Annotated in this window: 36 protein-coding genes and 1 tRNA gene; 15 read left to right on the top strand and 22 right to left on the bottom strand. The window is 47.6% G+C overall.

The annotated features are described in order from the left end of the window. Positions 1–325: 325 nt before the first annotated feature. Positions 326–1,360, bottom strand: a complete 1,035-nt coding sequence (holA, locus tag HMPREF9944_RS00770) for a DNA polymerase III subunit delta (protein ID WP_008563762.1) — start codon at positions 1,358–1,360, stop codon at positions 326–328. 112 nt (positions 1,361–1,472) lie between these two features. Here holA and HMPREF9944_RS00765 point away from each other — a divergent pair, with 112 nt between their 5' ends. Then, positions 1,473–1,922 (top strand): type I restriction enzyme HsdR N-terminal domain-containing protein, encoded by a 450-nt coding sequence (locus HMPREF9944_RS00765; protein ID WP_008563761.1) that lies wholly within the window; start codon positions 1,473–1,475, stop codon positions 1,920–1,922. A gap of 94 nt (positions 1,923–2,016) precedes the next feature. Here HMPREF9944_RS00765 and nrdG read toward each other — a convergent pair whose 3' ends face one another. The 5 genes from nrdG to HMPREF9944_RS00740 all read right to left on the bottom strand — a co-directional run bounded on the left by nrdG (position 2,017) and on the right by HMPREF9944_RS00740 (position 8,222). Beyond that, positions 2,017–2,526, bottom strand: coding sequence for an anaerobic ribonucleoside-triphosphate reductase activating protein (nrdG, locus tag HMPREF9944_RS00760; protein ID WP_008563760.1), 510 nt, complete (start codon positions 2,524–2,526; stop codon positions 2,017–2,019). Between the two features lie 59 nt (positions 2,527–2,585). Then, positions 2,586–4,808, bottom strand: a complete 2,223-nt coding sequence (locus HMPREF9944_RS00755; RefSeq protein ID WP_008563759.1) for an anaerobic ribonucleoside triphosphate reductase — start codon at positions 4,806–4,808, stop codon at positions 2,586–2,588. Between the two features lie 569 nt (positions 4,809–5,377). After that, on the bottom strand, positions 5,378–6,190 hold the full coding sequence (locus HMPREF9944_RS00750; protein WP_008563758.1) for a class I SAM-dependent methyltransferase: 813 nt from the start codon (positions 6,188–6,190) through the stop codon (positions 5,378–5,380). Between the two features lie 119 nt (positions 6,191–6,309). Next, on the bottom strand, positions 6,310–7,197 hold the full coding sequence (locus tag HMPREF9944_RS00745) for a carbon-nitrogen hydrolase (RefSeq protein WP_008563757.1): 888 nt from the start codon (positions 7,195–7,197) through the stop codon (positions 6,310–6,312). Continuing rightward, entirely contained in the window at positions 7,194–8,222 is a 1,029-nt protein-coding gene (locus tag HMPREF9944_RS00740) for an agmatine deiminase family protein (RefSeq protein WP_044113111.1), read from the bottom strand. The genes HMPREF9944_RS00745 and HMPREF9944_RS00740 overlap by 4 nt, the downstream gene beginning before the upstream one ends. Before the next feature lie 110 nt (positions 8,223–8,332). Here HMPREF9944_RS00740 and HMPREF9944_RS00735 point away from each other — a divergent pair, with 110 nt between their 5' ends. From HMPREF9944_RS00735 to HMPREF9944_RS00705, 7 genes are all read left to right on the top strand, one after another. Then, a complete protein-coding gene (locus tag HMPREF9944_RS00735; RefSeq protein WP_008563755.1) occupies positions 8,333–8,935 on the top strand; it encodes a P-loop NTPase family protein in 603 nt (200 codons plus the stop codon). A 14-nt stretch (positions 8,936–8,949) separates the two neighbouring features. After that, on the top strand, positions 8,950–9,741 hold the full coding sequence (locus HMPREF9944_RS00730; RefSeq protein WP_172633969.1) for an ABC transporter permease: 792 nt from the start codon (positions 8,950–8,952) through the stop codon (positions 9,739–9,741). Beyond that, positions 9,738–10,613, top strand: a complete 876-nt coding sequence (locus tag HMPREF9944_RS00725; RefSeq protein ID WP_008563753.1) for a DNA/RNA non-specific endonuclease — start codon at positions 9,738–9,740, stop codon at positions 10,611–10,613. Before HMPREF9944_RS00730 ends, HMPREF9944_RS00725 begins: the two co-directional genes overlap by 4 nt. Before the next feature lie 78 nt (positions 10,614–10,691). Beyond that, positions 10,692–11,480, top strand: coding sequence for a Nif3-like dinuclear metal center hexameric protein (locus tag HMPREF9944_RS00720; RefSeq protein WP_008563751.1), 789 nt, complete (start codon positions 10,692–10,694; stop codon positions 11,478–11,480). Positions 11,481–11,486: 6 nt separating this feature from the next. Further along, a complete protein-coding gene (locus HMPREF9944_RS00715; RefSeq protein ID WP_008563749.1) occupies positions 11,487–12,323 on the top strand; it encodes a zinc ribbon domain-containing protein in 837 nt (278 codons plus the stop codon). Between the two features lie 188 nt (positions 12,324–12,511). Then, positions 12,512–12,982 carry a helix-turn-helix domain-containing protein gene (locus HMPREF9944_RS00710; RefSeq protein WP_008563748.1) on the top strand — a complete coding sequence of 157 codons (471 nt, stop codon included), beginning with the start codon at positions 12,512–12,514 and terminating at the stop codon, positions 12,980–12,982. 60 nt (positions 12,983–13,042) lie between these two features. Beyond that, on the top strand, positions 13,043–14,128 hold the full coding sequence (locus tag HMPREF9944_RS00705) for an ATP/GTP-binding protein (RefSeq protein WP_081475804.1): 1,086 nt from the start codon (positions 13,043–13,045) through the stop codon (positions 14,126–14,128). Between the two features lie 41 nt (positions 14,129–14,169). Here the strand turns inward: HMPREF9944_RS00705 and yfcE are convergent, their stop codons facing one another. The 3 genes from yfcE to HMPREF9944_RS12610 form a co-directional block, all read right to left on the bottom strand. Continuing rightward, on the bottom strand, positions 14,170–14,709 hold the full coding sequence (gene yfcE / locus HMPREF9944_RS00700; RefSeq protein WP_044113211.1) for a phosphodiesterase: 540 nt from the start codon (positions 14,707–14,709) through the stop codon (positions 14,170–14,172). A gap of 842 nt (positions 14,710–15,551) precedes the next feature. Next, positions 15,552–16,838 carry an MFS transporter gene (locus HMPREF9944_RS00695; protein ID WP_008563744.1) on the bottom strand — a complete coding sequence of 429 codons (1,287 nt, stop codon included), beginning with the start codon at positions 16,836–16,838 and terminating at the stop codon, positions 15,552–15,554. A gap of 5 nt (positions 16,839–16,843) precedes the next feature. Further along, positions 16,844–20,587: a DUF4922 domain-containing protein gene (locus HMPREF9944_RS12610; protein ID WP_008563743.1), complete on the bottom strand. Its 3,744-nt coding sequence runs from the start codon at positions 20,585–20,587 to the stop codon at positions 16,844–16,846. 563 nt (positions 20,588–21,150) lie between these two features. On the opposite strand from HMPREF9944_RS12610, the gene rlmN reads away from it, so the two are divergent. The 4 genes from rlmN to HMPREF9944_RS00665 are packed head-to-tail and all read left to right on the top strand — an operon-like array spanning position 21,151 to position 24,843. After that, positions 21,151–22,197: a 23S rRNA (adenine(2503)-C(2))-methyltransferase RlmN gene (rlmN, locus tag HMPREF9944_RS00680; protein ID WP_008563742.1), complete on the top strand. Its 1,047-nt coding sequence runs from the start codon at positions 21,151–21,153 to the stop codon at positions 22,195–22,197. Further along, complete coding sequence (locus tag HMPREF9944_RS00675) at positions 22,187–22,786, top strand: DUF4837 family protein (RefSeq protein ID WP_008563741.1); 600 nt, start codon at positions 22,187–22,189, stop codon at positions 22,784–22,786. Before rlmN ends, HMPREF9944_RS00675 begins: the two co-directional genes overlap by 11 nt. Beyond that, the gene (locus tag HMPREF9944_RS00670) at positions 22,776–23,858 is read left to right on the top strand and encodes a PdxA family dehydrogenase (protein ID WP_008563740.1); all 1,083 of its coding nucleotides are present in this window, start codon (positions 22,776–22,778) and stop codon (positions 23,856–23,858) included. The genes HMPREF9944_RS00675 and HMPREF9944_RS00670 overlap by 11 nt, the downstream gene beginning before the upstream one ends. Then, complete coding sequence (locus HMPREF9944_RS00665; protein ID WP_008563739.1) at positions 23,851–24,843, top strand: lysylphosphatidylglycerol synthase transmembrane domain-containing protein; 993 nt, start codon at positions 23,851–23,853, stop codon at positions 24,841–24,843. The genes HMPREF9944_RS00670 and HMPREF9944_RS00665 overlap by 8 nt, the downstream gene beginning before the upstream one ends. Positions 24,844–25,240: 397 nt before the next feature. Here the strand turns inward: HMPREF9944_RS00665 and HMPREF9944_RS00660 are convergent. The 12 genes from HMPREF9944_RS00660 to dnaG all read right to left on the bottom strand — a co-directional run bounded on the left by HMPREF9944_RS00660 (position 25,241) and on the right by dnaG (position 36,719). Beyond that, positions 25,241–25,316 (bottom strand) — tRNA-His (locus HMPREF9944_RS00660). Between the two features lie 92 nt (positions 25,317–25,408). Beyond that, the gene (gene secG, locus HMPREF9944_RS00655) at positions 25,409–25,759 is read right to left on the bottom strand and encodes a preprotein translocase subunit SecG (protein ID WP_008563737.1); all 351 of its coding nucleotides are present in this window, start codon (positions 25,757–25,759) and stop codon (positions 25,409–25,411) included. Positions 25,760–25,766: 7 nt separating this feature from the next. After that, the gene (locus HMPREF9944_RS00650) at positions 25,767–26,588 is read right to left on the bottom strand and encodes a hypothetical protein (protein WP_008563735.1); all 822 of its coding nucleotides are present in this window, start codon (positions 26,586–26,588) and stop codon (positions 25,767–25,769) included. 4 nt (positions 26,589–26,592) lie between these two features. After that, positions 26,593–27,105: an LptE family protein gene (locus tag HMPREF9944_RS00645; protein WP_008563734.1), complete on the bottom strand. Its 513-nt coding sequence runs from the start codon at positions 27,103–27,105 to the stop codon at positions 26,593–26,595. A 26-nt stretch (positions 27,106–27,131) separates the two neighbouring features. Continuing rightward, positions 27,132–28,376 carry a sigma-54 interaction domain-containing protein gene (locus tag HMPREF9944_RS00640; RefSeq protein ID WP_008563733.1) on the bottom strand — a complete coding sequence of 415 codons (1,245 nt, stop codon included), beginning with the start codon at positions 28,374–28,376 and terminating at the stop codon, positions 27,132–27,134. 399 nt (positions 28,377–28,775) lie between these two features. After that, complete coding sequence (locus HMPREF9944_RS00630; protein WP_008563732.1) at positions 28,776–29,507, bottom strand: DUF6261 family protein; 732 nt, start codon at positions 29,505–29,507, stop codon at positions 28,776–28,778. 294 nt (positions 29,508–29,801) lie between these two features. Continuing rightward, complete coding sequence (locus HMPREF9944_RS00625) at positions 29,802–31,451, bottom strand: hypothetical protein (protein ID WP_244861081.1); 1,650 nt, start codon at positions 31,449–31,451, stop codon at positions 29,802–29,804. A gap of 166 nt (positions 31,452–31,617) precedes the next feature. Then, positions 31,618–31,860 (bottom strand): hypothetical protein, encoded by a 243-nt coding sequence (locus HMPREF9944_RS00620; protein WP_008563729.1) that lies wholly within the window; start codon positions 31,858–31,860, stop codon positions 31,618–31,620. 599 nt (positions 31,861–32,459) lie between these two features. After that, on the bottom strand, positions 32,460–33,884 hold the full coding sequence (cls, locus tag HMPREF9944_RS00615; protein ID WP_008563727.1) for a cardiolipin synthase: 1,425 nt from the start codon (positions 33,882–33,884) through the stop codon (positions 32,460–32,462). Continuing rightward, entirely contained in the window at positions 33,885–34,457 is a 573-nt protein-coding gene (locus HMPREF9944_RS00610) for a 7-carboxy-7-deazaguanine synthase QueE (protein ID WP_172633965.1), read from the bottom strand. Further along, positions 34,441–34,776, bottom strand: coding sequence for a 6-carboxytetrahydropterin synthase QueD (gene queD, locus HMPREF9944_RS00605; RefSeq protein WP_008563724.1), 336 nt, complete (start codon positions 34,774–34,776; stop codon positions 34,441–34,443). The genes HMPREF9944_RS00610 and queD overlap by 17 nt, the downstream gene beginning before the upstream one ends. Before the next feature lie 20 nt (positions 34,777–34,796). After that, a complete protein-coding gene (dnaG, locus tag HMPREF9944_RS00600) occupies positions 34,797–36,719 on the bottom strand; it encodes a DNA primase (RefSeq protein ID WP_044113108.1) in 1,923 nt (640 codons plus the stop codon). A 507-nt stretch (positions 36,720–37,226) separates the two neighbouring features. On the opposite strand from dnaG, the gene HMPREF9944_RS00595 reads away from it, so the two are divergent. Together HMPREF9944_RS00595 and HMPREF9944_RS00590 are read left to right on the top strand one after the other, a co-directional pair. Then, entirely contained in the window at positions 37,227–37,430 is a 204-nt protein-coding gene (locus HMPREF9944_RS00595; RefSeq protein WP_008563721.1) for a hypothetical protein, read from the top strand. Positions 37,431–37,442: 12 nt separating this feature from the next. After that, positions 37,443–38,717 carry an NAD(P)/FAD-dependent oxidoreductase gene (locus tag HMPREF9944_RS00590; RefSeq protein ID WP_008563719.1) on the top strand — a complete coding sequence of 425 codons (1,275 nt, stop codon included), beginning with the start codon at positions 37,443–37,445 and terminating at the stop codon, positions 38,715–38,717. A 185-nt stretch (positions 38,718–38,902) separates the two neighbouring features. On the opposite strand, the gene HMPREF9944_RS00585 is transcribed toward HMPREF9944_RS00590, so the two are convergent. After that, on the bottom strand, positions 38,903–39,757 hold the full coding sequence (locus HMPREF9944_RS00585; protein WP_008563718.1) for an OmpA family protein: 855 nt from the start codon (positions 39,755–39,757) through the stop codon (positions 38,903–38,905). Between the two features lie 212 nt (positions 39,758–39,969). Between HMPREF9944_RS00585 and HMPREF9944_RS00580 the strand changes: the two genes are divergently transcribed. Next, a complete protein-coding gene (locus HMPREF9944_RS00580; protein WP_008563717.1) occupies positions 39,970–41,175 on the top strand; it encodes an NADP-dependent isocitrate dehydrogenase in 1,206 nt (401 codons plus the stop codon). Positions 41,176–41,859: the final 684 nt, after the last annotated feature.

Raw genomic sequence — 41,859 nt, 5'->3', positions numbered from 1 at the left:
ATCTTTATTCTGATAAAAAAGAATTATTTATAAACGAGCATTCTACGTTTACATATCTAAAATAATATTCAGGGCTTTTGGTTTTTGTTTCCGAAGTTTCAGAATACAAAACGTTAATAAAAACTAATCTCAAAATCATAGTGTGCTAAATCGATAAAAAATAACATAATTCACATATTCTTGATAAGGGATTTCTTTGCTGAAAATACGCGAGTTTTAGAGGGGGAAAAACTATGGTAAACGTTTATTTATCGGAGATTACCATAAAAAAAGTGCTCTACAAGAGCACTCAATCTAGAAAAAAATAGCATTAAAAAAGCCACATTTAATGCAAAATGAAGAAAATAAGTTCCTTCATTAACTCACTTGAAGCTGTATTTGGATTATCTAACCCCTTACTTTTGGCATCTATTTCTCTTATTTTTGAAATTATCTGCATCGTTTTCATTCCCGAGTAATTTCGCAGCCCAGTAAGGTAGTCTTTTGCAGCCCATCCATTTCGTAATTCCAAAAATTGTACAAGCGCATTTTCATTACTTCGGTTTGGTGAATAAAATGCAATCATCAAATTTTCAAAGTAAGAAAAGAGCATTGGGAGAAAAGAAAACAAGGAACCTGCCTTGGGATTATTGTCAAAATATTTCGTAATTAAATTAGCCTTATAGACGTCTCTTTGAATAATAGCACTTCGTAATTCAAAAGCATTAAAATCTTTGCTAACCCCAATTTCCTTTTCTACAATTTCCGGAGTTACCATTCTATCAACCTCAGAAAAAGAAATTAAAATCTTATCAAGCTCAGAAGTTAATCTATGTAAGTCGGCCCCAACATGATCTGCAATCATTTGGGCTGCCTTTTGCTCTATAGTAATCTCATGTTGCATGAAATAAGATGTTATAAAACCCGGCAATTCGCGCTCATAAAGCTTCTTACTCTCAAAAATAACCGCACCACCTACCTGTGCTGCTGGAATAATCTTCTTTCTTTTATCAATGCTTCCATTCTTGTGACAAAGGACAAGAACTGTGGAAACCACCGGCTGCTTGAAATACTTCACTAAAGGCTCTGTACCTTTCAAATTCTGTGCTTCTTTTACTATCACAACCCGTTTTTCGGCCATCATTGGAAAGGCTTTGGCCGAATCCACGATTTGTGAGGCTGAGATATCTGAGCCGAACACTACGGTTTGATTAAAATCACGTTCTTCCGGCCTCAATACATGTTCAGCAATATAATCAGAAATCTTATCAATATAATATGATTCGTCACCCATTAATATATATATAGGTGAAAAATGACGTGCTTTTAAGTCACGCATTATCGTTTCATACGATGTTCCTGTATTTTTCTTTTCAGGCATTTCGCTCTATTTTATTTTTTATTGTTTATCTTTGCAGAAAACAAGAAACAAAGACTTATCCTAAAAGGAAGTCTTTTTCATCAACCTGTTCTTTATCTGCAAAAATAATAAAATGATTCCATTAAACCTACCCGATTACGAAATAAAGTTATCCGGAACGCCTACCAAACCAACGATTTTCGACATTTTACGTCGTAAGTATGTTGCCCTTACTCCAGAAGAATGGGTACGCCAACACTTCGTTCATTTTTTGATTAATCACAAAGGATACCCCGCCACCCTTTTGGCAAATGAAGTAAGACTTAAGATAGGCAATAAAACTCTTCGAGCTGACACAGTTCTTTATTCAAGAGAACTCAAACCACGTATCATCATAGAATACAAGGCACCTCATATCGCCATTACTCAAAAAGTGTTCGATCAAATTACAACCTATAATATGCTTCTTCATGTAGACTATCTCATCGTCTCAAACGGCATTCAGCATTATTGTTGTAAAATGGATTATGACTATCAAAAATATTTATATTTAGGCGATATCCCAGACTATCAAGAAATTTAACAAAAACAAGCAAGAATAAGCCTTCATTTATAGCTATATTCTTGCCTAATATCCGGAGAATTCAACTTCAAATTAAGACATATTGATTTTTTCCTTATAGAAAATCCCCCTTTGGATTATAATTTAATAGCACGACAGTTTTTTCCTTTAGTGAGCGTTTGACATCTATCAACCGTTGATTTCGACTTCCTCTGAAAATCAAATCATTATCTTTCTGAGTCTCTATAAAAGGACCATCCACCAATACATCAATGTTCTCCAGCAACCGACATGACACTTCCTTTTTCATTAAACTCTCAAAAACGAACCCACTATAACACCATATCGTCTTTTCCGTCTCATGTTTAATAGCCATTGCCAGTTCTAAGAAGCCTTCAGGCTGGAACATCGGATCACCACCTGTAAAAGTAACATTGGCGAAAGGGTCAGAAACGATCTCTTTCATGATTGCATCGGTCGTCATTAATGTGCCATGACGGATATCCCACGATTGTGGATTATGACAGCCCGAACAGGCATTTGGACATCCGGCACAATAAATCGAAGTGCGAAACCCCGGCCCGTCAACCATTGTGTCGTGCACAATCTCCAATATACTTATCATTACTCATATATAAATCCAACTCCCTCTTCGCCTTTATAAGGCAAAGAGAACTTGGCTTTCTACTTGCATTTCTTATCGATGTGCGTCACCCGGTCATTCAATTCGGCCAGTTTTCCTTGGTTCCAACGGTCGGTTGTTCCGACAAGATACCCCGTAATGCGCTGCAACCTATCAATATGTCGGCTCCCACACTTCGGACAGCATTCCATTTCAGCTTCGGCATTCTCATAACCACAGTCCATACAGCGGTTGCGGTTATGATTCACACTGCCATAGCCCATATTATACTTATCCATCATATCCACTACACCAGAAATGACATCTGGATTATGCGTTGCATCACCATCAATTTCTACATAGAAGATGTGTCCACCGCGCGTCAAATCATGATAAGGAGCCTCGATCTGTGCTTTATGCAGCGCAGAACACTTATAATATACAGGCACATGGTTTGAATTCGTATAATAATCGCGGTCGGTAATTCCATCGATTACACCAAAACGCTTACGGTCAAACTTCGTGAAACGCCCCGAGAGTCCCTCAGCCGGCGTAGCCAACAAACTGTAATTATGCTGGTAACGCTCTGAGAAATCATTCACACGGTCACGCATATACGTTATAATCTTCAAGCCCAAGGCTTGTGCTTCTTCGCTTTCTCCGTGATGCTTGCCCACCAATGCTTTCAAACATTCGGCCAATCCAATAAAGCCAATACCCAACGTACCTTGATTAAGCACGCTTTCTATCGTGTCAGTAGGCTGAAGTTTGTCGCAGTCAATCCAAAGTTTCGTCATCAACAACGGGAATTGCTTGGCAAACGCAGTCTTTTGGAACTGGAAACGGTCGTCTAATTGCTTGGCTGTCACCTCCAAAATATGGTCAAGCTTTGCAAAGAAAGCATTGATACGCTCCTCCTTACCGGCTATTTCCATGCACTCGATGGCCAACTTGACGATGTTGATTGTCGTAAAACTCAAGTTACCACGAGCCACACTCGTCTTCGGACCGAAGCGGTTCTCAAACACGCGCGTACGACATCCCATCGTAGCCACCTCCCACAGATAACGTTCCGGGTCGTCGGCTTTCCAATTGCTGTTTTGATTGAACGTGGCATCGAGATTAAGGAAGTTCGGGAAGAATCTACGGGCCGTCACTTTGCAAGCCAATTGATAAAGATCATAGTTCCTATCTTCGCGAAGATAGTTTACACCCCGCTTTTTCTTCCAAATCTGAATAGGGAATATAGCGGTTTCTCCATTACCAACTCCCTCGTAAGTGGATTTCAACAACTCGCGTATGATGCAACGTCCCTCGGCAGAAGTATCCGTTCCATAATTTATCGACGAGAAAACAACCTGATTTCCACCTCTGCTGTGAATCGTATTCATATTGTGGATAAAGGCTTCCATGGCCTGATGCACCCGGTTCACCGTCTTGTTCACAGCATGTTGGCGCAGACGTTCATCGCCTTCCAAGCCATCAAGTTCCTTCAATACATAGTCTTCCAGCTCTTGATGATACAATGCCGAGAGGTCACGGCCCGTCAGTTTCTCCAGGTTTTTCAGTTCCTCGATGTAAGAACTGCGCACATAAGGAGCCAAATAGAAGTCGAAAGCCGGTATGGCCTGCCCACCATGCATCTCGTTTTGGCAGGTCTCCAACGAAATACAAGCCAAAACTGCTGCCGTTTCTATGCGCTTAGCAGGTCGTGAAGAGCCATGACCGGCCACGAAACCATACTCTAATATGTGGTCTAAAGGGTGCTGAACGCAAGTCAAACTCTTTGTCGGATAATAATCTTTGTCATGGATATGGATATAATTATGGGTCACCGCCTCACGCACTTCCTCTGACAACAGGTAGTCATCTACAAACGGCTTCGTCGTTTCCGAAGCGAATTTCATCATCATTCCGGCCGGCGTATCGGCATTCATGTTGGCATTTTCGCGCGTCACATCATTGTTCTTGATGTTCACTATCTCCATAAACACGTCGCGCGTCTTGGCCTTTCGGGCAATGCTCCGCTGGTTTCTGTAAGCGATATACTTCTGTGCTACGTCCTTACGTGCACTCTTCATCAGCTCCATTTCCACCGAATCCTGAATCTTTTCCACGGTCATCTGGCTCTTTCCGTGAATACTAATATGGTCCGTTATCTTTTGTACCAAGGCATCATCTTCACCTTTATCGGTATGCATCATGGCCTTACGAATGGCTGCCATGATTTTTTGCTCGTTAAAACCAACGATTCGTCCGTCTCGCTTTACTACCGTCTGTATCATTTTGATTGTTATATTTTGATTATATTTTTCTTTTGCAAAGATAGTATTAATTTCATTACGGCGTACTTTTTAGACAACTTTTCACGAGTTAATTAATGTAAAACAACTAATTATAAGCAAGTTACAAAAAGTTTTTGGAAACTTTGATATAAAACAAACATAAAATAGTTGCCAAAAACTGATAATAATGAACCGAAAAATACACTATAGAGTCGTTCGATAAACATAACTTCATTGGCAACTCCAACCGATATCGGAGACGTCAACTCCCAACATAGACATTGTTTATACTTACTATAGACAACATCTAATCCTACTTTAGACATGATGTAGTCCTACTTTACATGAGATGTAGTCCTACTTTAGACATGGTGTAATCCTACTTTAGACATGGTATAGTCCTACTTTAGACAAACTGTATCTGCCATTGCAATCTAATATCAGCCATTTTAGCACGTAATATGGCTGATATTACACGCTAAAATGGCTGATATCGGGGCACAATAAGGCTGACTTTACACGCTGATATGACTGATATCAGGTTGCAAGAGGACAGGCTTCCGGAGCCTTCACTCGATTTCGAGCCTTACGATACGTTGGTTACCGTGCCTGTAGAAATAAGGGATTCTATAGGCAAGACGGGCTATGAGGGGGAAACGTCCCTGCGTGTAATCACTCATGAAATACTCTTTACCAAGATGTAGTTTGGGATGCCACGCCTCCATTTCCTCGGTGTGGAGCACCGACCATTTGAATTCGGCCTCCTTGTCCATCTTTTTGAGCGCGTCGTGTTGCTTGTTGTGCTTCACAAGCATGTAGGAGAGCATGTCCATGAGAATGGTTGCGCGGTCGAAACGGTTGCAAAGTGTGATGAAAAAGTCTTTTACGAGTTGTGGTTCAAAGTACATCAATACGCCCTCGATAATAATCAACACGGGCTTTCCCGCGGCTTTGACAGTGTCAATCCATTGATAGTCGAACATCGAGAGGGCTATATAGGTGTTCTTCTCGGTCTCGGGAATGAGCTGGCGACGCAGGTCAATAGTCTCTTTCAGGTCGAGGTCGTACCAATGGGTGACCGTGGGCATGCCGAGCCGCTGATAGCGTGCGTCGATACCTGCACCCAATTGAATGACGACGGCATCGGGATGCTGCTTGAGGAACGCCTTGGTTTCTTGGTCGATGAGGTTTGCCCGAACACAGCAACCCACTTGCGACATGGTGGCTTTCTTGAATTTCGAGAAGTCATAGTCGAGCTTTTGGAATATCTCCACGGCCGTTTCGTCGTGTAGCAGTCCGCCGTTGTTGATTGTTTCCGTAGCCTTGGCCCACAGCGGAATGAGCATCGTTTCGGGAATAGCCGATAATTGTTTTGTTTCCATATGTGTCTGATTTAATAAAATGTCGTAAAACGATGCATCAAAGTTACAGAAAGGAGACGTATGCGGCAATACTTAAAAGTGTGTATTCTTGCTGTGTCTTACACTTCTACCCGCATTGCTCATTCATCGATGAAGCGGCGGGTGATGTCGGTGTAGCTATCGATGCGGCGGTCGCGCAGGAAAGGCCACCAACGACGCACCTGCTCGCTGTGATGCATGTCGATACTGACGACAATGCGCTCTTCCTTATCGTTGCTCGCACGGTAAAGGAGTTCGCCTTGTGGCCCGGCTACGAAACTACTGCCCCAAAACTGGATACCATTGGTCTGTCCGCTGGGGTCGGGTTCGTGGCCAACGCGGTTCACGGCAATGACAGGCAGTCCGTTGGCAACCGCATGACCACGCATAACAGTGGTCCATGCCTCGCGCTGACGCTCTTGTTCGTCGGGCGTGTCACTGCTCTCATACCCAATAGCTGTGGGATAAATCAATATTTCTGCCCCTTGTAAGGCCATCAAGCGGGCTGCTTCGGGGTACCATTGGTCCCAACAAACCAGCACACCCAGCTTGCCTATGCTCGTCTCGATGGGACGAAAGCCGAGGTCTCCGGGTGTGAAATAAAACTTTTCGTAGTAGGCAGGGTCATCGGGAATGTGCATCTTACGATACTTTCCGGCAATCGTTCCGTCCTTTTCTATCACGACCGCCGTGTTGTGATAGAGTCCGGGAGCACGCTTCTCAAACAAAGATGTGACGATGACTACGCCGAATTGACGTGCAAGTTCGCCATATAAGTCTGTTGATGGACCGGGTATAGGCTCCGCCAAATCAAAGTTATTGACGTCTTCCACCTGACAGAAATAGAGTGAGTTGTGGAGTTCTTGCAGTATGATGAGTTGTGCACCGCGAGTTGCCAAGTCGGCAATGCCTTCAGATAAACGTTGTATGTTTACAGAGGCATCAGAAACATTATGTTGCTGCAAGAAACCTATTTTAAGTTCTTTCATATCTTAGGGAATTGCATGGTGAGACAATGGAGTGAACCGTGCTGACGGATAACCGTTCGGGCATCAATGCCGATAATCTTACGGCCGGGAAAGGCCTTTTGCAACTGCGACATAGCCCTCCCGTCTCTATACGGCTGCGCATATGTAGGGCAAAGCACGCTATGATTGAGGATTACGAAGTTGGCATAAGTAGCCGGGAGTCGCACTCCATTATCATAAATGGCTTCGGGAAATGGCAGGCGAAGCAGTCGATAGGGCTTGTCTTCGAGTGTGCGGAGAGCCTTCAACTGATTTTCCATAGCTTGAAAGTCGGTAAAATGTTCATCGTTCTCATCACTATATATATATAATAAGGTGTCGTCAGGCGCAAGTCGCACCGTCGTATCTATATGCCCGTCGGTATCATCTCCTTCCAGTTTGCCGTGTTCTATCCACACAATTCGCACTGCATACAACGTTTTAAGTAGCCTTTCCTCTATCTCTGCACGTGTCATAGGCTGGTTTCGATGCGGAGCCAAAAGACAGCTTGAAGTGGTGAAGATGGTTCCTTTTCCGTCGCTTTCAATACTTCCGCCCTCCAAGACAAAGTCTGTGTGGTCTTCAACTACACCATCGAAAGCGCCAAGTCCGGCCATGTTTGCTGTGATGACATTATCTTTTTGCCACTCAAACTTCTCACCCCAGCCGTTGAATTTGAAGTCAAGATAGCGAGCTTCAGTTCCGTTTGTCAGTGTGATGGCTCCGTGGTCACGTGCCCATGTGTCATTAGAATCTATTTGATAGAATGTGATATTGGCAAGTTGGTCGTCTGTCAGTTGCTTTTCAAGCAAGGTCTTTGTTTGAGGTACCTCCGGTGAGATAAGATAAAGCCGTTCGTCACATGTAATGGCCCTTGCCATTTCGACAAATGTCTTTGTTATCTCGTCAAGATAAGGTTTCCAATCTGTTCCAGCATGCGGCCATGTGAGTTGAATGCCACGTTGCGGTGCCCATTCAGCAAGAAGCATGAAGTTATTATTTGTCATATTGTGCTATCATCATTCGTATTGCTGCCTACAAAAATAACTGTTTTTTCTCTAATTATTGATTTTTTGGATAAAAAACAGTACCTTTGCCCCATTAAACGCGATGAGAAATGTTGGAAATAAAAGATGGGGTTTTGAGTGGAGTCGAGTACTCCAAGACTGTAGCCGGCATTAATTTTATGGTAGAAGCAGGAGAAATGCTGTGCATTTATGCTTGGCATGATGAAAAACGACAGGCAATCATACACACGCTATTAGGCTTACAGCCTCTCAAATCTGGTTTTTTTTCTATTGATGGAGATGTCGTAGACAGCCGTTCCGCTGCTTATTTCAGAGCACATGCAGCCTATGTTCCTCATGAACTTCAGTTCCCTTCGATTACAATCGGCGAGATGATGCAGATGATGACAATAGACAAATCTCTGACAAAAGACAAAATCGAGGAGGAATGGAATAAGATAGGAATCAAGGGAAATCTATGGGAGCAGGCCATATCGTCTGTTTCGCAGATGGTCTTGCAACAAATGATGATGGTTGTGGCTGTAATGAAGAGCAGTAATTACATCATTATTGATCAAATACGAGGGGCCGTGACACCTGAAATAATAGTTTACCTCAGACAATATACGGCCTCTGGTGGAATGATTATTATTGCAACTGAAGATGAAGAAGTGAAAGAACTGTGTGATAAAACGCTGTTAGAACCGCAATGATTATAGAGAAGACGATGAATATTGGTTTTATGGGTATTTGTATCCTTGTGATATTACTATGTATCCCTGTGTATCTGATTTATTTTTACAAGCTGAATTTACAGCGAAAGTTCGCCATGGCAATCACAAAGGCTGTGGGCTATCTTGCGGTTACGGGCATCATGTTGGAGTTCGTTTTCCGTCTGAATAATGTCATACTCAATATTCTTTGGGTGATATTCTTGTCACTTTTAACCTCTGTCGTGACTGTTAGCAGAGCAAAATTGAGCATGAAAAGGTATTTTATCCCAGCTTTTTTTTCTACACTTATAGTAACTTTCATCATTGGAATTCTCGTTATCATGGCTGTTTTCTCAACAGGGAATCCATTCGATACACGTTATTTTATTCCGATTACTGGCTTTATTATTGGTGGTATAATAGAGAGTAATGCTAAGGCTTTGGATACTTATTATGCCGGATTGCGCAATCATTGCGCGCTTTTTTACAATCTTTTGGGTAATGGAGCTAGTCATCATCAGGCTGTCAAATACTTTATTAAGCGGTCTTTGGAGCGTAATATGCTTCCTTCCTTAGGCCGTATGACATATATAATAATAGGTGTTACACCAGCTGTTATGTGGGCAATGCTGTTAGCTGGTGCCGATGTTTATTCGGCTATCCTCATAGAATTATTGGCTCTCGCTGTGATGTTAGCAGCCTCACCTTTGGCCTTGTTGTTGACATTAGTGCTTACCAAACGCTATACCTTTGACGAGTATGGCAAGTTGAGCACCCAGAAACAGATAAACGAAACTGAAGAATGAAAAAGCATTTCCCTGTATATATTCCTTTTCTTATATTTCTTATTGGAACAGTAACCTGCAACTTAGCTAAGGGAAACTGTAATTTCCTGAAGAACAATAGCAAATATAATGGTGGCATTGAAGTTAATAGAAAGAAGCATCTTACAACAAAAGTACACCTGACAAAGAGTACTTTTACTACAATTACTGATGAACGATTACTAATACAAAATGTTCCACAAGGAGAACCCTCCCAAATCCTAAAAAGAGAGGGCTATATCGTCTCCTATAACTATGAAACACACATTCCAAATTGGGTGGCATGGCACCTGAAAGCACAGCATACGACCGGCCCTTACAAGCGTGAAGGCATTGGATTTCAGGAGGATATTGAAGCAAAAGGCGTGAGAGTAACGACTTTTGATTACAGCAGAAGTGGTTATGATCGTGGCCATATGTGTCCTTCGGCTGACAATAAATGGAGTCGACGCGCACAGGAACAGTCGTTTCTACTCACCAATGTTTGTCCGCAAGACCACGGTTTGAATGTTGGTGATTGGAATGAAATGGAGAAGCAATGCCGGAAATGGGCCAAAGTATATGGCAGCATCTATATCGTTGCCGGCCCGATTCTCTATCATCAGAAACACAAAACGATAGGCAAGTCCAAGGTTGTGGTGCCCGATGCTTTTTTCAAAGTGATTCTTTGTATGGAAGGAACGATAAAAGCAATTGGCTTTATCTATAAAAACAAATCAGGAAATAGACCGAAAGGTGATTATGTTAATTCGGTAGATCAAATCGAACGCATTACCGGTATTGATTTCTTTTCTTCGCTCCCGGACACGATAGAGACAAAAATAGAGGCAAAAACAGATTTATCGGACTGGTAAAAAACGTTAAACAACATCATGCTACCTTTATAAAATCTGATAAAATCACTATCTTTGTAACCATATTTTGTGCATAGCATGAAGATAAAGGAAGTAATTGGTGCCCTTGAACAATTCGCACCTCTGCCATTGCAGGCAGACTATGACAATGCCGGTCTGCAAATTGGATTAACAGATGTGGAACTCTCAGGGGCTTTATTGTGTCTTGATGTGACCCCTAAAGTCGTTGATGAAGCGATTGTAAAGGGATGTAATCTTATTGTTTCCCATCATCCGCTTATCTTTCATAAGCTGAAACGCATTGCTGATGAAAACGAAGTGCAGATTACGGTACGTCAAGCGATAGAGCATCACATCACCATTGTGTCCATGCATACGAATATGGATAGTGCCAAGGGTGGTGTAAACTATAAGATAGCCGAGAAACTTGGACTAAGGAATCTGCGTTTCTTTGGTAAACAGGTTCTCGTCAATGGCATCGAAGGGGGCGATGGTGTCGTGGGTGAAGTCCATGAAGAATTGGCGGCTGATGACTTTGTAATGATGTTGAAGAAGCGTTTTGATGCGGAATGCATTCAATGTAATCAACTTCTTTGTCGCCCTATTCGTACAATTGCGATATGTGGTGGTGCTGGTTCGTTCTTACTGCATGATGCTATCGAGACAGGTGCAGATGCTTTCATAACAGGAGAGATGCACTATCATGAGTTCTTTGGTCACGATCAGGAAATACAGATAGCTGTTATCGGGCATTATCAGAGTGAACAGTTTACAAACGAAATATTTAAATCAATCATAGAGGAGCGGTGTTCCGGTGCGAGATGCGTTCTCACGGAAATCAATACCAATCCCATCATTTATTTATAACAGAATATGGCAAGAAAAAACCCTACAGATTTATCCGTTGAAGAGAAGTTGAAGACACTCTATCAACTGCAAACAACGTTGAGTAGCATTGACGAAAAGAAAGCATTACGTGGCGAACTCCCCTTGGAGGTTCAGGATTTAGAAGACGAACTCGAGGGGTTGAACATACGTATGGAAAAAATACAGAATGAAATAACCGATTTTCAAAACGCCGTTACGCAGAAACAACGAGATATTGCTGAAGCACAAGCCAGCGTTGAACGCTATAAAAGCCAGTTGGACGATGTGAAGAACAATCGCGAATACGACACACTGACAAAAGAAATCGAGTTTCAATCGCTGGAAATCGAACTTTGCAACAAGAAGATTAAAGAGGCTGCTATCAAGATAGAAGAATGCAAGAGCGATTTAGAGCAGACGCAACAGGCTATCAAGGAACGCGAAGAAGCCCTCAGCGAAAAGCGCGATGAACTGGATGAAATCATGCAGGAGACTCGTGAAGAAGAAGAAAAACTGAAAGAAAAGGCAAAGGAACTGGAGACAAAGATAGAGCCCCGGTTACTGACCAGCTTCAAACGAATTCGTAAGAACGCCCGCAATGGCCTCGGTATTGTCTACGTTCAGCGTGATGCATGCGGCGGTTGTTTCAATAAGATACCTCCACAGCGTCAATTAGATATTAAAATACATAAGAAAATCATCGTTTGCGAATATTGCGGGCGTATCATGGTTGATCCGGAGTTAGCCGGTATCAAGTCAGAAAAGTCGATTTCAGAAGAAAAACCGAAGCGTGCAAAGCGCAGTATCCGTAAGAAGAAAGAAGATACCAACACGGCAGACTAAGCATTTCTCTACCGTCTTACATCATATAAAGAACTGAAAGATTGACCATCTTTCAGTTTTTTTGTATCCTATCTTGCCTGTTTTTCTTTTTTTCTTATTAATTTTGCGACGCGAAATAAGATTTATAATAAAATTGATATACGGATTGTATGTCAGAATAGCATTAATCTACAAAACATATACAGAAGATGGCTAAGTATAACATAACAGAAAAGCAGAAACGGTCAACCGTTTATCGTGTCATGATGAGTGCAAACGTCAAGGATACGTTGCAAGAAGAAATCAGCAGGAAAATCATTATCGAGCAGAAATACAAGGATAAAGATTACTCTGCCAAGCAGATGGCCGAGGATTTAGGAACCAATGTGCGCTACATTTCGGCAGTTTGTGCGGAGCGTTTTCATACGAACTACTGCGGTTTAGTCAATGCACAGCGTATCAACGAGGCTATGTCGATGCTCGTAGACCCACGTTATCTGAAGTTACGCGTTGCTGATATCGGTGCAATGGTGGGGTTTGCCAATCGTCAGAGTTTCTATGGGGCATTCTTTCGCTTCAAAGGCATGACTCCACGACAGTATCGTCAGCATTACATAGACAGTCACCCGGAGCTTGTCAAAGCCAAAGAGGTACGCAATCGTTCGCGTAGAACAGCCTGAAGACCTGCTTTAAGCGGGCTTTCTCAGGCCTTGTTCCCAAATTTGATACAGCGAAACATGATAAACAGCATTAAGAAAATCGTCCTCACCGGTGGCCCTTGCGCCGGAAAGACAACGGCTTTAGTCAAGGTTATCGAGCATTTCTCAAGTCTCGGCTATAAGGTATTCACTATTCCCGAGGTTCCGACGATGTTCAGCCAGTCGGGTATGGACTATCTGACAACAAACCGCAAGCTCTTCTATGAAGGCGAAAAGGCAACGCTCGAAGTACAGCTGGCTTTGGAAGACAAGTTTCAGCGCATGGCAGAGCAATGTGAGGAGCCGGTTATAATTATCTGCGACCGCGGGGCAATGGACATCTCGGCCTATATGTCCCCAGAAACGTGGGATACCATCACAAAGGCTGTGGGAACCAACACGACGGCATTGCGAGACCAGCGTTACGATGCCGTGCTGCATCTTGTTTCGGCGGCAGATGGTGCCGAGAAATTCTATACAACAACCAATAACAAGCAACGCACGGAGGGCTTGGAAATGGCCCGGCTGCTTGACAAAAAGGTGATTGATGCATGGACCGGGCATCCTCATTTGCGTGTAATCAACAATCATGAAGACTTCAACAACAAGTTGCATCGCGTGTTGAAAGAGATATCGAGCGTCTTGGGCATACCCCAGCCTATCGTTGAAGAACGGAAATACATTGTCGAACTGACGGGAGAAATCCCGAATTGCATCGAAAGCGAAATCACGCAGACCTATTTGGTGGCTGAACCGGGGTGCGAAGTACGCTTACGTCGCCGCGGCTGGCAGGGCAAATATGTCTATGTGCACACCACGAAAAAGAACATTTCAAACTCAGAACAGCTCGAAACCGAACGCCAAATCAGCAGCAACCTCTATACGTCGTTGTTACAGCAGGCCGACCCTTACCGTAAGACAATACAGAAAACGCGCAAGAGTTTCATCTGGAAAGGGCAGTATTTCGAGCTGGACAACTTTCTGAAACCGGTCAGCGGGCTGACGATTTTAGAGACGAAAGGCATCACAGAGCAAGAGTCTGTGAACTTTCCCCCGTTCATCAAGGTCGTCAAAGACATCACGGGCGTATCGGAATATTACAACTACAACATCGCCTTGAAAGGATAAAGGCTTTGCTTTCAAAGCCCTTTCGGGGCGTTTTCCCGATGCTAAAGGTCGATTTCCTTTAGCAGCTTGCCGTCGAGCCGGAACATTCTTATGCGCCCGTCCTCATAAGTTCCCAATGTAGGCGGGTTCCCTCCTTTCGGAAAAGTGACCGACCCCGTGTTGCATATCACCGTTTCTTCGGTCCGTTGAAGCTCCCAAAGATGCGTGTGCCCATAGACAACAGCGTCGAAACGACCGTGCGGCAGGTGGTCTTTATGGTAGATATGACCGTGTGTAAGCAGCAACTTACGGCCGTTATCGACGAGCAACACATAGTCTTGAAGAATGGGAAAGTCGAGCAACATCTGGTCTACCTCCGAGTCGCAATTCCCTCTGACGGCCACGATTTCGTCGGCCATGGCATTCAGCCGCTCGGCTATGGCCTTGGGATTGAGTCCTTCCGGCAGACCGTTCCGGGGCCCGTAATTCAGGATATCGCCCATGATGCACATCATATCGCAATGCTGTTGGCGATAGAAGTCAATCACTTTCTCCAGCGCAGGGAGCGAGCCGTGAATGTCGGATACCAATAGATATTTCATGTTTTCAATCAGATTTGAATATTGTTTCTGCAAGTTTGTTTGCCATGCAATATTCGTTATTTTTTCCGAGATATGCAAACTTTGGCCGTAATTTATGAGCAACGGCCGCCAATCCATGAGGATAAATTCCCGCAGCATGCACTCCGGTTTCTGATTCCAGCCATTTTGCGACGCAATTTCAGCCACTTTAGCGCGCGAAATGACTGATATTGCGCGCCAAAACAGCTGATATCGTGTTGCAATATTGCTGAAATCGCATTGAAATAAAGTTTCATACGGTTGAAACTCAAGTTTCATACGGATGAAATTCGAGTTTCATGCGGTTGAAACTCAAGTTTCATGCGGTTGAAAATAAATTTTCATACGGGAGGAAATAAATTTCCTTGCGGTTGAAAATAAATTTTCATACGGGAGAAAATAAATTTCTTTGCGGGAAGAAATAAATTTCTTTACGGGAGAAAATTTACGGGCATACGGGAGAAAATAAATTTCTTCCCGTATAAAAATTTACGGTTCACAATAACTGTTCGACGAATATGGGCAACCGCTTGCCTGGAAGTAGGGACGCACGGCTCGTGCGTCCGCTCCTCCTTCAATTGACAGTTGGCGAGTAAACGGGTGAATAAGTTGATTGTTGCAAGGCATGTAGGGACGCACGGCCCGTACGTCCGCTCAAACAAACATGTGCATGCACTTGGAAATTCGCCTTGAACGGACGTACGAGCCGTACGTCCCTACTTCTTCACAGCCAAATAGCGTCGTTATGCGGCTGGAATAAAAACACATTACCAAGCATCTTGTTTCCAAACAGTCAAGGACTTGGAAGAAGGAAAACGTTGAAATCAAACGTCTTCTTCTACGTCTTTCTTTCCGAAATGGGGATCGATATCGAGGAAAGAAGCCACGGCGAAGGGCAGCAGACAACTCAACATGACGATGATGAAGAACATTCGGTAGCCCACGGCCTGCGCCAAAGCGCCCGCAAAGAGTCCGGGAAGCATCATCGAAAGGGCCATGAAGCCCGTACACAAAGCATAGTGCGAGGTCTTGTGCTGCCCTTGACTGAAATAAATCATGAAGAGCATGTAGGCACTGAAGCCGAAACCGTAGCCGAAATTCTCGAGGAACACGCACGCATTGATGGTCATCAGGTTCTCGGGCATCGCATAAGCCAGATACACATAGGCGATGTTGGGAATGGTGATAGCGCAGGTCATCGGCCACAACCAGCGTTTCAGTCCGTCGCGACTTGCAAGCAGTCCGCCGATGACGCCTCCCGCCAACAGTCCGACCACACCGACAGTTCCGTTGACCAGTCCGAACTCCTGCGGCGACAGCCCTAATCCTCCCTTACCCGGCCGAGCTTGCAGAAAGAGTTGCGAGACGGGGTTCAGCAAAGCTTCGGGAAGACGGAAGAAGAGCATGAAGGCGATTGCCGCAAATCGTTGCTTTTTCTTGAAAAACGTGTCGAATGTCATCAAGAACTCATACAATATCGCCTTGGCCTGCCGCTTCTCTTTATGGTCGATATCCTCTTTCGGCCGCGGCAAGATGTAGTTGTGATAGAGATAAAAAGCCATGAAAAGCCCGGTAAGACCATAGAAAATAAGGCTCCAAGAGAACTTGATCTGATAGCGGAACATCACCTGAAGCACTCCGGCTATCATAATCAAGACTCCCTTTCCGACAATCATCGAAAGGCGATAGAATGTGCTTCGTATGCCTACGAAGAAAGCTTGGTCGTGCTGATTGAGTCCCATCATATAGAACCCGTCGGCCGCTACATCGTGTGTGGCACTCGAAAAGGCCATCATCCAAAAGAAACAGATGCTTCCCTGCAGCCACCACGAGGCCTGAATGGTGAAAGCCACGCCCGCAAAGGCAGCTCCCAACAGCAACTGCATGGCCGTTATCCACCAGCGTTTCGTCTTGTATAGGTCGAGAAAAGGGCTCCAAAAAGGTTTGATGACCCACGGCAAATAGAGCCAAGAGGTGTAGAATGTTACTTCGGCGTCGGTCAATCCTAATTGCATGTAGATTTCGATGGCCAGCACGGTTACGGCAATATAGGGAAGTCCCTCAGCAAAATAGAGCGATGGAACCCATGTCCAAGGTTTTGAAGTCTTCATGGTTTTTAGTAGATTTTTTGAATGGTTGCACCTTTATAATAATGGAGCAAGATGGCATCATAGGCATATCCGCGCGCTCCCATGACCGCAGCCCCAATCTGACAGAGGCCTACTCCATGTCCCCACCCTGCTCCCGTGAGGACAAAGCGCTGTGGGACGCCCTGCGCATCGCGGCCGAACGCATCAACGACGAAAGCCGAACTGTAGAGATGGCTCTTGCTTAAAGCACGGCGGATTTCAAGTTCTTTGCCGATGGTAAGGGTCTTCTTCTCGCCCACTATCCTGAGTTTGGAGAGACGCCCGCTCGTACCACGCTCTACCGGAACAAGGTCGACGATGTGCCCGAAGTCTGTCTCCAGCTTCTCATTTATCAAGCGGAAGAGTGCTTCCTGCGTGTATTCAACGCGCCAACGGTAGAAGTCTGCCGTCTCTTGGTCATAGTCGTTAAGCACTTGGGAAAGCACTTTTGCGTCGTGCGTGTTGCAGAAACTCTCCGGATTGGAGCGTATCCAGCGGTCGGCATTTGCCTCAATGGTCAAGTCGATCGCCTCGTCGTGTGGCGCATCTCGCAAGGCAACGAGATAAGGCTTGCGAATGTTCTCCCAGCAATATCGGAACTCTTCGGTCTCACCACCGCAACATTTAGAGAAACGGGCATCGCAAATCTCACCATCATACGTCAGGATTTGCCCTTTGGTTTGCCTGATTGCCTCGGCCACTTGTTTACTTGTCGCTTTTGTGATGCCTTGATAACGCTGGCAATGGTCGTCGGCACAAACATCAAATATCGTGTGGTCGTCGCGGTCATACCAGCGCACCAGTTCGTTGTCATTCCTGATGAATGAAGAAGGTTTATTGCTTCTTTCATGCGCGGTCTCTCGCTTTTCTATCTGTGCCAGCAGCCAACTGCGTGAGATAACGGCGTGAGCTTTGAGCAGTTCAAGGCTCGACGTAGCACTCATCTCGCTCGAAATGACACTCTCTAAATATTGTTCTACGGGCAACTCATTAACGGCATATATCCTATCGCCCGCAACAATGAGCTTCAACGCACCGAGGAACGTCTGCGTCTCTTTGCGTTCCCAATGGAAATCAACTCCGATAGTGACATCGGAAAGCGAGAAAGAGGCACCATTCGCTTGCGGTATGAAAGTCAGCCCGCTATAAGACTTGCCCTTCCATAGCACGGCCCCGTTGGCAAGGGAAACCTCCTGCTCGCCTTCTACCTTATTATTATCTACGAGATAAGGCGCATTGAGTCGGAACTTGATTTGCTTTCCACTGACAATACCTACCGACACGTCGGCCCTTCCCTTTATCTTCGGCCCGCAATGGTATGCACTCAGCTTTTCAACCACCCGCTGCATGGCCTCATCGGTGATGCCGCACTCTTTCAGAATTGCTTCTGCTTGCGTTTCGGTCAGCCGGTTAAAGTCTTCTTCACGTGGGACTATCAGCAATCCCGACATATCCAAGGCGCCGGGACTCACCAGCAGCTGCTCTTCGCCCTCGGCATAATAGCAATCGGGACGATGCTTTCCGCGTGGGATAATCACGGAGATATAATACGCTTCTTCCCGCCAGCTCACAATGTTCATCATTGGTTCAGTTTCTCCGTCGCGTTGCGGCAGGGCCTCGTAAACAAGATTAAAGAGCGTCCGGTCAGCCGTCTCGTCCTTACTTCGAATGACAAGAGCCGGCACAACGAAGCCATGAAGCACGCAGATATCGTTATCGCGGTCTAAAGCGAAGATAGGCTCAAGACTGCGACTCATGCGCCGCCACTCGCATTGCAACGGCACCAAGCCGCCCGTTCCCGCTTGCAGGTGCATGTGGTCAGGTGCACTTGCGCCGCACCTCGGCCCATTGTAGAACACCATGAGGCTACCATAGCGTGACAATACTTTATGCATTTCGCCGTAATCTGCCTTGATGGCCTGCGGCCGATGCTTACGGGCAGGGAGCGTGAAGTGGGCGGGAAGTATGGGAAACGGATTAACCAAGAGGTCGAAGCCTTCGTCGAAGTGCTCCGTGAGCTGCGCTTCGGGCCTGTTTGCCTCGCAGAGAAAGCATGGACGCTTCTCCAAAGTCTGCTTATCAATCTTTGCCCCCGTGCTCACCATGCGTGCCGGATTGAACTGCACACGCAGTCGCCCCGTTTGCTTCACCTTTACATCCTGCAGCCCCTGATAGCGTTGTCGGACTTCTTCCCACTGCTTTAGCTGTTGACAGAAGAAGTCGTTCAGCTCGTTATCCATTGCGCCCCCGGCCTTCTCGGCATTCAAACGGCGGCGGGCCATAAGCTCAACCGTGCGCAGACGGTCTTTATAGAGATTGTTGGCATTCTGCTTTTCGATGCTCAAAGCGGCGTCGCTGTTGCCACCCCAACGCCGACAAAGATAGAGTTCGTCGTAGATTCTGCCGATACGATAATGGCGACTAAAGGTCAAGCCCACGGCATAGTCTTCACCATAGCCAGTATTGGGGAAGCGGAGCTGGCGTAAAAGCGGGGTGAAGAACGCACGCGGAGCCCCCAGCCCGTTGATGCGCAAGGCATTGTTACAGCCATTGTCTTCGGTCCACTCTCTATGGTCGATAAGCCCCGGCGGCAGCGTGTTCAGTTCGAAGTCACACATACGATAAGCCCCGATGATCATGGCAGCCTTCTGCTCATGAAACGCATCGATAATCTTCTGCAACGTATGCGGCGAAGAATAGAGGTCGTCGCTATCCAACTGAACAGCAAACCGACCGCAACGTTCGTCGTCAACGGCCACATTCCAACAGCCGCCAATGCTTAAATCGGTACGCTCAGGCTTGATGACAACGAGCCGCTCTTCGTGCAATTCGCACAAGATAACTCCCGTGCGATCGGTACTGTGGTTATCAACAACGATAACGTTGTACTTAAACTCCGTCTGCTGCGCCAACGCGCTCTTCACGGCATCGGCGATGGTCCGCTCACGGTTGTACACGGGAATAACCACGCTGGCTTCGCAATCAAAACTGCCTTCGGTGAAGTCGGGCTCACGATAGCGGCGCGTGTCAACCAGCGCACCCACAGCCTCAAGATGCAACGTCACGGCCTTTTCCATCTCTGCCTGCACCATACGGTTACGCGGATTGACGTAGTCGAATTGCCGCTCGCCGCTCTTCCGCGTGTCGTATTCCTGCTCGGTATAAAGATATTCGTTAACGTGGAACAGTTCACCCTTGCGGCTTAAAAAGAGGCGCAAGTCGTAAAGCCCGGCAAAGTCGAAGCGATGACGCGGGTCGCGTCCGCAAGTGGCTGCGTATTCGTGCAACAAACGGGTACGTATGAGCAGCAGAGCGCCGAAGTCGAAATCGTCGCGTAGACTGCCTTCCTGATAATCGATGACAGGATGTGGCTCACGCTTTCCGTCGGCAACCGAATAAAAATCAGCATAAACCATAGCTGCGCCAGTGTCGTCAGCCACGCGCAGCATTCGGTCGATAGCGTGCTGCCCTAAGACTACCGGCGTGGATTTCAGACCAAGAAGCACGTAGTCGCCCTTGGCCGTCGTGCCGATCTTGCAAATTGCATCGGTCGAAAACCGCCTTTCCATAGCGAGCAGCGAACAGCCGCCGGGCACACGGTCAGTTTCCCTACTCGAATCGACCACAAGGCATATCTGCCCAACGGCCTTATTCTGTCTCAATGTCCCGACGAGTTCCCCGAATTCCTCCGGGCTCTCGCAAGACAGAAAGCAGTCTGTATTTCCTGTCATACGATATGTTTTTTAGCTTGTATTCCGACGCCCTGCGTACAGTAGCCGACCAAAGGGCCGGAAAACCGTGGCGGAGCTTTGTTTCGTGCAAAGATACTAAATTATCCTGAATAAGCGTCCGGTTCGGCTCGCTTTAGGTGAAAAATGCAACTGCCATAAGAGAGATTTATTATTGTTATAGGAAAAAACCATAATTGTAACTCGAAAGAACTATAATTGCTATAGGAGAGAAACTACACACATACCGCACGGAACGGTTTTTGCAATAGTTCTTTTTGGATTATCACCGTGGAGATAAGGTCTTATCACCATGGTGATAAAGTCTTATCTCCACGGTGATAAGGTGTTATCTCCATGGTGATAAACAAAAACCATCCTATTGCGCTGACCATTCCGTGCGGTATGAGAATGTATTTCGTGCTATTGCGCTGACGTTTCCATACGATAATGTCCTATTTCCATAGTATCATACGGAAACGCGGACGGGCAGTTTCATGTGTCTTCGCATCAAAAAACAAGTCGGAGCGTGAAGCCGTTCGACATTAATTTATTACCTTTGCACTATGATTTCTCAGCAGAAGACACTTTTGGGCATGACCTTGGACGAACTCCGGCAGGTTTGCAAGGAACTCGGCATGCCGGCCTTCACGGGCGGGCAGATGGCGAAGTGGCTGTATGTGCATCGTGTGAAAGAGATTGACGAGATGACGGACATATCCAAGGCCAATCGTGCGCGGCTGTCTGAGAGCTACACCGTGGGCTGCCATGCGCCTATCGACGCGCAGCACTCCGCGGACGGGACCATCAAATATCTGTTTCCCGTGGCGGGCGGGAAGTTCGTCGAGACGGTGTATCTCCCCGAGAACGACCGTGCCACGCTGTGCGTTTCGTGCCAAGTGGGCTGCAAGATGAACTGTCTTTTCTGTCAGACGGGCAAGCAGGGGTTCGAGGGGAGTCTCGATGCCTGCGACATACTGAACCAGATTTATGCGCTGCCCGAGGCGGACAAGCTGACGAATATCGTGTTCATGGGACAGGGAGAGCCGATGGATAATCTCGACAACGTTCTGAGAGCAACGGAAATTCTGACGGCCGACTACGGCCTGGCATGGAGCCCGAAACGTATCACGGTGAGTAGCGTGGGCGTGAAGAACAAGCTGAAGCGCTTTCTCGAAGAGAGCGACTGCCACGTGGCTATCAGCTTGCATTCGCCGATTGCTGAGCAAAGGGCCGAATTGATGCCGGCTCAAAAGAGTATGAGTATCGCGGAAATCGTGGAGCTTCTGCGCAACTATGACTTCTCCCGGCAGCGTCGGCTGTCGTTTGAATATATTGTCTTCGGTGGCGTCAACGACTCTGCGGCCCATGCCCGGGAAATCGTAAAGCTACTGAAGGGATTGGACTGCCGCGTCAATCTGATCCGATTCCATCAGATTCCCGATGTGCCGCTACATGGTGCCGACGAGAAAAAGATGGAGGAGCTGCGCGACTATCTGACGGCTCATGGCGTGTTCACAACCATTCGGGCCAGTCGTGGAGAGGACATATTCGCAGCCTGCGGCCTGCTTTCCACCTCAAAAAAGATAGGCGAGATAAGGCATGAACGGTAAGACGATAGGTTTTATTTTGGCCGCACTGCTCATGCTGAGTGCGTGTAGGCGGATACAACGGCTCGACCGTCCCTATGCGGACAATCCTGAAATGCAAGAAAAGGTGCGCAAGTCTTTCGACCTTGCCATTGCGTTGCCGGCCGACATGCAGTCGAGCAAGCAGGGAAAAGACTTCTTTTGGCTGTCGAACAATGCTGCTTCGGGCATGAAGAACGTAGTCTTCTACCGCATTCGCAGCCGCGACACACTGCCGTTGAGCGTGGAAAGGTTCTGCGAGTTGCGCGACAGCGTGATGAAGATAAATATTAAAGGAGAGGAAGACAGCATGCACGTCGCCACGGTCAAGGCCTCTGTCAAAGGGCGCTTCTACCCGAAAAGCAGGCGAGGTCGCTATGAAGGATTATGGGAAATGAAAGGCGATGCCATGGGTGGTCCATTCGTCAGCGACGTATATGAACGGCCTGACAGGCACGGGCTCATCATCGCGGAAGGCTTCCTCTATGCGCCCGAAACCAACGAAAAGAATACACTTCTCAGTCAGCTTCGTGCCATACTGGGTTCAATAAATATCATAAACAATGGAAAATAGAAAAATTCGTGTCGCTATTACGCACGGTGATACCAACGGTATCGGATATGAACTCATCTTCAAGACCTTTGCCGAGCCTGAAATATTGGAACTATGTACGCCGATTATCTATGGTTCTCCCAAGATTGCGGCCTACCATCGCAAGGTTCTTGACATTCAAGGAAACTTCAGCATCATCAACAATGTGGCAGAAGCCACAGACGGACGCGTCAATCTGCTCGCCTGCTTTGACGAAGATGTGAAAGTAGAAATGGGCGTGGCATCGCCTGAAAGCGGTATGGCTGCCCTGAAAGTTCTCGACAAAGCCATGACAGATTACCGAGAAAATGCCTACGATGTGCTGGTCAACTGCCCCATGGATGACGGGAATATACATATTGGCGGCTATCGGTTCAGTAACACCGGCAAGTATATAGAAGCCAGTTTGGGCGAAGGAAGCAAGGCCGCAACCTTGTTTATCAGCGACAAGATGCGCTTGATGGTGGCGACAGAAGGCTCTTCTGTCAAAGACATAGCAAGCGTATTGACCAAAGAGTTGGTGAAGGACAAGGCCACATTGTTCTTTAAAACCATTCGCAGAGACTTTAATATTTCTAATCCACGCCTTGCCATTCTGGCCCTGAACCCTAACCAAGGCAAAGAAGAGCAAGAGATAATTGCGCCGGCCATCAAAGAACTGATAGAAACAGGGGTGCAGGCATTCGGTCCTTATACGGCAGCCGAATTCTTTGAGAATGACTATTACAATGAATTCGACGGTATTCTTGCCATGTTTTACGACCAAGGAGTCCCCTCGATCAAAGCACTTGCCACGGAAGGCGTAGTGAAATTCAACACCAATCTTCCCATCATTACGACCGAGCCCGACTGTCATGTGCGTTTCGACATCGCCGGTCAGTGTGTAGCCGACGAGCGTTCTTTCCGTCATGCCATTTATATGGCCATTGATATTCATCGCAACCGTGCCCGATATGATGAGCCTTTACAGCATCCTCTGCAAAAGCTTTATCACGAAAAGCATGACGACGGGGAGAAAGTGCGCTTTTCCGTTTCAAAGAAAAAACATGAATAAGAAATATCAGAACGGTTTTTTCATCTTCGGAATCATCGTTCTCGGCATCATGATTACGCAGCTCGACTTCCATCAAGTGTGGGAGGGACTGCGACATGCAGGCTATTGGTTCATCGCAGTAGTAGTGCTTTGGGCTTTCCTTTACCTCTTTAATACGTCGGCATGGTATATCATCATCAACTCACAAGACCGCAAAGAGGGACAGAAGAAAGTGTCTTTTGCATGGTTGTATAAGCTGACCGTATCGGGATTTGCCCTCAACTATGCCACGCCGGGCGGCTTGATGGGCGGCGAACCCTATCGCATCATGTCGCTGTCTCCAAGGATCGGACCAGAAAGGGCTTCGTCTTCGGTCATCTTATATGCCATGACTCACATCTTCAGTCACTTTTGGTTCTGGCTTCTCTCTCTGTTTTTGTTTATCTTCACACAGCGTGTCAGCATGCCAATGGCTGTGCTCTTGACTGTCACGGGAGCCTTTTGCGTGTTGGGAATATGGTTCTTTATCTCCGGCTACCGCAAGGGATTGGCCAACCGTGTGATGAAATTCTTAGGGCATATCCCACTCTTGAAGCGATGGGCTTTGCCTTTCATTGAAAGTCATAGGGAGCAACTTGACACCATTGATCGGCAGATATCGGCCCTCCACAAACAGAGTCCCAAGACTTTTGTTTCGGCCGTATTGTTAGAGCTTTCGTGCCGTTTCTGCTCCGCATTGGAGCTGTTTTTTATTCTTTTGGTACTCATGCCGAGTGCAAACTTCCTGCAATGCGTGTTGATTCTTGCCTTCACCAGTCTTTTTGCCAACCTGCTTTTCTTCATTCCTTTACAGTTGGGAGGGCGTGAAGGCGGCTTCCTGATGTCGACGACGGCATTGGGTATATCAGCCAATGCCGGTATCTTTATCGCATTGATTGTCAGACTTCGCGAATTGCTTTGGACGGGAATAGGCCTATTGCTCATCAAATTCGATAAAAAGGCCTAATCATACGGCTTTCCAATATCAGCCATATCACCGCACAATATGACTGATTTCACCACCCAATATAGCCCATATTGCGCGGTGAAATGGCCGAGATTGCAACACAAGGTGCAAGTCGTTGGTTATCAACGTGGATAATGTAGGGACATACGGCTCGTGCGTCCACTCCAACAACCCTGCGCCTACACTTGTAATTCCACTTGAACGGACGCACGAGCCGTGCGTCCCTACATCACCGCCTCTACCCTGTTGCACGGTAAAATGTTCATGTTGGAAACCGACTTCATGTACCTTATAAAACGATATGAGACAACGAGCGTAAGAAACACTAAACGATAAGTCGTCTCAATAGGTAGATTAAAATAAAAAGCGGGAACTCTTAAATAAGAATTCCTGCTTCGGGTGGAGGGTGGGACTCGAACCCACGACATTCAGAACCACAATCTGACGCTCTAACCAACTGAACTACATCCACCATTTTAAGTGATTTGCTATTGTTGTTTAGCGGGTGCAAAGATAAAAGAAAAGTTTGTAATTGCCAAACTTTTCTCTTACTTTTTTGTCATTTTTATTTGGCTGGAGTCTGAGGCATTTGCGGAACCTGCTGGCTTGCACCAAATCCCTGTGTATTGGTCGGATTTGTGGTCTGTGTTTCAGTAGCGCTTCTCTCCATGACACTTTGCTCTGTTGATGCTTGTGGAGCCACATAAGCGCATGCTATGCTGAGGATTACCATTGCAATAGCCACTCCCCATGTTGTTTTTTCCACCACATTGGTTGTCTTGCGAACGCCCATAATGGCATTAGATGATGAAAAGTTTGAAGCCAAGCCTCCCCCTTTTGATTCTTGAATCAGCACGACGAGTATCATCAAGATGGCCGCCAAGACAATCAATACTACGAATAATGTGTAAGTCATTTCTTTATTATTTGTTTTTATTGTTTATAATCAATTTCTCTAAGAAACGTATTTGGTCTGCAAAGTAAGCATTTTTTTTTGGATTATTCAAATTTAAACGCTTAATAATTTCCAAAGCTTTCTCATACCGTCCCTGTTTAATATAAATGCGCGCCAGCGTCTCTGTGAAATAGTCTTTATCTTCCTCGGTTTCTGCTTCGGTATTTGAATGGTCTATGGCTTGTGCTGCGGGAGTCTCTTCCTCTAAGTCCTCTGCTTTGTAGCTTGTCGGATAGTTCTTTTCCAGCTCGTCTTCGTCATCAGTCTGTAGGTTAAAGCCTCCGTCTTCCATGAAACTGTTGATCAGTGTCGTCGTACGATCTTGCTCCTTGTGCTGCTTTTGTTCCAATTCTTCTTTTTCAAGCCTGAGCAAATAAGACACATAGTCAACGGTGGCATCTGCAGGAGTGGGATGATGTTGCTTTTCCACGGGCTCTCCGTCGCTACCTTCAGGAATTGAATCAAGAAACGTGTCGATAAGGTCTGTCGTTCGGTCTTCATGCTCGCTTGCCACTTCATGCAGCTGCTGCCGGGTTAGTGTCGCCTTTTCTGCATACACTTTATAATGGGCAGCTTCTATCATATTGAAGAGAATGTGACGGTCGGTAATGCATATTGCAGTCTTCCTCAATTCTTCATCAAACGCAGGGTCATGCAGGATATAAAGGTTTTGCAATAACAGAATGCGTGCCGTCTGATAGTAAGGATGGAGCGCAACGAGACTGCGAAGCTCGTAAAGAGTTTCACGGTCCATGTATTCGGGGTGCTGTATGAGGCGCTTTATATCCATTCGTTTACCAATTGGCTACGGTTGCATTGAAAATCTGGTCTACAAGGTCTTTTGTCATTTGCATGACAAGCTCTTCCTGAACCGAGTTCAGACTCCTTGTCGTCTCATAGGAAGCAGTTGCAGTGAATTGCTTTTCGAAGTCTTCCGCATGGTTCTTGGTGTTCGTGAACCTGACATTCACCGTCATTGAAAGTTCGGTTTGTGCCGAAGTTCCTTCACTTGTAACCGCCTTGTTACGCTGCGTATATTGTGTAATTTCACCTTCAATCTTCATATCGCCGTTCCGTTTCACCTGAATCAACTTCGTATGGTCGGCAAACTGGTCTTTCAAACGATTGTTGAAAAGCGGTCCCATCGGTCCCCACACATAGCTTGACCGGATAGGAAAGTCGGCAATCTGTATCGTTTTCGTCTTACTGTAGTCGACACTTGCGCCATTGAACTTGTAGCCTTTGAAGCTACACGACGCAAGCAAGACAAGCAGACAAGCGAGCAATATCAATTTCAGTCTCTTCATTTGTTAAAGATTATCGGGTAAAATAATTATTCCAACCCATATTGTTTGATGCGTCGATAGAGTGTCCGGTCCGAAATGCCCAGTTCCTGCGCAGCCTTCTTGCGGTTCCCCCCGTTACGTTCCAAGGCTTTCTCAACCATCTGTCTGCCCAAATCATTCAGATTCAGACTTTCCGGTTCGCGTATTTCCTCGGCAAAGGCATCATAAGCCGCCGCTTGGGGTTGCCGACCGGCAGGGTTGAGAATGGCATACGGACTTTCATCTGCCCTGCGCACAATCGCCGTTTCCTGCGGTGTGGCAAATCCCTGTGCACCAGACAAGGCACGCGCCTCGTCAAGCTGCTTCTTGAGCACATTCATGTCGCGTTTCAAGTCGCTGACATTACCCCTCAACTCATATAATATCTTATACAGTATCTCGCGTTCCGTCTCATAAGAGTGCTCACCGGGTTTGCCTATGATGGCCAACTGCGTGCTCTCCGTGTCTTTAGGAATAAAATGCAACAGTTCGCGAGCATCTATCTCACGCTTCTCACTGAGCACGGACATCTGTTCCGTGATGTTCTTCAGTTGCCTCACGTTGCCCGGCCACTTGTATTGCAGCAGCAATTGCTTGGCCTCATCGTTCAGCGTAATCTTCGGTAAATGGTATTTCTCAGCCATCTGCATGGCAAACAGTCTGAACAAAAGAACGATGTCTTCGCCTCTGTCTCTGAGTGGAGGCATCTGGATAGGAATCGTGTTCAAGCGATAGAACAAATCTTCACGGAACCTTCCCTCACTGATAGCCTTGCGCATGTTCACATTCGTTGCGGCCACGATGCGCACGTCCGTCTTCATGATCTTTTGCCCACCCACACGGATATACTCACCCGTTTCCAACACACGCAACAGCCTTGCCTGCGTGGCAAGCGGCAGTTCGCCCACCTCGTCAAGGAATATCGTTCCCTTGTTTGCCGTTCCGAAATAGCCCTCGCTCTCGCCCACGGCACCCGTGAACGACCCTTTCTCATGACCGAACAGCTCGCTGTCAATCGTTCCTTCAGGGATAGAGCCACAGTTGATGGCAAAGTATTTCTCGCGTCGGCGCGGCGAGTTGTCGTGAATGACACGAGGAATAATCTCTTTACCGACACCACTTTCGCCCACAATCAACACCGACAAGTCCGTAGGAGCCACTTGCAGCGCGATGTCCAAGGCTCTGTTCAACCCGTCACAATTACCTACGATATTGTAGCGTTGTTTTATTCTTTGCAGTTCAGATGTATTCATTGAGTGGCAAAATTACATATTTTATTCCACAAATGCAAATAGACCTAGCAAACACTTTGGTTTACAAGGTCTATTTTTTACTTTTTTACCTTTTTTCCCTTTCCCCTTTATGGTCAACCATCTCGCCTCTCCCCTCCCTCGGGAGGGGCCGGGTGAGGCTTTCCGGGTGTGTATTAAAACGGGGAGGGCACACAGACAAGCGAGTTAATCATAAGGTGAATTTTGATTTTGACTAAATACAGGTAAGTCGTGCGCCCTCCCCAAAGGAGCCTCCCCCAACCCCCGGAAACCTCCCCCGCCCCCTCCGAAGGAGGGGAGTCCGAGCTTGCACCAAATTAGTTTGCACGCTGTTCGCTCTCCCCTCCCTTCGGGAGGGGCCGGGGGTGGGTTTGAGGGCTTTCAATTCCCGTGCTGCCCGATTCCACCCTCTCCGGAGTTCTTCTTCGCACCTTTCTTATACCTTCTGATCACCTCGTTCACGTAATCGACGAATTCGTCGAGCGCACCCACCGCGCCGAGTATGGCAACGGCATTCACCGTGCGCACGAACTTGCGATAGGCCTCGTCGCTCTGCCGGCGGGCCATGCGCAGCTCACCGACCACACCTCCCGCATTCTCGTTCGTGCGCGACTCGATGAGCGCCCTCACCTTTTCGTTCGCCGCCTTCAGCGCCGTCACGTAGGGCGTGATGCCCAGTTTGGTCACCTCGGCGGCGTATTTATCCTCACAGTCGGCGATGAGGTTGGCAATGAGTCCCGTCTCGCGGTCGAGCTGCATCTGCGGGTCGATGCGATAATCCTTGAGATGCTGTTCGAGCACCTTGGCAGCCGCAGCCACGTCGGCCACCGGCATGTGCAAAAAGCCCTTCACAGCGGCCCGATAGCCCGAAAACAGCTTGTCGCGCTCCTTGTCGGCCGCCTCGATGTCATCGGTGAAGAGGCTCTTTCGCGAGAGCACCAGACAACGGTCCTCCTCGTCGAGCGCACTTTGCAACGCGCCCAGCGCCGCCTTGGCCACGGCATTCGACGTGATTGCATTTTCAGCCTTGGCGCGCTTCGACACGGTAGTCATAAACTCGAAATGCGCACCGTTGGTCAGCTTTGCAAGATGAATTTCAATGATTTCTTTCATTTTTTATTGTTTTTATGTTTAACATGTGTCGGATTGCTCCGAAAGATTATCTTTTTAGCATTTGCGCCCCGGGGCGCAGTTAACATAGCTTAACAGGCGAAACTTGCGCCCTAGGGCGACGTTAACACAGCTTAACAGGGGAAGCTTGCGCCCCGGGGCGATGTTAACGCAGGTTAACGGGTGAGCCTTGCGCCCTAGGGCGATGTTAACGCAGGTTAACAAGTGGAACTTGCGCCCCGGGGCGCAAGCCTCTTTTCCCACCATTTGGCGTTTGCGCCCCGGGGCGCAAGCCGTTTACTCGAAGGGTCGCGCCATACTTCCTCTCGTGCGAGTACCATCCCCCACGAGTACGTAACTGGTGGTGAATTCTAAAGTGTACGCATTGGGGCCGTATTGAGGATTACCACTCGACGACCAATAACCGCCATACGTGGTTGGGTCTAACAGCATCCCCCCGATGTAAATACCCGTCACGGGCAGGAAGAAATAGTCATCGAGTTGAGCAGGATTTCCGGAGATCAGATTATGATTAATCGGATTCATAAGAGTCACTCGCGCGTCTTTGGGAGTGGCGGTGGCAGAGGTCCGATAGCCCTCTTTGAGTTCGTCCCACGTGAGGGTGGCGGGATAGTGCTCCGTATTGATCAGGTAGTTCACGATGGCGCTCTTCTTCCTGAGCCAGAGGCCGCTACCGGTTACGAGATGACCGTTATCTGCATAAACACCGGTGCCCCTATGCGGGTCGCCTTTCATGACATACCAGCACAACTCGTTGGCGTTGGGCAAAGTCTTGAATAGTTCGTTCTGTGTTGCATCAATCCGTATGCCCGGACCGGGATAGTAGTCATTGCACCACCGTTCGGGGTCAGCCGTCTTGCTTTGTGGAGTATTACCGTCAGGTGTTCCGTCAGCCAGCAGATGTCCATACCAATAATCCTGTCGGGCATCCCACATATAATACTTTTGAGAGAAGTCGACCGTGATATCGTTGATTTCACCCTTGTTGAGCGTGACATTTGTGAGCATTTGCGAAAAGGCCATTTCCACGTTAGTTGTCGGGTCTTTGATGGTGTATTCTATACTGAAGTCGTATTTACCGGGGCGGACGACGAGGTAGGTGGCGTTGGCCTCTTGGTTCGCGGTTGTATAGAGCGGGAAGTCGGGAAGCGTCACCGTGATTATATTTCCTCCAAAAGGGGTGCCATCTGTGTTGCGAATATCTTCACCGTCGAAGTCACTATAATTGGCGAAGAAGCCTGTGGTTGTATACTGTATTTCTGCATTAATTTTGATGCTCTTCAATCGTATGTTAGGGGCAAGAGCCCCATTGGTGCAACGGGGTAGGAAACAGAGATAAGCTGGCTTATGCGAAAGAGAGAAATTGAATTTGTCTGGATTACCCGTATTGTAGGCCTTGCCGGAACCACAGTCGCCCCACTCTCCGGCATGGCTGAAATCATTAGCTGCCGTGCGGCTCTGATTGTCAGGAATACCGATGGTTGAGTATGAGGGGCTATTATGATAATAGGCTTGTCCTATACCCGTGTAGCGCACTTCGCAACCGTTGGCATAGTCTGTCTTGTTGCCGGGCAGGGTGAACTCCGCGCTGGCTCCGCCGTCGTGCAGTGTTGTGCCCGTGCTCTTGACCCAAGTGCCGTCTTGTTTCTTCACCCAAATGAAGTCATCGCTCGTCCAATAGGCGTCGGCCCCCTTGTCGGGCGTGTGCTTGATGTTCGTGCGTGTCTTCGCACCGGCAAACTCGTCTTCATCTATGAACCGACGCTTTGCCGAAATCTTTGTGTCATTGGTCGCGAAGACTACGCTGCCTTTCGGTGCTTCGGTTCCGTTCTCTTTCTTTTTGTCTTGCGCAATGTCTTCATTGGCACAAGCTGCAAACAGTATTGCTACCATGAGCAGCATGCTTGCCTTTATCCATTTTTTCATATTCATTTGTTTTATAATTATTAAGAGCCTCCCCCGTTCAATAGTCTTTAGCCCCCCTTCGGTTCCCCCACCGGGGGACAGAAACCTCCAAAGGAGGGGAGCCCGAGCTTGCGGGTAGTTTGCTCTCCCCTCCTTTGGAGGGGTTGGGGGTGGGCTTTTTAGTTATCTACTCTTCCCACACATTATAGCTTGGGTAATCACTCCCCTCTCCCTTTGGAGAGGGGTTGGGGGTGAGGCTTTCGGGGGAGTCTTCTTCCCACTCTTCATCACTACCTCGCTTTGCACTACCAAACGTGCCACCTTGTCCGATGTGCTGGTGCTGACCACTGACGGCCTGCAAGAGATTGTCTTCCTGCATCGGATAAACCTTAATCTCGGGCGTTATGTATGCCCGCTTCCTTCTTTCCATATTCTCCATATTTATTGTTGTTATCTTGATTTGCGCTGTTTGCATGTAGGGACGCACGGCTCGTGCGTCCGCTCCAATGACTCGTCAACCGTGGTAAGCGGACGCACGAGCCGTGCGTCCCTACATTTTGCTCCCTTATTTCGTTCATTTTTTGCTCGTAAAGGGACACGAATATGTGAACAAAGGGAACTCTTCTAAGCCCTTTGTCTATAGGGATTACGCGCGCTTCGCGCGCGCGTACGTGAAGACGTTTAAACGCCAGGTGCGCTAAGTGTGTGTGTGTGTGTGTGTGTGTGTGTGTGTGTGTGTTAGCAAATTATTTGGACCAGCCAAATAATAAGCGTTAAAAGATGCAGAGAAATCAAAGTTTCTTTGCACCGGCTTCACACCTTTATATATATGATTACTTTCTGTCATCGCGTGCAAAGGTAAGGCAAAATTTCGGAACAAGCAAACTTTCCCCAAAAAAAACCCCCCCCCAACCCCTCCGAAGGAGGGGAGTACGAACTTGCGGGAAGCCTCTCCCCTCCTTTGGAGGGGTCGGGGGAGGCCTCTCCTCCCTCCCTCTGGGAGAACTGGGTTAGATGTTAAGGCGGGTGTTATAGCAGCGGACTTAGCAATCTGACGATACTCTCCCAAAGCCGAAGGAGGAACGAGCGGTGGGTGAAGTCGCGTATCTCTTCGATATCGACACAGTTCTGTTCGTCACGCAGATAAATGGCTTTGATGCGCAAGGCCATATCTTCATCGTAAAAGAAGATGTTGCACTCGAAATTGTTCTCAAAGCTGCGGAAGTCGATGTTGGTGCTACCGCAAGTGCACAGGTGGTCGTCGCTGACCATCAGTTTAGAGTGATTGAACCCGGCCTTATAGAGGAATACCTTGGCTCCGGCTTCTACAATTTCGCCCAAATACGACTTGCATGCCCATTCCACGAGTTTGGCATCGCCATGCATCGGTATCATCAACCGCACATCGACACCCGACAATGCCGCCGTACGAATGGCAAAGAGAATGGGTTCGGTCGGCAGGAAATAAGGGCTCTCCATATACACATAGTGCTTTGCCTCGAGCAGGATACGCACATAGCCCTGCATGATGTCGGGCCAAGGCTGGATAGGACTGCTCGTGACAATTTGGGCAAGGCAATTGTTTTCCTTGACGTGAGTGTTCTCGGGATAATAACGAGGGTCGGACAGCAGGGTACGGTCAACAAAATACCAGTCGATGAGGAATGCACGTTGCAAGGAATAGACCACCCCACCCGTGATGCGCATGTGAGTGTCGCGCCACGGCCGACCTTTCACACCTTTTATATAACGCATGGCGATATTCATACCGCCGATGAAACCCGTCTCTCCGTCGATGATACAAAGCTTCCGATGATTGCGATAGTTCACTTTGCCCGTCAATGCCGGGAACCGTACAGGAATGAAGGGCCTGACTTCGACGCCCTCGCGTTTCATTCGGTTGAAAAACTTATCGCGGACATTCCAGCAACCCACGTCGTCGTAGATGAGCCTGACTTCAACACCTTGCCTCACCTTGTCTGTCAAGGCATCGGCAACGAGCATTCCGAGTGCATCGTCGTCGATGATGTAGGTGTCGATATGAATATGATGCCGTGCGCTTCCGATGGCATGGAGTAGCGCAAGGAAGAAATCACTTCCCTCGGTATAGATTTCAACGTCGTTATCCTTGAACGGTAACGCCATGCTCTGATTGGCAAAGAGGTGCATCAGCTGACGGCCCTTCTCGGGCAGGTGCAGATTGCGTTGTTCGGCAAATTCGAGCATGCTTCGCTTGGTCAGTTCGTCCAGACTGCGTTGACTGATGAAGCGTTCCTTGCGGAAATTCTGCCCGAAGAAAAAGTAGACGATAATGCCAATGACCGGAATGAAGCACAGTACCATAACCCAAGCAACCGTCTTTGCCGGCTGCCTGTTGTCCATCAGTACGGCTATCATCGCCAGTACAACAGTGGCTATATAGAATGTTATTATGATCCAATGAACGTAAATCATCTACTTGAAGCCAATCATTTTGTGGGTTTGAAGGCTTAAACGCCATTTGGGGTGTGATATAATATAATGTATACAAGCCTGCGTAAGGGCTTTATTCTGTACATCGTCTCCCGTGTCGCAAGGTTGCAGGTAATAATAGTCGGCCTCGATACCGAAGTCGTCTACGGGTTTTCGGCCGTCGAAGATACATTTCAATTCATTGCACCTTGTCACGACCGGCCGTACTTTCGGCGACACAGTAAGCCAATCGAGACCGGGTGGCGGCTGCTTGGTCCCATTGCTTTCCATAGCCACGCAGAAGCCTTCTGCATGCAGACTATCGATAAGCTTTTTGTCTGCTTGCAATGTAGGTTCACCGCCTGTAAGCACGATAAAAGCAGCCTGTTTCCATTGGCGGATAGCAGCAACGATATCTTCGACCGATATTTCGCGGTATGCATCGAAGTCGGTATCGCAGAAAGAGCACTTCAGGTTACAACCGCTGAAACGGATAAACACTGCAGCCCGACCGGTATTCCTACCCTCCCCTTGCAATGAATAGAATATTTCGTTGACTCTATACATCTTCCTCATATGTAGCGATATTACCGTCGCTTTCCTGCACCGTCGCCTTGTAGCAAGTCGGTATCTGCTCGGTAATCCAGCGTGCGATGTTCTCGGCTGTTGGGTTAAAGGGCAGTACTTTGTTGAGGTCTGCATGGTCGAGCCGCCCATGTATGAGCCGCTTCACCTCCGAAAAGTCGGCTACCATGCCATCTTTGTTCAGCTCACGTGCTTTGCAGTACACCGTGATGTGCCAGTTGTGCCCATGCACATTCGTGCATTTGCTCTTATAGGAGAGCTTCAGATGATGTGAGGCCGATACCTCGAAACTCTTTTGTATGTAATACATATCCAAATCTTTCAAGTGGTTTATACGATAATATTATTGCCCAACCGCTTTGCCAAGTCGTTGCGCATGGCCGTCATTTCCTTGTATTCAGCCATGAGTTGCAGCAAATCGTCGGGCGAGGCCTTGGCGATCTGCTGTTTCAACAAGCGCAGATGCTTCTCGGCATATTCCATTTTAAAGTCGAGCATCAGGTGTTCGATGCGGTTACGCAGACTTTCATCGTCGTTCGTCATTTGCTGACTCTCCGAAAGTTTGAACCTTTCTTCGGTCATATTGACAGCCAATTGACTAATATGAATATCTTGATGGTGCACGAAGTAAGGCTCAGCGCGGAACGAGCGGTCGCGTCCTCGCTCTACAGCCTCCTGCAAGATCTCATTATAGACCGGAGTCTCAAATGCCAAACCATCGGCCGAGAGGAAGTAATCGATATATTCGGCAATCGACAGCTGAATAGGCTCCCCGCCATCGTTGCTGACAGAATTGAAGACAACACGGTCGCCGTATTTGATGACCATCTGCACCATGAGATGCTCGACCTTTGATTCCACATGGGCTTGCCCTGCAGGCCGACCGACTTGATGCGCCTGTTGATTCGGGACGACCTGCTGAGGCGACATTGAGCCTGTGGCCTTCCTTTCGCGTATCATCGTGTTCATTTGATTGATGAGCGTGGCTTCGTTGATACCGATGCGTTGCGAACAATCGTGCAGATAGGTGTCGCGCAGAATGGGGTTCTGCACCATCGAAATACTCGTGACAATCGAATTGATAGCCTCCGAGCGTTTCAGCGGGTCGGTCTCGTTGTCGAGCAACAAAGCCGTCTTGAAGCGAATGAAATCGGTGGCATGCTCTTCGATGTAGCTTTTGAACGCTTCTGCCGTATGTTTGCGGGCGAAGCTATCAGGGTCGTCATTGTCGGGCAGGAGCAACACTTTCAGGTTCATGCCCTCCATGAGCAGCATGTCTGTTCCGCGAAGGGCGGCATGAATGCCTGCAGCATCGCCGTCGTAGATCAGGGTGATGTTGCCGGTGAAACGGTGGAGCGTATGGATTTGATGAATACTCAAGGCCGTCCCGGAGTTGGCCACAACGTTCTCGATACCGCACTGGTGCATGGAAATCACGTCAGTGTAGCCCTCGACCATATAGACGCGGTCTTCCTTCGCAATGGCCTTCTTGGCCTGATAGATGCCATAAAGCTCGTGGTCCTTGTGATAGATATCGCTGTCGGGCGAGTTGACATACTTCTGATTGACACCTTTCGTGCGCGAATCGAGCACCCGCCCGCCGAAGCCCACCACCTTACCGCTGATACCAATCCACGGAAAAATGACGCGCCCCGAATAGCGGTCTATCATTTCCCCGCCGTCGTTTCGATAGCAAATTCCGGTCTTGAGCAAGAATTCATCCTGATAACCCTTCTGCCGGGCCATACGACCGAGGGCGAGGCGGTCGGTCAAATCGAAGCCCAATCTGAACTTGCGGATAATATCGTCGCGGAAACCACGCGTGCGGAAATACTGCATTCCCACCGCCACACCGTCGACGTGATGATGCAGCACGTCCTCGAAATAGCTCGCGGCCCACTCGTTCACGATGAACATACTCTCGCGCAGGCTCTGCTCCTGCTTTTCTTCATCGGTCAACTCGCGCTCTTTTATCTCTATATGATACTTGCCGGCCAGCCACCGCAGCGCCTCGGGATAAGTCATCTGTTCGTGCTCCATGATGAAACCGATAGGATTTCCGCCCTTTCCGCACCCAAAACAATGGCACGTGCCACGGGCCGGAGACACATAAAACGACGGCGTTTTCTCGTTGTGGAACGGACACAAGCCCTTATAGTTACTGCCACTCTTGCGCAGCGTAACAAACTCCGACACCACATCAACGATGTTCGCAGCCTCCTTGATTCGTTCAACTGTCAATCTGTCTATCATAGATAGGGCAAAAGTAATAAAAATCGGCGAAACAACAAAGCGCACTCGCATAAAAATACTTCCGTCCATTCCGCTCGCCCGACAGCACAGGACACTCGTCGGGAACGGGGCGGAATAAAAAAACTTCCGGACGTTCCGCCAAACCACGCACGCTCGGTCCATGCACGCAACCGCTCTTTCTGATGACATTTCTTTTACAAACACCCTCTCATAGCTCGCTTTTTCTCAACCGAGGCCTACTTTGGCCCGAAATACGCGAGTTTTACGACCCTTTTTGCAAATCGTTGTGAGCCAAAAGATTGCGTCATTTTTACCGAAAAGTATAATCGTTTTACTTGAAAAGTACCATCGTTTTTCATAAAAAGTACTATCATTTTTAGTGAAAAGTACGTATATTTCCTCTAAAAAGTACGTATCTTTTATAAGAAAAGTATATACCTTTTACCTAAAACATATATACTTTTTTACTAAAACGTATATACTTTTTACTAAAAACCACTGTTCCTTATGAAAAAAATCGGCGAAACGGCCAAAAAAAGGTCATTTTCCGCCTTCAGTTTTTCTATTTGGCGATACCCAAAAGTGTTAAAATCAGGGAAGAAAAATGGACAAATAACATTTGTTACCAACAAAGACTTAGGCACGATTTTTGCGACACGATGGACGAAAGCAACGAATAGGTTAACGAACGAATGGCAACGAATGAACTAAAATGATAAACAAATGAGAGCAAATATCAAGCGCAACGGACAGCGAAGGGTGGTCATCGTAGGTGGCGGACTGGGTGGTCTGAAGTTGGCCTCGAGCCTTCGCGATACCGATTATCAGGTGGTTTTGGTGGACAAGAACAACTATAACCAGTTTCCGCCTCTGATTTATCAGGTGGCATCTGCGGGTTTGGAACCGAGCAACATCGCGTTTCCTTTCAGAAGATTGTTTCAAAATCGGAAGAATTTCTTCTTCAGAATGGCCGAGGTTCAGCGTATCGATACCGAGGAAAAAGCTATTCTTACGTCGATCGGGACCATTCATTACGACGACTTGGTGCTGGCCGCCGGTGCCACGACGAACTTCTTTGGTAACAAAAATATCGAGGCTTCGGCGCTCTCGATGAAGACTGTCGGCGAGGCCATGCGGCTGCGTAACACGATTCTCCAAAATCTCGAACGTGCCGAGACCGAAGACGACGAGGTAAAGCGGCAGAGGCTATTGACCATAGCTATCGTCGGGGGCGGCCCGTCGGGGGTGGAAATCGCCGGAGCCTTGGCAGAAATGAGGCGCACGATTATTCCACGCGACTATCCCGACCTGAATGCTTCCGAAATGCATATCTATCTCATCAATGCCGGTCCGCGCCTGTTGGGTGCGATGGACGAGAAATCGTCCCATAAGGCCGAGAAAGCTTTGAAAGAACTTGGCGTGGAAATCATAGCCGACTGCAGAGTGACGGACTATCAAAACCATAGCCTGATATTGGAAGACGGGGATTTTATTCATGCAGAGACCGTGATATGGGTCAGCGGAATAAAGGCAAACCGGATAGAGGGCATTCCAGTCGAAAGTATCGGGCACGGTGGGCGCATCTTAACTGACAGTTTTAATCGCGTCAAGGGTATGACAAACGTGTATGCCATAGGCGACCAATGTTTGGTTGAGGGTGATGAAGCCTACCCGCAGGGACATCCGCAGTTGGCACAAGTGGCCTTGCAGCAGGCCGCGAATGTGGCAAGAAATCTGATTGCTGCTGGGCGGGGTCGTTCAGCGCGTCCGTTCGTTTATCGTAATCCGGGCACAATGGCCACAATCGGACGCAAAAAAGCCGTCGTAGAGATCGGGAAATTGAAGTTTGGCGGTTTTTTCGCGTGGCTTCTTTGGCTGGTCGTTCATCTTCGCTCTATCCTTGGGGTGAGAAACAAGACGGTTGTTTTCTTGAATTGGATGTGGAACTATTTTAACTACAAGCAGAGTCTCCGCCTGATATTAAAGGCCGAGAGTTGAACTTTCCGACTTGCTTGCTCTTAAAAAGGAAGAAAATGCAAACAGACCTTGCGAACACTTTGGTTCACAAGGTCTGTCTTTTTACCCTTTCACTCCCTTACTCTTTTTACGCTTCTACCCTTTTACGCTTTCAAGCTTTCAAGTTCGCAACTCCTTTTCCTCGGGAGAGGCCGCGAGTGGGCTTTCTATTTCTTCTCCTCGGGTGCCTTATCAATCAGGTCCATGAACTGGTCGAGCTTGGGCGTGATGATGATTTGGGTGCGGCGGTTGCGCTGTTTACCCACTTCCGTGTTGTTGGAAGCTACAGGATTATACTCTCCACGGCCCCCGGCAGTGAGGCGTTTCGGGGCAACGCCGAATCGGTCTTGCAGATACTGAACGACCGAAGAGGCACGCAGAGCTGAGAGGTCCCAGTTGTTGCGAATGTTCTTCATCGACGGCGCGGCGGTATTGACGGGCACATTGTCGGTGTTGCCCTCGATGAGCACGTCGTAATCCTTGTAGTCCATAATGATCTTGGCAATCTTGCGGAGCGTCTCTTCGGCACGGTCGTTGATTTCGTAACTGCCACTCTTGTAGAGCATGTTATCGGCCAGCGAGATGTAGACAACGCCCTTGAGCACCCGCACGTCGACCTCTTTCATCTCCTCTCGGCTCAACGAGCGCGTGAGGTTGTTGGTCAAGACCATATTCAGTGAGTCGCTCTTGCTCTTCACCTCCACCAGATGACGGATATACTGGTTGCTCTCGTTGATTTGGTCGACCAGTTTCGAGATGTTTACATTATTGGCATTGGCGTTCGAGAGACTCTTGTCGAGCGAGCGTTGCAGGGCAGCCGCATTCCTCTTTTGCTGTGCAAGCTGGTCTTCGAGGCTGGCTACACGCGCCTTGCTGGCAGCAAGCTGTTCCTTAACGTTCTGATAGTTTTCCGTCAGTTCGCGGTTCTCGTTCTGGCAGTTCTCCAAATCCTTCTTGCTGGCGCAACCGCTCATCAGCAGCGTGCCGGCAACCATTGTTAGCAAAAATACGTTTTTCTTCATATTCCTTCCGTTTTAGTGTTGTTGACGATGTGATAATCGATGCAAATATACACTATAGACGGTGAAAAGCGAAATATGTTGAGTGGCTTTAGTGTTATTTAACTGACATTATCACGTCCGTCTCAGAGGTTTAATTCAAAACAATTTCACTGAGAAACGCGACGATTTGAAATTAATTTGTTATTTTTGCAAACAATCAAATAGTTTGAAGTATGGAAAGAATCAAGATGACAACTCCCTTGGTGGAGATGGACGGCGACGAGATGACGCGCATTCTGTGGAAGATGATCAAAGATGAACTGATTATTCCGTTCATTGATCTGAAGACCGAATACTATGACCTCGGCCTGCCCAACCGCGATAAGACCGAGGACCGCGTGACTACCGACTCGGCCTTGGCAGCCATGAAGTACGGTGTGGCCGTGAAATGCGCCACGATTACGCCCAATGCCCAACGCATGAACGAATATCGGCTACACAAGATGTGGAAAAGTCCGAACGGAACAATCCGCAGTATTATGGACGGCACGGTGTTCCGCACACCTATCACCATTCCGAGCATCAAGCCCGCCGTGAGGAACTGGCAGAGGCCCATCACTATCGCCCGCCATGCCTACGGCGACGTTTACAAGGGCGTGGAAATGAAAGTGGACGAGCCAGGAAAGGCCAAACTCGTTTTCGAAGGACAAAGTGGCAGCACGAAGGAGATAGAAATACACGACTTCAACGGCGCGGGCATCATTCAAGGCATGCACAACACCGACAAGAGCATCCGTTCGTTCGCCCACAGCTGCTTCAAATATGCATTGGACTGTCGACAAGACCTGTGGTTCGCTACCAAAGATACCATCAGCAAAACCTACGACGCAACATTCCGCCAAATCTTCGAAGACATCTATGAGAATGAATATCACGCTACCTTTGAACAAGCAGGAATTACCTATTTCTACACACTCATCGACGATGCCGTGGCCCGTGTCATTCGCAGTAAGGGTGGCTTTGTCTGGGCCTGCAAGAACTACGACGGCGATGTCATGAGCGATATGCTCAGCACAGCCTTCGGTTCACTGGCCATGATGACCTCGGTACTGGTCAGTCCCGACGGCAAATACGAATATGAGGCGGCTCATGGCACCGTGACGCGCCACTACTACAAATACCTCCGAGGCGAAGAGACGAGTACCAACCCTATGGCCACTATTTTTGCATGGAGCGGGGCACTGCGCAAGCGCGGCGAACTCGACGGGAACGCTGCCCTGCGACAATTCGCCGACCGGTTGGAGCAAGCCTGCCTCGGCACACTCAACGACGGCATTGCTACCAAAGACCTCACGGGCCTCATGGAAGGCTTAGAGCCACAGTCCGTGACCAGCCTTGCATTCATTCGCGAAATCAGACGCCGCTTGGAGCAAGCATAACTCCCACTCTCCCACTCTTTTAATTTGCTTCCCCTCTCACGTGCCAGACATTCCCCTCTCATTTAACCCAAATCGGCGGGGGGGCGGGGCTCTTTAGTTTAGTTAAAAAGTATCAAAGAGTAGCTCTTTTTCTTTGTTTTATTTGGAAGTATGCAAACTATCATATATCTTTGCACTGTGTTTTTCATGGTATTAGATTATTAAGGTTAAGAAGATTGGTTGTCGTGAGACAATCAATTTTTTTATTATTCATTTTCTTATTCTTCATACCTTGAATTCCGAAATCAAGGGATATTCTTTTTGTATAGATTTTCATCTATCGGACTAGGCCTTTTGTCGGTAGAAACAAACCGAAAAGCAAGGTCTTTTGCACGTGTTTTTTACAGCTACGATCCTTGTTTTTTAATTTCAGTTATTTTACCTACTTTCTAATATTTAGAAATCCATCTATAAACTTTTTTATTAGTCTCCATTCCATTATGATCATGCAAGTCTCTTTTGATGTCAAAAAGTAGCAGTTGTTAAATAGTTTAAACCTATCACTGGTAAAAGACTATATTTCAGCGGGTTAAATGGGGTCGATGTCCGATAATGATAAGTCGGGCGAACATGCAAAATGTCCGATATTGATAAGTTTTTGTCCGATGGTGATAGGTGGTTTTGCTCATTTCGTGTGTAATTTTG

The sequence above is a fragment of the Segatella maculosa OT 289 genome, from assembly GCF_000243015.1.
Taxonomy (GTDB): domain Bacteria; phylum Bacteroidota; class Bacteroidia; order Bacteroidales; family Bacteroidaceae; genus Prevotella; species Prevotella maculosa.
The sequence above is the reverse complement of the archived record's forward strand: the minus strand, read 5'-3'. Positions and strand labels throughout refer to the sequence as shown.

Coding starts and splice junctions, on each gene's coding strand:
- holA (WP_008563762.1), bottom strand. CDS start 1,360: ATGCCTGAAAAGAAAAATACAGGAACATCGTATGAAACGATAATGCGT.
- HMPREF9944_RS00765 (WP_008563761.1), top strand. CDS start 1,473: ATGATTCCATTAAACCTACCCGATTACGAAATAAAGTTATCCGGAACG.
- nrdG (WP_008563760.1), bottom strand. CDS start 2,526: ATGATAAGTATATTGGAGATTGTGCACGACACAATGGTTGACGGGCCG.
- HMPREF9944_RS00755 (WP_008563759.1), bottom strand. CDS start 4,808: ATGATACAGACGGTAGTAAAGCGAGACGGACGAATCGTTGGTTTTAAC.
- HMPREF9944_RS00750 (WP_008563758.1), bottom strand. CDS start 6,190: ATGGAAACAAAACAATTATCGGCTATTCCCGAAACGATGCTCATTCCG.
- HMPREF9944_RS00745 (WP_008563757.1), bottom strand. CDS start 7,197: ATGAAAGAACTTAAAATAGGTTTCTTGCAGCAACATAATGTTTCTGAT.
- HMPREF9944_RS00740 (WP_044113111.1), bottom strand. CDS start 8,222: ATGACAAATAATAACTTCATGCTTCTTGCTGAATGGGCACCGCAACGT.
- HMPREF9944_RS00735 (WP_008563755.1), top strand. CDS start 8,333: ATGTTGGAAATAAAAGATGGGGTTTTGAGTGGAGTCGAGTACTCCAAG.
- HMPREF9944_RS00730 (WP_172633969.1), top strand. CDS start 8,950: ATGAATATTGGTTTTATGGGTATTTGTATCCTTGTGATATTACTATGT.
- HMPREF9944_RS00725 (WP_008563753.1), top strand. CDS start 9,738: ATGAAAAAGCATTTCCCTGTATATATTCCTTTTCTTATATTTCTTATT.
- HMPREF9944_RS00720 (WP_008563751.1), top strand. CDS start 10,692: ATGAAGATAAAGGAAGTAATTGGTGCCCTTGAACAATTCGCACCTCTG.
- HMPREF9944_RS00715 (WP_008563749.1), top strand. CDS start 11,487: ATGGCAAGAAAAAACCCTACAGATTTATCCGTTGAAGAGAAGTTGAAG.
- HMPREF9944_RS00710 (WP_008563748.1), top strand. CDS start 12,512: ATGGCTAAGTATAACATAACAGAAAAGCAGAAACGGTCAACCGTTTAT.
- yfcE (WP_044113211.1), bottom strand. CDS start 14,709: ATGAAATATCTATTGGTATCCGACATTCACGGCTCGCTCCCTGCGCTG.
- HMPREF9944_RS00695 (WP_008563744.1), bottom strand. CDS start 16,838: ATGAAGACTTCAAAACCTTGGACATGGGTTCCATCGCTCTATTTTGCT.
- HMPREF9944_RS12610 (WP_008563743.1), bottom strand. CDS start 20,587: ATGACAGGAAATACAGACTGCTTTCTGTCTTGCGAGAGCCCGGAGGAA.
- rlmN (WP_008563742.1), top strand. CDS start 21,151: ATGATTTCTCAGCAGAAGACACTTTTGGGCATGACCTTGGACGAACTC.
- HMPREF9944_RS00675 (WP_008563741.1), top strand. CDS start 22,187: ATGAACGGTAAGACGATAGGTTTTATTTTGGCCGCACTGCTCATGCTG.
- HMPREF9944_RS00670 (WP_008563740.1), top strand. CDS start 22,776: ATGGAAAATAGAAAAATTCGTGTCGCTATTACGCACGGTGATACCAAC.
- HMPREF9944_RS00665 (WP_008563739.1), top strand. CDS start 23,851: ATGAATAAGAAATATCAGAACGGTTTTTTCATCTTCGGAATCATCGTT.
- secG (WP_008563737.1), bottom strand. CDS start 25,759: ATGACTTACACATTATTCGTAGTATTGATTGTCTTGGCGGCCATCTTG.
- HMPREF9944_RS00650 (WP_008563735.1), bottom strand. CDS start 26,588: ATGGATATAAAGCGCCTCATACAGCACCCCGAATACATGGACCGTGAA.
- HMPREF9944_RS00645 (WP_008563734.1), bottom strand. CDS start 27,105: ATGAAGAGACTGAAATTGATATTGCTCGCTTGTCTGCTTGTCTTGCTT.
- HMPREF9944_RS00640 (WP_008563733.1), bottom strand. CDS start 28,376: ATGAATACATCTGAACTGCAAAGAATAAAACAACGCTACAATATCGTA.
- HMPREF9944_RS00630 (WP_008563732.1), bottom strand. CDS start 29,507: ATGAAAGAAATCATTGAAATTCATCTTGCAAAGCTGACCAACGGTGCG.
- HMPREF9944_RS00625 (WP_244861081.1), bottom strand. CDS start 31,451: ATGAAAAAATGGATAAAGGCAAGCATGCTGCTCATGGTAGCAATACTG.
- HMPREF9944_RS00620 (WP_008563729.1), bottom strand. CDS start 31,860: ATGGAAAGAAGGAAGCGGGCATACATAACGCCCGAGATTAAGGTTTAT.
- cls (WP_008563727.1), bottom strand. CDS start 33,884: ATGATTTACGTTCATTGGATCATAATAACATTCTATATAGCCACTGTT.
- HMPREF9944_RS00610 (WP_172633965.1), bottom strand. CDS start 34,457: ATGAGGAAGATGTATAGAGTCAACGAAATATTCTATTCATTGCAAGGG.
- queD (WP_008563724.1), bottom strand. CDS start 34,776: ATGTATTACATACAAAAGAGTTTCGAGGTATCGGCCTCACATCATCTG.
- dnaG (WP_044113108.1), bottom strand. CDS start 36,719: ATGATAGACAGATTGACAGTTGAACGAATCAAGGAGGCTGCGAACATC.
- HMPREF9944_RS00595 (WP_008563721.1), top strand. CDS start 37,227: ATGAAAAAAATCGGCGAAACGGCCAAAAAAAGGTCATTTTCCGCCTTC.
- HMPREF9944_RS00590 (WP_008563719.1), top strand. CDS start 37,443: ATGAGAGCAAATATCAAGCGCAACGGACAGCGAAGGGTGGTCATCGTA.
- HMPREF9944_RS00585 (WP_008563718.1), bottom strand. CDS start 39,757: ATGAAGAAAAACGTATTTTTGCTAACAATGGTTGCCGGCACGCTGCTG.
- HMPREF9944_RS00580 (WP_008563717.1), top strand. CDS start 39,970: ATGGAAAGAATCAAGATGACAACTCCCTTGGTGGAGATGGACGGCGAC.